General features: G+C 65.6%; 50 protein-coding genes, 2 tRNA genes and 1 pseudogene (1 of these 53 running past the window's edge). 24 read left to right on the top strand and 29 right to left on the bottom strand.

Annotated elements, in window-relative coordinates; translation table 11 throughout:
• Positions 1 to 179 carry the beginning of a hypothetical protein gene (locus BMW75_RS23740; protein WP_139208593.1) on the bottom strand. 184 nt of this gene lie to the left of the window's left edge, so only the first 179 of its 363 coding nucleotides appear in the window; it begins with the start codon at positions 177 to 179; its stop codon lies off the left edge, out of view.
• Between the two features lie 320 nt (positions 180 to 499).
• Between BMW75_RS23740 and BMW75_RS29285 the strand changes: the two genes are divergently transcribed.
• Complete coding sequence (locus tag BMW75_RS29285) at positions 500 to 724, top strand: CrpP-related protein (protein WP_139208592.1); 225 nt, start codon at positions 500 to 502, stop codon at positions 722 to 724.
• Between the two features lie 121 nt (positions 725 to 845).
• Here the strand turns inward: BMW75_RS29285 and BMW75_RS23735 are convergent.
• The 9 genes from BMW75_RS23735 to BMW75_RS23695 all read right to left on the bottom strand — a co-directional run bounded on the left by BMW75_RS23735 (position 846) and on the right by BMW75_RS23695 (position 8,412).
• A tRNA-Pro gene (locus tag BMW75_RS23735) sits at positions 846 to 922 on the bottom strand.
• 238 nt (positions 923 to 1,160) lie between these two features.
• A complete protein-coding gene (locus BMW75_RS23730) occupies positions 1,161 to 1,598 on the bottom strand; it encodes a MerR family transcriptional regulator (protein WP_092582124.1) in 438 nt (145 codons plus the stop codon).
• Positions 1,599 to 1,656: 58 nt separating this feature from the next.
• Positions 1,657 to 1,983: an integration host factor subunit alpha gene (locus tag BMW75_RS23725; RefSeq protein ID WP_008159916.1), complete on the bottom strand. Its 327-nt coding sequence runs from the start codon at positions 1,981 to 1,983 to the stop codon at positions 1,657 to 1,659.
• A gap of 15 nt (positions 1,984 to 1,998) precedes the next feature.
• On the bottom strand, positions 1,999 to 4,416 hold the full coding sequence (gene pheT, locus BMW75_RS23720; protein ID WP_092582123.1) for a phenylalanine--tRNA ligase subunit beta: 2,418 nt from the start codon (positions 4,414 to 4,416) through the stop codon (positions 1,999 to 2,001).
• Between the two features lie 13 nt (positions 4,417 to 4,429).
• Positions 4,430 to 5,452 (bottom strand): phenylalanine--tRNA ligase subunit alpha, encoded by a 1,023-nt coding sequence (pheS, locus tag BMW75_RS23715; RefSeq protein WP_092582122.1) that lies wholly within the window; start codon positions 5,450 to 5,452, stop codon positions 4,430 to 4,432.
• Between the two features lie 77 nt (positions 5,453 to 5,529).
• The gene (gene rplT / locus BMW75_RS23710; RefSeq protein ID WP_006218741.1) at positions 5,530 to 5,889 is read right to left on the bottom strand and encodes a 50S ribosomal protein L20; all 360 of its coding nucleotides are present in this window, start codon (positions 5,887 to 5,889) and stop codon (positions 5,530 to 5,532) included.
• Between the two features lie 17 nt (positions 5,890 to 5,906).
• On the bottom strand, positions 5,907 to 6,104 hold the full coding sequence (gene rpmI / locus BMW75_RS23705) for a 50S ribosomal protein L35 (RefSeq protein WP_066659711.1): 198 nt from the start codon (positions 6,102 to 6,104) through the stop codon (positions 5,907 to 5,909).
• Positions 6,105 to 6,480: 376 nt separating this feature from the next.
• Positions 6,481 to 8,007, bottom strand: a complete 1,527-nt coding sequence (locus BMW75_RS23700; RefSeq protein ID WP_092582121.1) for a YifB family Mg chelatase-like AAA ATPase — start codon at positions 8,005 to 8,007, stop codon at positions 6,481 to 6,483.
• A gap of 129 nt (positions 8,008 to 8,136) precedes the next feature.
• Positions 8,137 to 8,412: an accessory factor UbiK family protein gene (locus BMW75_RS23695; RefSeq protein WP_092582120.1), complete on the bottom strand. Its 276-nt coding sequence runs from the start codon at positions 8,410 to 8,412 to the stop codon at positions 8,137 to 8,139.
• Positions 8,413 to 9,085: 673 nt separating this feature from the next.
• Between BMW75_RS23695 and BMW75_RS23690 the strand changes: the two genes are divergently transcribed.
• Both BMW75_RS23690 and amt read left to right on the top strand, forming a co-directional pair.
• The gene (locus tag BMW75_RS23690) at positions 9,086 to 9,424 is read left to right on the top strand and encodes a P-II family nitrogen regulator (RefSeq protein WP_006218735.1); all 339 of its coding nucleotides are present in this window, start codon (positions 9,086 to 9,088) and stop codon (positions 9,422 to 9,424) included.
• Positions 9,425 to 9,452: 28 nt separating this feature from the next.
• Complete coding sequence (gene amt, locus BMW75_RS23685) at positions 9,453 to 10,691, top strand: ammonium transporter (RefSeq protein WP_076521649.1); 1,239 nt, start codon at positions 9,453 to 9,455, stop codon at positions 10,689 to 10,691.
• Positions 10,692 to 10,789: 98 nt separating this feature from the next.
• On the opposite strand, the gene ptsP is transcribed toward amt, so the two are convergent.
• The 6 genes from ptsP to thrS all read right to left on the bottom strand — a co-directional run bounded on the left by ptsP (position 10,790) and on the right by thrS (position 17,071).
• Positions 10,790 to 12,499, bottom strand: coding sequence for a phosphoenolpyruvate--protein phosphotransferase (gene ptsP / locus BMW75_RS23680; RefSeq protein ID WP_076522157.1), 1,710 nt, complete (start codon positions 12,497 to 12,499; stop codon positions 10,790 to 10,792).
• A 103-nt stretch (positions 12,500 to 12,602) separates the two neighbouring features.
• Positions 12,603 to 12,872: an HPr family phosphocarrier protein gene (locus tag BMW75_RS23675; protein ID WP_006387993.1), complete on the bottom strand. Its 270-nt coding sequence runs from the start codon at positions 12,870 to 12,872 to the stop codon at positions 12,603 to 12,605.
• 108 nt (positions 12,873 to 12,980) lie between these two features.
• Positions 12,981 to 13,382 (bottom strand): PTS sugar transporter subunit IIA, encoded by a 402-nt coding sequence (locus BMW75_RS23670; RefSeq protein WP_076521650.1) that lies wholly within the window; start codon positions 13,380 to 13,382, stop codon positions 12,981 to 12,983.
• A 15-nt stretch (positions 13,383 to 13,397) separates the two neighbouring features.
• Complete coding sequence (gene gshB / locus BMW75_RS23665; RefSeq protein ID WP_092582119.1) at positions 13,398 to 14,381, bottom strand: glutathione synthase; 984 nt, start codon at positions 14,379 to 14,381, stop codon at positions 13,398 to 13,400.
• Between the two features lie 165 nt (positions 14,382 to 14,546).
• Positions 14,547 to 15,098 carry a translation initiation factor IF-3 gene (gene infC, locus BMW75_RS23660; RefSeq protein WP_076521652.1) on the bottom strand — a complete coding sequence of 184 codons (552 nt, stop codon included), beginning with the start codon at positions 15,096 to 15,098 and terminating at the stop codon, positions 14,547 to 14,549.
• Positions 15,099 to 15,118: 20 nt separating this feature from the next.
• Entirely contained in the window at positions 15,119 to 17,071 is a 1,953-nt protein-coding gene (gene thrS, locus BMW75_RS23655; protein ID WP_076521653.1) for a threonine--tRNA ligase, read from the bottom strand.
• 607 nt (positions 17,072 to 17,678) lie between these two features.
• Here thrS and BMW75_RS23650 point away from each other — a divergent pair.
• Complete coding sequence (locus tag BMW75_RS23650) at positions 17,679 to 18,422, top strand: response regulator (protein ID WP_076521654.1); 744 nt, start codon at positions 17,679 to 17,681, stop codon at positions 18,420 to 18,422.
• Positions 18,423 to 18,450: 28 nt separating this feature from the next.
• Here the strand turns inward: BMW75_RS23650 and hemN are convergent, their stop codons facing one another.
• A complete protein-coding gene (hemN, locus tag BMW75_RS23645) occupies positions 18,451 to 19,881 on the bottom strand; it encodes an oxygen-independent coproporphyrinogen III oxidase (RefSeq protein ID WP_092582118.1) in 1,431 nt (476 codons plus the stop codon).
• A 167-nt stretch (positions 19,882 to 20,048) separates the two neighbouring features.
• On the opposite strand from hemN, the gene BMW75_RS23640 reads away from it, so the two are divergent.
• The 10 genes from BMW75_RS23640 to BMW75_RS23595 all read left to right on the top strand — a co-directional run bounded on the left by BMW75_RS23640 (position 20,049) and on the right by BMW75_RS23595 (position 30,635).
• A complete protein-coding gene (locus BMW75_RS23640) occupies positions 20,049 to 20,315 on the top strand; it encodes a hypothetical protein (protein ID WP_076522159.1) in 267 nt (88 codons plus the stop codon).
• Positions 20,316 to 20,590: 275 nt separating this feature from the next.
• Positions 20,591 to 21,331 (top strand): FadR/GntR family transcriptional regulator, encoded by a 741-nt coding sequence (locus BMW75_RS23635; protein WP_092582117.1) that lies wholly within the window; start codon positions 20,591 to 20,593, stop codon positions 21,329 to 21,331.
• Entirely contained in the window at positions 21,328 to 22,581 is a 1,254-nt protein-coding gene (locus BMW75_RS23630) for a Zn-dependent hydrolase (RefSeq protein ID WP_092582116.1), read from the top strand. Before BMW75_RS23635 ends, BMW75_RS23630 begins: the two co-directional genes overlap by 4 nt.
• A 533-nt stretch (positions 22,582 to 23,114) precedes the next feature.
• On the top strand, positions 23,115 to 24,692 hold the full coding sequence (locus tag BMW75_RS23625) for an ABC transporter substrate-binding protein (RefSeq protein ID WP_092582115.1): 1,578 nt from the start codon (positions 23,115 to 23,117) through the stop codon (positions 24,690 to 24,692).
• 102 nt (positions 24,693 to 24,794) lie between these two features.
• The gene (locus tag BMW75_RS23620; RefSeq protein WP_175493254.1) at positions 24,795 to 25,802 is read left to right on the top strand and encodes an ABC transporter permease; all 1,008 of its coding nucleotides are present in this window, start codon (positions 24,795 to 24,797) and stop codon (positions 25,800 to 25,802) included.
• Positions 25,799 to 26,638, top strand: coding sequence for an ABC transporter permease (locus BMW75_RS23615; protein WP_076521659.1), 840 nt, complete (start codon positions 25,799 to 25,801; stop codon positions 26,636 to 26,638). The genes BMW75_RS23620 and BMW75_RS23615 overlap by 4 nt, the downstream gene beginning before the upstream one ends.
• Positions 26,639 to 26,647: 9 nt before the next feature.
• The gene (locus BMW75_RS23610; protein ID WP_092582113.1) at positions 26,648 to 28,288 is read left to right on the top strand and encodes an ABC transporter ATP-binding protein; all 1,641 of its coding nucleotides are present in this window, start codon (positions 26,648 to 26,650) and stop codon (positions 28,286 to 28,288) included.
• Positions 28,289 to 28,327: 39 nt separating this feature from the next.
• Entirely contained in the window at positions 28,328 to 28,618 is a 291-nt protein-coding gene (locus BMW75_RS23605; RefSeq protein ID WP_092582112.1) for a cupin domain-containing protein, read from the top strand.
• A 46-nt stretch (positions 28,619 to 28,664) separates the two neighbouring features.
• A complete protein-coding gene (locus tag BMW75_RS23600; RefSeq protein ID WP_092582111.1) occupies positions 28,665 to 29,729 on the top strand; it encodes a histone deacetylase family protein in 1,065 nt (354 codons plus the stop codon).
• 15 nt (positions 29,730 to 29,744) lie between these two features.
• Positions 29,745 to 30,635, top strand: a complete 891-nt coding sequence (locus BMW75_RS23595) for a DMT family transporter (protein ID WP_092582110.1) — start codon at positions 29,745 to 29,747, stop codon at positions 30,633 to 30,635.
• Between the two features lie 26 nt (positions 30,636 to 30,661).
• On the opposite strand, the gene BMW75_RS23590 is transcribed toward BMW75_RS23595, so the two are convergent.
• Positions 30,662 to 31,687, bottom strand: coding sequence for an HTH-type transcriptional regulator GntR (locus BMW75_RS23590; protein ID WP_076521664.1), 1,026 nt, complete (start codon positions 31,685 to 31,687; stop codon positions 30,662 to 30,664).
• A 128-nt stretch (positions 31,688 to 31,815) separates the two neighbouring features.
• On the opposite strand from BMW75_RS23590, the gene BMW75_RS23585 reads away from it, so the two are divergent.
• Genes BMW75_RS23585 through BMW75_RS23570 form a run of 4 tightly spaced genes read left to right on the top strand, consistent with a single transcriptional unit; the run spans position 31,816 to position 36,586 of the window.
• On the top strand, positions 31,816 to 32,373 hold the full coding sequence (locus tag BMW75_RS23585) for a TRAP transporter small permease (protein ID WP_092582109.1): 558 nt from the start codon (positions 31,816 to 31,818) through the stop codon (positions 32,371 to 32,373).
• Positions 32,374 to 32,419: 46 nt separating this feature from the next.
• Positions 32,420 to 33,700, top strand: coding sequence for a TRAP transporter large permease (locus tag BMW75_RS23580; protein WP_092582108.1), 1,281 nt, complete (start codon positions 32,420 to 32,422; stop codon positions 33,698 to 33,700).
• A 29-nt stretch (positions 33,701 to 33,729) separates the two neighbouring features.
• Positions 33,730 to 34,746, top strand: a complete 1,017-nt coding sequence (locus tag BMW75_RS23575) for a TRAP transporter substrate-binding protein (RefSeq protein WP_092582107.1) — start codon at positions 33,730 to 33,732, stop codon at positions 34,744 to 34,746.
• A 58-nt stretch (positions 34,747 to 34,804) separates the two neighbouring features.
• Complete coding sequence (locus BMW75_RS23570; RefSeq protein ID WP_092582106.1) at positions 34,805 to 36,586, top strand: IlvD/Edd family dehydratase; 1,782 nt, start codon at positions 34,805 to 34,807, stop codon at positions 36,584 to 36,586.
• Positions 36,587 to 36,618: 32 nt separating this feature from the next.
• Here BMW75_RS23570 and BMW75_RS23565 read toward each other — a convergent pair whose 3' ends face one another.
• The 11 genes and pseudogenes from BMW75_RS23565 to leuC form a co-directional block, all read right to left on the bottom strand.
• Complete coding sequence (locus BMW75_RS23565) at positions 36,619 to 37,014, bottom strand: YbaN family protein (RefSeq protein ID WP_092582105.1); 396 nt, start codon at positions 37,012 to 37,014, stop codon at positions 36,619 to 36,621.
• Positions 37,015 to 37,079: 65 nt separating this feature from the next.
• Positions 37,080 to 37,793 (bottom strand): tetratricopeptide repeat protein, encoded by a 714-nt coding sequence (locus tag BMW75_RS23560; protein WP_092582104.1) that lies wholly within the window; start codon positions 37,791 to 37,793, stop codon positions 37,080 to 37,082.
• A gap of 327 nt (positions 37,794 to 38,120) precedes the next feature.
• Positions 38,121 to 38,197: transfer RNA gene (locus BMW75_RS23555), tRNA-Val, on the bottom strand.
• A gap of 199 nt (positions 38,198 to 38,396) precedes the next feature.
• Positions 38,397 to 39,065: pseudogene (locus tag BMW75_RS23550) on the bottom strand (phosphoribosylanthranilate isomerase); the annotation flags it as partial.
• A 68-nt stretch (positions 39,066 to 39,133) separates the two neighbouring features.
• Entirely contained in the window at positions 39,134 to 40,351 is a 1,218-nt protein-coding gene (locus tag BMW75_RS23545; protein ID WP_092582102.1) for a TRAP transporter substrate-binding protein, read from the bottom strand.
• 53 nt (positions 40,352 to 40,404) lie between these two features.
• A complete protein-coding gene (truA, locus tag BMW75_RS23540; protein ID WP_092582101.1) occupies positions 40,405 to 41,211 on the bottom strand; it encodes a tRNA pseudouridine(38-40) synthase TruA in 807 nt (268 codons plus the stop codon).
• A 3-nt stretch (positions 41,212 to 41,214) separates the two neighbouring features.
• Positions 41,215 to 43,269: a type IV pilus assembly protein FimV gene (locus BMW75_RS23535; protein ID WP_092582100.1), complete on the bottom strand. Its 2,055-nt coding sequence runs from the start codon at positions 43,267 to 43,269 to the stop codon at positions 41,215 to 41,217.
• A gap of 240 nt (positions 43,270 to 43,509) precedes the next feature.
• Positions 43,510 to 44,640, bottom strand: a complete 1,131-nt coding sequence (gene asd / locus BMW75_RS23530) for an aspartate-semialdehyde dehydrogenase (RefSeq protein WP_092582099.1) — start codon at positions 44,638 to 44,640, stop codon at positions 43,510 to 43,512.
• A 209-nt stretch (positions 44,641 to 44,849) separates the two neighbouring features.
• Positions 44,850 to 45,926, bottom strand: coding sequence for a 3-isopropylmalate dehydrogenase (gene leuB, locus BMW75_RS23525; protein ID WP_092582098.1), 1,077 nt, complete (start codon positions 45,924 to 45,926; stop codon positions 44,850 to 44,852).
• A 31-nt stretch (positions 45,927 to 45,957) separates the two neighbouring features.
• Complete coding sequence (leuD, locus tag BMW75_RS23520) at positions 45,958 to 46,608, bottom strand: 3-isopropylmalate dehydratase small subunit (RefSeq protein WP_076521676.1); 651 nt, start codon at positions 46,606 to 46,608, stop codon at positions 45,958 to 45,960.
• A 23-nt stretch (positions 46,609 to 46,631) separates the two neighbouring features.
• Complete coding sequence (leuC, locus tag BMW75_RS23515) at positions 46,632 to 48,035, bottom strand: 3-isopropylmalate dehydratase large subunit (protein WP_092582097.1); 1,404 nt, start codon at positions 48,033 to 48,035, stop codon at positions 46,632 to 46,634.
• A gap of 529 nt (positions 48,036 to 48,564) precedes the next feature.
• On the opposite strand from leuC, the gene BMW75_RS23510 reads away from it, so the two are divergent.
• The 6 genes from BMW75_RS23510 to BMW75_RS29280 form a co-directional block, all read left to right on the top strand.
• Positions 48,565 to 50,070, top strand: coding sequence for a TolC family outer membrane protein (locus tag BMW75_RS23510; RefSeq protein ID WP_092582096.1), 1,506 nt, complete (start codon positions 48,565 to 48,567; stop codon positions 50,068 to 50,070).
• Positions 50,071 to 50,095: 25 nt separating this feature from the next.
• Complete coding sequence (locus BMW75_RS23505; RefSeq protein ID WP_076521679.1) at positions 50,096 to 50,308, top strand: hypothetical protein; 213 nt, start codon at positions 50,096 to 50,098, stop codon at positions 50,306 to 50,308.
• Complete coding sequence (locus BMW75_RS23500; protein ID WP_371467541.1) at positions 50,292 to 52,457, top strand: type I secretion system permease/ATPase; 2,166 nt, start codon at positions 50,292 to 50,294, stop codon at positions 52,455 to 52,457. The genes BMW75_RS23505 and BMW75_RS23500 overlap by 17 nt, the downstream gene beginning before the upstream one ends.
• 5 nt (positions 52,458 to 52,462) lie before the next feature.
• On the top strand, positions 52,463 to 53,884 hold the full coding sequence (locus BMW75_RS23495; protein ID WP_092582094.1) for an HlyD family type I secretion periplasmic adaptor subunit: 1,422 nt from the start codon (positions 52,463 to 52,465) through the stop codon (positions 53,882 to 53,884).
• Between the two features lie 19 nt (positions 53,885 to 53,903).
• On the top strand, positions 53,904 to 54,560 hold the full coding sequence (locus BMW75_RS23490) for a helix-turn-helix transcriptional regulator (RefSeq protein ID WP_092582093.1): 657 nt from the start codon (positions 53,904 to 53,906) through the stop codon (positions 54,558 to 54,560).
• A gap of 84 nt (positions 54,561 to 54,644) precedes the next feature.
• Positions 54,645 to 57,251: retention module-containing protein (locus BMW75_RS29280; protein WP_139208591.1), on the top strand; the 2,607-nt coding region annotated here is incomplete at its 3' end.

The raw sequence follows: 57,251 nt of genomic DNA, 5'->3' as shown, positions 1-57,251 counted from the left end.
TAGAGACGCACGACCTTGACCCGCTCATTCGGCACGCGCCCTTCCAGCGCACCGTGGCGCACGTAATGATGATCCGGCGATATCGGCGACCGGGCGACGTCGGGGTACTCCCGCAAGTAGAAGTCGCTGTCCACCTGATGCGTGCCTTCCCGGATCCATCTCCACAGCAGTCCTATCATCCCGACCCCGTTACCAGCGGCGCGTTGTCGCGCAGAGGCTGCCAGCTTAGGCGGGGCAGTCACCGACCTCCATCAGAAACTTTCGAACTTGCGAAGGACGAGGCAAGCATCGGGCAAACATGAGGCAAGCATGAGGCAGGCGTGAGGCTGGTGTGAGGCAAGCGTGAGGCCGCTGTAAGGCAGGTAGGAGGCCCCTGATGGAAATGATCAGACTGACCGGACTGATCCATCCCGCTATTTCTTCGCGTAACTTTTCTGGACTTGGATGGCGATCGCGCTCATCTTTTGGCTTAGGACCTATCCCCCCCAGGAGGCGCGAAATGGATGACCCAATCCACAGAGCCGGCCAGGAAGCCGCCAGATATGGCGTACCGCTTTCGGCTTGTCCCCTCATGAAGGCGATGAACATGCCGGACCACACCGGCGAATCCCTACCCACATGGCGCGCCAGGCTGGCCTCCTGGGAAGCCGGCTGGCGCGAAGAAACCGCCGCGCGGCTTGCTGAATTGCATCGACGCAGAGTGCTGCAACAATCGGTGGATTAAAGCGCTCGGCTGCATGGGGCATGCATGCGCGGTGCCAGAATGAGATTGGCACGGAAATGAGAAAGGCCCGGAAATGAGAAAGGCCGTTAGTGAGATCACTCACTAACGGCCTTGGAACTGCTGGTCGGGACGGCGGGATTCGAACTCGCGACCCCTTGCACCCCATGCAAGTGCGCTACCAGGCTGCGCTACGCCCCGAAAGAAAAAGAGTATAGCAGAACTAAAAAATGTTTGCACGCATTGGTGCAAAAAAAAGCTGAATACTCGAATTTTTTTGCTTCGCCTCGCCGCATGCCGTGCCATTCCTGGCGAACCAGCGCGCGCGAGACGATAGGTACTACAGATGGCATCGCGCGCCGCCATCGAGGCCAGCGCGCGTTGCGGATACTGCAATCAATCTTGGGATATCAAATGACGCGCATGCGCTGCGCGCGCGTCACGCGGCGGGAGCCGCTTGCGTTGCGGTTGCGGCAGACGCCGGCGCGGCCGCCGGATTGCCCAGCGCCTCGGCGAGCATCGCCGACACGTTGGTGAGTTCGCTGCGCAGCGACTGGATCTCGGTGCCCGACAGGCGCACGGCGGCGTCCTGGTCGTGCGGCACGTCGCGCGCGTCGCCCAGGCGATTGCGCGCGCCGCTGATCGTGAAGCCTTGCTCGTAGAGCAAGGAGCGGATGCGGCGGATCAGCAGCACTTCGTGGTGCTGGTAATAACGGCGGTTGCCGCGGCGCTTCACGGGCTTGAGCTGCGTGAATTCCTGTTCCCAGTACCGCAATACATGAGGCTTGACGCCACACAGGTCGCTGACTTCGCCGATGGTGAAGTAACGCTTGGCGGGAATGGGCGGTAGGGTAACGGTGGATTCAGTACGTGTCATAAGCGGATTTTATGCGCGCGAAACGTGGGGCGCCGATAACAATTACCGACAAAGCGTATCACTCCGCGGCGTCGGGCGCTGCGGGGACCGCCTGCTCAACCACGCTCTTGAGTTTCTGGCTGGCGTGGAACGTAACCACGCGCCGCGCGGCGATGGGAATGGTCTCTCCGGTCTTCGGATTGCGGCCAGGGCGCGGCGGTTTGTCGCGCACCTGGAAATTACCAAAACCCGACAGCTTCACGGAATCTCCGCGCGCCAGGGCGTCGCGGATTTCCTCGAAGAACGTATCGACGATGTCCTTGGCCTCGCGCTTGTTCAGGCCGACCCGCTCGAAGAGCAGTTCGGCCAGCTCGGCCTTGGTGAGGGTGCGTTGCTCGGCAAGCATACTGGTCCCCTTGGTTCAGGCACGCTGGCGCGCGCCGTGCGCAGCGACCAAGGCATCCTTGATGCGCGCCAGGCAATCCGCCACGCGGGCTTCGTCCAATGTGACTTCAGTGTCCTGTAGCCAGAAACGGAAAGCAAGGCTTTTCTCGGCGACGGGCTCGCTGCCCTGGGCCTTGTCGCGCCACACGTCGAACACGCGCGCATCCTGCACGACAGCCAGTTGCGCATCGCCCTTGACGGCTGCGGCAACGGTGTCCAGCATGGATTGGACCGTCACGTGTTCGTCCACCCACAACGCCAGATCGCGCACCACCACGGGCTGGCGCGAGAGTTCGCGCACCTGCGGCAGTTCGCCTTCCGACAGCGCCTCCACATCCAGTTCGAAGACCACCGGCGCATGCGCCAGGTCGGCCTGCTGCGCCCAGCGCGGATGGAGTTCGCCGATCCAGCCGACTTCCTTGCCGTCCAGCATGACGCGCGCGCCACGACCGGGGTGCAGCGCCGGATGCGAAGCCGCTTCGAAACGCAGGCGACGGCCACGGGCGCCGAACAGCGATTCCACGTCCATCTTCACGTCAAAGAAGTCCACCTGGCGCGTGGGCACGCCCCACTGCTCTTCAGCCGCCGGGCCCCAGGCCGCGCCTGCGAGCTTCATGGGCTGGCGCACGCCCGCCACTTCCAGCGGACCATCCTGCGCCGACGCGTCGCGCATGAACACGCGGCCCAGCTCGAACAGGCGCACGCGCGACTGCTTGCGGTTGGCGTTGTGGCGGATATTGGCCACCAGCCCGCCGATCAGGCTGGAACGCATGACCGACAGATGGCTGGCGATGGGATTGACCAGGCGCACCGGATTGTCGTTGCCGGCGTAGTCGCGTTCCCAATCCGCTTCCACGAAGCTGTAGTTGACGACTTCCTGGTAGTCCTGCGCGGCAGTCAGGCGACGCAGCGCATGCGCGCCGCGGCGCACCTCGGGTTGCGAGAACATCTTGGCGCGCGCCATGGGCGGCACGTCGGGGATGCTTTCGAAGCCGTAGATGCGCGCCACTTCTTCGATCAGGTCTTCCTCGATTTCCAGATCGAAGCGGTACGACGGCGGGTTGACGATGAAATCGTCTCCCTCGACCGCGTACTCCAGGCCCAGGCTGCCGAAGATCGTGGCGACCTGTTCGCGCGTGACCGGCACGCCCAGAACGCGATGGCAGCGCGCCAGGCGCATGCGCACCGGCGGACGCTGGGGCAGATTGACGATCTGATCGTCGATGGGCCCCACCTGTCCGCCGCAAATGTCGACGATGAGGCGGGTGATGAATTCCAGATGCTCGGGAATGCTGGCGTAGTCCACGCCGCGCTCGAAGCGGTGGCTGGCTTCCGAGCTGAACTTGAAGCGGCGCGCGCGGCCGGCAATGGCTTGCGGCCACCAGAACGCGGCTTCGAGATAGATGTTCTGCGTGTCCAGCGTCACGGAGGTGGCTTCGCCGCCCATGATGCCGGCCAGGCTTTCGACCTGCTCGCCTGCAACGACCACGCCGACCTTGGGGTCCAGCGTGACGGTCTGGCCGTTGAGCAGTTCGAGCGTTTCGCCTTCGCGCGCCCAGCGCACGCTGATGTCGCCGCCGATCTTGTCCAGATCGAAGACGTGCGACGGGCGGCCCAGTTCGAGCATCACGTAATTGGAGATATCCACCAGCGCCGACAGCGAGCGTTGGCCGGCGCGCTCCAGGCGCGTCTTCATCCACTCGGGCGTCGCGGCGCGGGCGTTGACGCCGCGGATGACGCGGCCGCCAAAGCGGCCGCAGAGGTCAGGGGCCTCGATCTTGACGGGCAGGCGCTCATCCAGGGTGACGGGCACGGCGGCCGCGGTGGGAACCGACAGCGGCGCGCCGGTCAACGCGGCCACTTCGCGCGCCACGCCCAGGATCGACAGGCAGTCGGCGCGATTGGGCGTGAGCTTGAGCGTGAAGAGCGTGTCGTCCAGGTCCAGGGCTTCGCGGATGGACTGGCCCGGAACCATGTCCTCCGGCAATTCCAGCAGGCCTGCATGGTCCTGCGACAGGCCCAGCTCGCGGGCCGAGCACAGCATGCCGGACGACTGGACGCCGCGCATCTTGGCAACGCCGATCTTCATGCCGCCGGGCAGTTCCGCGCCCACGCGGGCGAGCGGCACCTTGAGGCCGGCCGCGGCGTTCGGCGCGCCGCACACGATCTGCAGGCGCTCGCCCGAGCCGTCGTCCACCTGGCAGACGCGCAGCTTGTCGGCGTCAGGGTGTGGGGCGATTTCGACGATGTGCGCCACGACCACGCCCGTGAACGCCGGTGCGGCGGGCGCGGTCTCTTCGACTTCCAGGCCGGCCATGGTGAGCCGGTGCGCGAGTTCATCGGTTGCGATCGGAGGATTGACCAGCGTACGCAGCCAGGATTCGGGAAATTGCATGATCAGCCGTCTGTTATTCGTTGAACTGGCGCAGGAAGCGCAAATCGCCTTCGTAGAACTGGCGCAGATCGTTGACGCCGTAGCGCAACATCGTCAGGCGCTCGAGTCCGGAACCGAAGGCAAAGCCGATGTAGCGCTCGGGATCCAGCCCGAAGTTGCGCACGACCTGCGGATGCACCTGACCGGATCCGGAGATTTCCAGCCAGCGGCCGCGATTGGGACCCGAGGTGAACATCATGTCGATCTCGGCGGATGGCTCCGTGAACGGGAAGAACGACGGCCGGAAACGCACGACCAGGTCGTCGCTTTCAAAGAAGCAACGCAGGAAATCGGTGTACACGCCCTTCAGGTCGGCAAACGAGATGTCCTCGGCGATCCAGAGCCCTTCCACCTGGTGGAACATGGGCGAGTGCGTGGCGTCGCTGTCGACGCGATAGGTGCGCCCGGGCGCGATGACCTTGATGGGCGGTTTGTTCATGCGGGCGTAGCGCACCTGCATGGGGCTGGTGTGCGTGCGCAGCAACAGCGGCAGGCCGTCCGCGTCGTTCATGTCGACGTAGAACGTGTCCTGCATGGAACGCGCCGGATGATCCAGCGGGTTGTTCAATGCGGTGAAATTGGTCCAGTCGTTTTCCACTTCGGGGCCGTCGGCCACGTCGAAGCCAATGGAGCGGAAGATCTCTTCCACGCGCTCCCAGGTCCGGATCACCGGATGGATGCCGCCCGGCGCGCGACCACGGCCCGGCAGGGTGACGTCAATGGTTTCGGATGCCAGACGGGCATCCAGCTCCGCCTGCGCCAGTGCGGCGCGGCGCGAGTTCAGAAGCTCTTCGATCTTCTGCTTGGCCTGGTTGATCCGAGCGCCCGCCTCTCGCTTCTGCTCGGGATCGAGCTTGCCCAGCCCCTTGAGCAGCACCGTCAGGGCGCCTTCCTTGCCCAGGAAACGAGCTTTTGCGTTCTCGAGCGCGGCGGCATCCGTTGCCGCGGCGAACCGTTCTTGCGCCTGGTCTACCAGGTCGTCAACCAATCGAGTCATGAAATCCAGCCTTCAAAACGCAAACGGGGCCATTACAGCCCCGTTTGCAGCGATGCGCGATGAGTTAAAGCGCGCGATCAGGCAGCCAAGGCAGCCTTGGCTTGCTGCACGATGGCGGCAAAGCCGGCCTTGTCGCGCACGGCCAGATCGGCCAGGACCTTGCGGTCGAGTTCGATCGAAGCCTTCTTCAGGCCAGCGATGAACACGCTGTAGCTCACGCCATGCTCACGGACGGCGGCGTTGATACGCGTGATCCAGAGAGCGCGGAACGTGCGCTTCTTGTTGCGGCGGTCGCGGTAGGCGTATTGGCCAGCGCGCATGACCGCTTGCTTGGCAATGCGGAACACATTACCGCGGCGGCCACGGTAACCCTTGGCGGCGGCAATGACTTTCTTGTGACGTGCGCGGGCGGTAACGCCGCGTTTGACGCGAGGCATAGTAGATCTCCCTTAGATCAAGCGAAAGGCATCATGGCCTTGACGGAGGCCACGTTGGTTTCATGAACCGCCGCCGAACCGCGCAGTTGGCGCTTGTTCTTGGTGGTCTTCTTGGTCAGGATGTGACGCTTGAACGCCTGACCACGCTTGATGGAGCCGCTGCCGCGCACCTTAAAGCGCTTCGAGGCGCTTTTCTTGGTTTTCATCTTGGGCATGATGATTCCCTAAACTAAAACACGCATTGTTGATTTACATGACGCCAGGTGCTTGACGAGGAAGGGTTCGAGCCTGAAGGCTTAACGCCTACGGGGCCCCTTTTCAGGGGTTACCCTTTCAAGGGTTACCTTAGGGGTTACCTTTTCAAGGGCTACTACCATTCCTGCGGCAAAACTTGTAGACCTGTTGCCACTTCTGGAGGTAACGCGCAAATTGCTGCGGCCAACTGCACCGCGTTCATTTACGCGTTTCTTCCCAGAGCCAGGCAAAAAAGGCGGCCCAGATCCGGGAAAGCCTTTGATTATATGGTGATTTCCTGCGCTTTGTCGAGTCGGGAGCACACCGCGAAGCCGGGCGACGCGCGGCCCGCAGCGATCATACGCCGGGACGCCGGTATTGCACCGCCTGGGCGACGTGGCTGGCCGCCAGTATGTCGTGGCCGTCCAGATCGGCGATCGTGCGGGCGACCCGAAGTGCCCGGTGCAGCACCCGGCCGGACCCCGCAAGGCGGCGCATGGCCTCCTGCAGCAGCGACTGCGCATCGGGGGCCAGGACGCAGAACTCGTCCAGCTCAGCCCCCGCGAGGTCTGCGTTGGCCTTGCCTTGGCGGGCGTACTGGCGGTCGCGGCAACGTATTACGCGCTCCCGGACGGCGGCGGAAGGCTCGCCAGGCGGTGCGGCCATCCAGACCGGATCGGAAGGCGGCAACACCACGTGCAGGTCGATGCGGTCCAGCAGCGGACCGGAGATCTTGCCCGCGTACCGCGCCACCTGATCCGGCGTGCACGAGCATGTGCGCACCGGATGTCCGCGCCAGCCGCACGGGCAGGGATTCATGGCGGCGACGAGCTGGAACCGGGCCGGAAATTGCGCGGCGTACAGGGCCCGTGCGATGACCACCCTGCCCGCCTCCAGCGGTTCGCGCAGCGCCTCCAGTGAACGGCGACTGAACTCGGGCAGTTCATCCAGGAAGAGCACGCCGTGGTGGGCCAGGCTGATTTCGCCGGGGCGCGGCCGGCTGCCCCCGCCAACCAGCGCCGCGACCGACGTGGAATGATGCGGTGCCCTGAACGGCGGCTGCCCGCTGAGCGTGTCCGGCAATCCGGCCATCGCCGCCACGGCGGCGGCTTCCAGCGCCTGGCTGCGATCAAGCGGGGGCAGCAGGCCCGGCAGGCGAGCGGCCAACATGCTCTTGCCCGCCCCCGGCGGCCCCAGCATGAGGAGGCTGTGGCCGCCCGCCGCCGCGACCTCCAGCGCCCGCCGGGCACCGGGCTGCCCGCGGACGTCCGACAGGCAAGGCACTGGCGCGGGGGTCGGCCAGGGATTTGGAGCGGCATTGGGCAGCAGGCAGGCCCCCGCCGCATGCGCCGCCACGTCCGCCAGGCAGCGAGCCGACAGCACCCGCAACCCGGGCACCCAGGCCGCCTGCTCGGCGCTGCCGGCAGGCAGGATCAACGTGGCGTCCGGCGCGTCCCGCGCCACGCTCAACGCGATGACCAGCGGCGCGGCGACCGGCACGAGCGCCCCGGTCAGGGAGAGCTCGCCGGCAAGCACCAGGTGCGCCAGCGCGGGATCGGGCGCGGCAGGTTGCGCGCCGTCGCTGGGGGGAGCGGCCAGTTGCCCGGAGGCGAGCAGCAGTCCCAGCGCGATGGGCAGGTCGAAGCGGCCGGACTCTTTGGGCATGTCCGCCGGCGACAGGCTGACGGTGATGCGCCCGGCGGGAAACTCGAAGCCGCTGCTGAGGATGGCTGCCCTCACGCGCTCGCGGCTTTCGCGGACCTCGGTGTCGGCCAGGCCCACTACATTGAATCCCGGCAACCCGGGCCCCAGGTGCGTTTCGACGCGGACCGCGTGGGCGTGCATGCCGCAAAGGGCCCTGCTGGCGAGTACGGCAAGCGTCATGGCGGTCTCCTGGGGGTGCGGGGCCGCCAAGTATCCGCAAAAACACAAACGGCCGCGCAGGCGGCCGTGACAAAACCATCTCGCTCGGAACCGCCTGCGGGCGGGCAGCGAGAAGCCTTGCTGACTTGTTTACTTGTCCAGACCCGCGCCCGGCCCCTTGTCCAAACCAGACAGGCGCTCTTCCATCTGCTGGACCTGCGCCGCCAGTTGATCAACTCGAGCGCGTGTGCGGGTAAGCAGGTCGGCCTGGACGTCGAACTCTTCGCGAGTGACCAGGTCCAGCTTGGAAAATGCCTGCGTCATCATGGCGCGGACGTTGCGCTCCACGTCCGCCGCCGGACTGCGGGCGATCAGGTCGGAGATGTTCTTCTGAAGGTCTTCCATCCACTGGGTGCGATTGTTCATACGGGGCCTCTCTGAGTTCTCGATGCCTCAAGTGTAGTGCGTCGGATGACGGGTTTCAGGTGCGCCCATTTGTGTTCGCCCAAAAAAAGGGGCGGGCCGCATGCGGTGACCGCCCTTCAAAGCACAGGAGAAAACCGGGCTGCCTGACGGCAACCCCCTACCAACACCGCTAGCCGCGCCGCCGATCGCTCCGGCCGCGCCGTGCATCGTCCCTATGTCCGATGCGCATCCTGATTTGGATTCTTCTCGAGCCCCGCGCAGGCAACAAGCGGGCCCGTGTAAACCCTCGTATCACGATCGCTCCCCAATTTAGGCTCCACCTTCCCGCAAACAGCAGGACGGCCGCGCGCACGCCTGGCCCGAAAGCCCCGGCCCGCAACGCTCAGCGCCCGGCTACGCACCATCGGGCGGTGCACGGGCTGGGGCGCGGGCTGGCCAGCGCGCCGACCGAGTGTGCATTAAATCGCTACAAATCGGCCCTGCCAAACACATCCGGTTGCATGACCCCATTCGCCCGGCCGCGCACCAAACTGAGGCCACCATGCCGTGCATTACGCACCATTATGGTGCTTTTGCGCACAATTTCCGCGCCTTCACGGGCCTTGCAGCCCCGCCCGGACATGGCATGGATATTGCTTTACCCAGGTAGCGTGCAACCATGAGAGGAAATGCCATGAAACTCATCATCGCCATCATCAAGCCCTTCAAGCTCGACGAAGTGCGGGTGGCTCTGTCCGGAATCGGGGTCCAAGGCCTGACCGTCACCGAGGTCAAGGGCTTCGGCCGCCAGAAAGGCCACACCGAACTCTATCGCGGCGCCGAATACGCCGTCGACTTCCTGCCCAAGCTGCGAGTCGAGGCCGCCGTGCCCGATCACCTGGTCGATCAGGTCATCGAGGCAATCGAACAAGCCGCCCGCACCGGCAAGATCGGCGACGGCAAGATCTTCGCCGCCCCCCTTGAACAAGTGATCCGTATCAGAACTGGCGAAGCCGGCGAAGCTGCGCTGTAAATAAATAAAGACTCAATGGAGCCTGAAAATGGATAAAGCAGATATCTCCTGGTTGCTCGTCTCTACCCTGCTTGTATTGATGATGGCCGTACCCGGTCTGGCGATGTTCTATGGCGGCCTGGTACGCAGCAAGAACGTGTTGTCCGTACTGCTGCAAGTGTTGTGCACGTTCGTGCTGGGCCTGGTCCTCTGGTTCATCTATGGATATTCCCTCGCGTTCACGGAAGGCAATGCCTTCTTCGGCGGCCTGTCGCGCGCCTTCTTCTCGGGCATGTTCAACCCGGCCGACGGCACGTATGCCATGTCGAATAGCCTGACCGAGCTGCTGTTCGCCTCGTTCCAGGCCACGTTCGCCGGCATCACGTGCGCGCTGGTCGTCGGCAGCTTCGCCGAACGCGCCCGCTTTTCGGCGGTGCTGGTGTTCACGGTGATCTGGTTCACGTTTGCCTACGTTCCCATTGCGCACATGGTGTGGTTCGCCTCCGAAACCGCGCCGGGCCTGCTGAACGCCCAGGGCGCGCTGGACTTCGCAGGCGGCACGGTGGTGCACATCAACGCCGGCGTGGCCGGCCTGGTGGGCGCCTACGTGGTCGGCAAGCGCGTGGGGTATGGCCGCGAAGCCATGCAGCCGCACAACCTGCCGATGACCTTCGTGGGCGCTGCCCTGCTGTGGGTGGGCTGGTTTGGCTTCAACGCCGGCTCCGCGCTGGCCGCCAATGAAAACTCCACCCTGGCCTTCTTCAATACGATGATCGCCACCGCGGGCGCCGTCCTGGCCTGGCTGTTCACGGAATGGGCCATCAAGGGCAAGCCCTCGATGCTGGGTGCCGCTTCCGGCGCCATCGCCGGCCTGGTCGGCATCACTCCCGCCGCTGGCCTGGTTGGCCCGGTGGGCGCCTTGATCATCGGCGTGATTGCCGGCGTGGTCTGCGTCTGGGGCGTGAACGGCCTGAAGCGCCTGCTGCGCGCCGACGATGCGCTGGACGTGTTCGGCATCCACGGCGTGGGCGGCATTGTCGGCGCCCTGCTGACCGGCGTGTTCAATGCCCAGGTCTTCGGCGGCCCCGGCCTGGCCGAACCCGGCATGATCGCCCACCAGGTGTGGGTCCAGCTCGAAGGCGTGCTGCTGACCATCGTCTGGTCCGGCGTGGTGGCATGGATTGCGTACAAGATCGCCAACGCCCTGTGCGGCCTGCGCGTGCCGGAAGACCAGGAACGCGAAGGCCTGGACGTCACCAGCCACGGCGAGTCCGCCTACCACAGCTAATCGCTGCAACACCCCGCTGCGCCTCGCAGCGGGGTAGGCATCAAGAAAAGAGCCCTTCATCACGAAGGGCTCTTTTTTATTTGCTACACCGCAAAAAATCAGACTGGACCGAGGGCATCCAGGTCGACGGGTAGCGCCCGATTCAGCGCCGCCGCCACCTTGATGCGCAGCGCGTTGGAATGCGCCCGGCGGATTTCGCGTTTGACGTCCAGGAGCTGCTGGGGGTGCATCGAGAACTCGGTCAGGCCCAGTCCAAGCAGCAGTCGCGTCATGCGCGAGTCGCCCGCCATTTCGCCGCAGACGGCGACCGGCTTGCCCGCACGTTCGCCGGCGTTGATGGTGTTGGCCACCAGGCGCAGGACCGCGGGGTGCAGCGGATCGTACAGCCCCGCCACATCGTGGTCGCCCCGGTCGATGGCGAGCGTGTATTGAATCAGGTCGTTGGTGCCGATGGACAGGAAGTCCAGCGCCTGGGCGAAGGGTTCGATCGCAATGGCGATCGCGGGAACCTCGACCATGGCGCCCACTTCCATGTGCGGCGCATAGGCCTGGCCCCGGGCATCGAGCTCGCGCCGGGCAGCCTCGATCGCGGCCTTGGTGGCCACGACCTCATGCATATGGGAGATCATCGGGATCAGCAGCCGCACCGGCCCGTGGGCCGAGGCGCGCAGGATCGCCCGCAACTGGGTCGCGAACATTTCCGGACGCGCGAGGCAATAGCGGATGGCGCGCTGGCCCAGCGCGGGGTTGGTGGCGACGGTGGCCTCGCCGTCCAGGGTCTTGTCCGAACCGATGTCCAGGGTACGGATCGTGACAGGCCGGCCGGCCATGACCTTCACGACAGAGGCATAGGCCTCGTACTGTTCTTCTTCGCCGGGCAGGTCCGGCCGCCCCATGAAGAGGAATTCGCTGCGAAAGAGCCCGATGCCATGCGCGCCGGACGCCAGCGCAATCGCGGCTTCGTCCGGCAGCTCGATGTTGGCATGCAGGACGATGTCGATCCCGTCCAGGGTGATGGAGGGCTCGTCGCGCAAGAGGCTGAGCTCCGCGCGCTCGTCCGCGTAGACGGCTTGCCGGCGGCGGTATTCCTCGAGGATGCGGTCCGATGGATTGACCACCACCGCGCCGACGGAACCGTCGATGATCAGCATGTCGCCGTCGCGGACCAGTTCGCGCACATTGCCCATTGCGACCACCGCGGGCACGCCCATGCTGCGCGCGACGATCGCCGTGTGCGAGGTCGGGCCGCCCAGGTCGGTGACGAAGGCGGCGAACCGGCCGCCGCGCAGACGCAGCATGTCCGCGGGAGAGATATCGTGCGCCACCACGACCAGGGCGTCGTCGCCGCCCATGTGGGACATGTCGGGCAGGATGGCCGAGGTGCCCGCCAGGACATGCAGCACACGTTCGATCACCTGGCGCACGTCCGCCCCGCGCTCGCGCAGGTATTCGTCCTCCATGGCGTCGAACTGCTGCCCCAGGATCTGGCCCTGCGTCGTCAGCGCCCATTCGGCGTTGTAGTGGCGCTCGGCGATCAGGGCAAGCGTCTGTTCGGCCAACAGGGGGTCGCCCAGCAACAGGCTGTGGACATTGAGCATCGCACCCAGTTCGCGCGGCGCGTCGGCCGGCAGCGTGTCGGCCAGTTGCAGCAGTTCCTGCTGCGCCGATGCCAGGGCTTGGGTCAGGCGGCTGCTTTCGGCGGGCACGTCTTCCGGCGCGATGCGGTAGTGCGCGACTTCCAGCGCGGCGGCGCCCATGACGACGGCGCGGCCGATGGCGTATCCCTTGGCGACGCCTTTTCCGTACAGACACACAACGGGGCTGGCAGAGCCAGCCCCGTTGCGAGCGTCGGAGGGGGACGCGGACGAACCGGCCGAAGCGGGGCCCCGGCCGGTTGCTTCAGAAGGCATTCTATTCCTGCTCACCGAATTTGCTGTCGAACAAGGTTTCGATTTCGGAAAGGGCCTGCTCGGCATCGCTGCCGGAAGCCTCCAGCTTGACCGTCACGCCGAGCCCGGCTGCGAGCATCATGACGCCCATGATGCTTTTGGCGTTCACACGCTGCGCACCCCGGGAGATGAAGATTTCGCTGGAGAACTTGCTTGCAAGCTGCGTCAGCTTGGCGGCGGCCCGAGCGTGCAATCCCAGTTTGTTGCTGATGACAATGTCAGTATTAGGCATAGGAAAGAGGATGACCGCGGGCTACGCCGCGGTGTTGATCGCAGCCAATCGTCGAACCGATCTTCGGCTAGAAATAATAGCCGACATAATAGGGCAATTTTCCGCCCGTCAGTCTACACGCAAGACGCCCTGCACCCCGCCGGCGAGCGCCTTTTCGCGCGTCTCGGCCAGCGGCAGGTTGCGGTAAGTCAACGCCCGCAGCAGCATCGGCGTGTTGAGCCCCGCCAGCACACAGCACTGGATGCCCTGGGCCTGGGCATCGGCGACGGCGCGCTTGGAAATATTGGCGGGCGTGGCGCCGATCAGGTCGGTCAGCACCAGCACGCCGCCCCCATGGTCCTGTTCGAGGATGTCTTTCAGGACATCCGGCGCCAGGTCGTCCGGCAGGTCTTCCGGCTGGATGTCATGGATTGCGAGCATGCCGTCCAGATTGCCCATGACGTGGCTCGCGCACTCGCGCATGGCGGCGCCCAGGGGCGCATGCACGACGATCACAATACCCGTTGTCATGTTGGTTCCGGGGAATCAGGCTGCGGCGGCGCCGGGCGCGGCGGCACCGGCCACCGCCTTTTCCAGCGCCTGCACGAACATGCCGGCGACGTCGAAGCCGGTCTGTTCGGCGATTTCCACGAAACAGGTGGGACTGGTGACGTTGACCTCGGTGACGTAGTCGCCGATGACGTCCAGGCCGACCAGCAGCAGGCCGCGGGCCGCCAGCTTGGGCGCCACGGCCTCGGCGATCTCGCGGTCGCGCGGGGACAGCTCTTGCGCCACGCCCCGGCCGCCGGCGGCCAGATTGCCGCGCGTCTCGCCCGCCAGAGGGATGCGGGCAAGCGAATACGGCACAGGTTCGCCGCCGATCAGCAGGATGCGCTTGTCGCCCTTGACGATGTCGGGAATGTAGCGCTGCGCCATGATGGTGCGCGCGCCGTTGTCGGTCAGCGTTTCCAGGATGGCGTTCAGGTTGGGATCCTTGGGCTGCAGGCGGAACACGCCGGTGCCGCCCATGCCGTCCAGCGGCTTGACGATGACGTCCTGGTGCTTGTCATGAAAAGCTTTCAGGCGGGCCATGTTGCGCGTCACCAGCGTGGGCGCGGCGAACTCGCTGATCTCGGTGATGGCCAGCTTTTCGGGGTGGTTGCGGATGGCCGCCCCCCCGTTGAACACGCGCGCGCCCTGGGCTTCGGCGTATTCGAGCAGGTGCGTGGAATACACGTATTCCATGTCGAAAGGCGGGTCCTTGCGCATCACGACCGCGCCGAAATCGGCCAGCGGCAGATCCCGCGCGGCGGATTCGCGCCACCAGTCGTTGCCGTGCAGGTCGGCATCCCCGACCAGCTCGATCGGGGTGGTGGACGCCTTGACGATGCCCGCCTCGATATAGAGGTCGCCCTGCATGGCCACGCTGAGCGTGTGACCGCGCGCCACGAGGGCCCGCATCATGGCGACAGAACTGTCCTTGTACGCTTTGAGCAGCGGCAAGGGATCCAAAACGAACAAAACGTGCATCGCGACACCCTGAACGGACGCCGCCTCCCCTCGCGGGAAGGCGGCTATGCTTTGTGACATCGTAGCCCAGAGCCGCCCAATAAGCGAACCCGCCGGTCACGAGACGGACACGGCGGGTTGCAGGAATGGAAGGCTGGGCCTTGCCTAAACGGGTACGGCCGGCGCTCAGGCCGCCGATTCAGGCTTGCCCGCAGGCACGGCCTTCTTCTTCGGCGCCAGCACCATGACCATCTGACGGCCTTCGAGCTTGGGCATGGCTTCGACCTGGGCAAGTTCCAGCAGATCGTCGCGCACACGTTCAAGCACTCGCATACCGAGTTCCTGGTGAGCCATTTCGCGGCCACGGAAACGCAGCGTCACCTTGGCCTTGTCGCCTTCCTCGAGGAAGCGGCGCAGGTTGCGCAGCTTGACCTGATAGTCACCCTCGTCGGTCGCCGGACGGAACTTCACTTCCTTGACCTGGATGACCTTCTGCTTGGAACGGGCTTCGGCTTGGCGCTTTTGCTCTTGGTACTTGAACTTGCCGTAGTCCATCAAACGGCAGACCGGGGGCTCGGCGTTCGGCGCGATTTCCACCAGATCCACGTCGCTTTGCTCGGAAAGGCGGAATGCCTCGGCAATCTTGACGATGCCCAGCTGTTCTCCGTCCAGACCTATCAGGCGCACCTCGGGGACGCGGATTTCACCGTTGATGCGATTGGCTTTTTCAGTGGCGATGTTGAAAGCTCCTAGAAATGTTAAGCAGCGCTGCTATCAGGTTGATTGACGTCGCGGCGGGTGGCCACGTCCTCGGCCAACCGCGCGACGAAGTCGTCGTAAGCGATGGCGCCAAGGTCCAGGCCGCCCAGTCCACGTACGGCGACAGTGCCGTTTTGTTTTTCCTTGTCGCCGACGACAAGAATGTACGGCACCTTTTGCAGGCTGTGCTCCCGAATTTTACGAGTGATTTTTTCACCGCGCAAATCGGACTCTACTCTAAAGCCTTGTTTTTTCAGGCTTTGCGTAATTTGGGCCGCGTAATCGGCCGAAGGTTCGGAAATGCAACACACCACGGCCTGCACCGGAGCCAGCCAGGGCGGCATGGCGCCGGCGTGGTTTTCGATCAACATGCCGATGAAACGCTCGAGCGAACCGAGGATCGCGCGGTGCAGCATGACCGGGGGACGGCGCTGGTCGTTCTGGTCCACGTACTCGGCGCCCAGGCGCACGGGCATGGAGAAATCCACCTGGATCGTACCGCATTGCCAGTGACGGCCGATGGCATCCTTGAGTGTGTATTCCACCTTGGGACCGTAGAACGCGCCCTCGCCCGGGGAAATTTCGAACTCGCAGCCAGTGCGGCGCAGGCTTTCCATCAGGGCGGATTCGGCCGTATCCCAGACCTCGTCCGAGCCGATGCGCTTTTCAGGGCGCGTGGCGACCTTGTACAGGACTTCGGTGAAGCCGAAGTCGCGGTAGACCTTTTGCAGCAGGGCCGTGAAATCGGCGCACTCGTCCTGGAGCTGGTCTTCGGTACAGAAGATGTGGCCGTCGTCCTGGGTAAAGCCGCGCACGCGCATCATGCCGTGCAGCGAGCCCGAGGGTTCGTTGCGATGGCATTGGCCGAATTCACCGTAGCGCAGGGGCAGCTCGCGGTAGGAATGCAGGCCGGCGTTGAAGATCTGCACGTGGCCCGGGCAGTTCATCGGCTTCAGGCCATAGACGCGGTTTTCGGACTCGGTCGTGAACATGTTTTCACGATAGTTGTCCCAGTGGCCGGTCTTTTTCCAGAGCGAAATGTCCAGGATCTGCGGCGCCTTGACTTCCTGGTAGCCGTTGTCGCGATACACGCTGCGCATGTACTGCTCGACCTGCTGCCACAGGGTCCAACCCTTGGGATGCCAGAAGATCAGGCCGGGCGCTTCGTCCTGGAAGTGGAACAGGTCGAGTTCGCGGCCGATCTTGCGGTGATCGCGGCGCTCGGCTTCTTCCAGCATGTGCAGGTAGGCTTCCTGCTCTTCCTTGGTCGCCCAGGCGGTGCCGTAGATGCGCTGGAGCATCTCGTTCTTGCTGTCGCCGCGCCAGTAGGCGCCGGCCACCTTCATCAGCTTGAAGACCTTGAGCTTGCCCGTGGACGGCACGTGCGGGCCGCGGCACAGGTCGATGAAGTCGCCTTCACGGTACAGGCTGAGCGTCTCGTTGGAGGGGATCGACGCGATGATCTCCGCCTTGTACTTTTCGCCGATGCTCTTGAAGAACTCGACGGCGTCGTCGCGCGACCATTCTTCGCGCGTGACGACTTCGTCCTTCTTGGCCAGTTCGGCCATCTTCTTTTCGATGGCGGCCAGGTCTTCGGGCGTAAAGGGGCGCTTGTACGAGAAATCGTAGTAGAAGCCGTTATCGATCACGGGGCCGATGGTGACCTGCGCATCCGGGAACAGTTCCTTGACCGCGTAGGCCAGCAGGTGCGCCGTGGAATGGCGGATCAGATCCAGGCCATCGGCGTCCTTGGCGGTCACGATGGCCAGGCGGGCGTCGCCCTCGATGCGGAAACTGGTGTCGACGAGGCGGGATTCGGCGCCGTCAACCGTCACGCGGCCGCCCAAGGCCGCCTTCGCCAGGCCCGTACCGATCGATTGCGCCACTTCGGCGACCGTTACCGGCCCCGGAAATTGGCGCTGCGAACCATCGGGCAATGTGATCTGTACCATCGGGAGTGCTTCCTGGGGTTCTTGGAACTGAAAAATCGAAAAACAGAAACGAAAAACGCGGCTTCAAAGCCGCGTTCATTTGATTGTCTTGATGAGTCCTACCGCTGACCTGACACGGTGAAACCCGACGCACGAAAAAACTAACGCGACATAGGGCGAAAGTTCCGGGTCGTAGTTCGTGCGGGCGGGAAAAACATGTCTTTTGGGACCGGTTGGAAGGCGCCGCCGGGCGGCGCTCAGCACATACAGCAAAACAAATGCAGCCTTGAAAGCTGCATGGATCGTTGCCGATTGTAGCACCGTTTGCGGCTCGTTCGTGGCGAAAACGCGACGGCGGACAGCCAGGGGACTGCATCGTCTGGCAGCGGGCTTTATAACGCCACGTTTGCCGTTTTTCGACCCTCTCTGGATCCCGCTGGTATATGTGTCCCGAATTTCCGCCAGACCGATGGTGCATCGGTCTGATTTTGCCCCCTCTCTCGTCCGAACCGCCCATCGAGAACGTAATCTGCCCACGAAATTCAAGGACCCGCTGGGACCCGCGCCGCCCTCCCGCCACCCTGCGCACGGGCTTGCCGGCGACCCATTTTCCGATCGTGGAGCAACGATGAATCCGGTTTCAGAGTCAGCAAGCCAGGCGCCCCGCCCCTCGCCCCACGAACGCCCGGACACGCCGGCAAACGGCCCCGGCACGCGTCGCCATTTGCTGCTGTCGCGGCCGCCCCCGCTCATACGCGTAGCCATCCTGGACGACCATCCCGTGGTGGCGCTGGGTGTCGGCGCCTTCCTGGAAAGCCGCCCGGGCTTTCAGGTCCTGCATCGCGAGACCTCATCGCGCGCGCTGCTGGAAAAGCTGGCGGAGGCGCCGTGCGACGTGGCGCTGATCGACTTCTACCTGCCCCTGGAACCTTGGGACGGCGTCAATTACCTGCGCCGGGTGCGGCGCTACCACCCCAACATGGCGATCATCACGTTCTCGGCGGGCAACCGGCTTGAGACCGAGTACGCGGCCTATCGCGCGGGCGCCAATGGCTACCTGGCCAAGCAGTCAGGCATGATCCTGCTGCCGGACATGATCCGCGGCGTCGTGGGCGCCAAGGCCCCGTTCCTGTCGGTTCAGGACGGCAAGATCCGCAGTTCGCCTCCGCCTGCGCCGCACGCGCTGCTGACGACGTCCGAAGTGGAGATCCTGCGCCACATCCGGCAGGGGCTGTCGGTCACGCAGATCGCCGAACGGCTGGTCCGCAGCAAGAAGACCGTCAGCACCCACAAGCGGCGGGCCATGCGCAAGCTGCAGCTCTCGGACGACCTGTCGCTGGCGCTTTATCTGCGCGACAAGTTCGCCGAGTGAGCGGAGCGGCGCCTTGGCGGACCTGAAATCAGATGATGCGCGAGTAGGTGGCGCCCGTGGCGGCGGTGCGCAGGTAGCCGTCGAACGCCATGGCCACCGCGCGCACGAAGTACCAGCCCAGGCCGGTCACTCGCAATTCGCCCAGATGCAGGTTCACCAGCCCGAGTTCGGCCAGGCTGGCCATCTGCGACAGCTCTCGGCTGAAGTAGTCGCCAAATTTCAGTCCATGGCGCGCCTCGACCCGGGCGTAGTCCACGCGCCCCTGGCACATGATGTCCATGATGACGTCGCGGCGAACCAGGTCGTCGGGACTGAGCGCCAGACCGCGTTCGACCGCGAACTTGCCGCCTTCGATGGCCGCGTAATAGTCGTCAAGCACCTTGGCGTTCTGGCTGTAGGTGTTGCCGATGCGTCCGATGGCCGACACGCCAAGCGCGACGAGATCACGGTCGGGCTGCGTGCTGTAGCCCTGGAAGTTGCGGTGCAGTTCGCCGCGTTGCTTGGCGATCGCCAGCGCGTCGGTATTCAGCGCGAAATGGTCCATCCCGATGTAGGTATAGCCCTGCGCCAGAAAACCCTGGATGGCCGAACTGAGCAGTCCCACGCGCGTGGCGCGGTCGGGAAGGTCTGCTTCATGAATGCGGCGCTGGGGCTTGAAGCGCTCGGGCAGGTGCGCGTAGGCGTAGAGCGCGATGCGGTCCGGGCGCAGCGCGATGACCTGCTCGATGGTCCGGGCAAACGATTCTGTCGTCTGCAGCGGCAGGCCGTAGATCAGGTCCACGTTGACCGAGGCGTAGCCCAGCGCACGGGCGCTGCGCATCAACGCGGCCACGTCCTCGTACGACTGGACACGATGCACCGCCACCTGGACCCGCTTGTCAAAATCCTGCACACCGAAGCTGAGCCGGTTGAAGCCCAGCGTCTGCAGGTAGGCCAGGCGTTCGGGCGTTGCCGTGCGGGGATCGACTTCGATGGAGATCTCGGCGTCCGGCTCGAAGCGAAAAGCGCCGCGCAGGTCCGTCATCAGCCGGGCCAGTTCTTCGTCGGACAGGAACGTCGGCGTTCCCCCTCCGAAGTGCACTTGCGACACCGGCACTCCCGAGCCCAGTTCCCGCACGTGCAAGGCTATTTCCCGGGCCAACGCATCGAGGTAGCGCGCCGCCCGGTCGTGGTGGCGCGTCACCACCTTGTTACAGGCGCAGTAATAGCAGACGGATTCACAGAACGGGACGTGGACGTACAGCGACAGCGGCTCGTCCGGACTGGCGGCGCGCCGCTGCTGCAGCGCGAGGCGATAGTCCTGGTCCCCGAAGCCTGCGTGATACCGGTCCGCCGTCGGGTACGAGGTGTACCGCGGGCCGTTCTTATCCAACCGGGCCAGCAGTTGCGGGGGAAAAAACGGCTCGGCGTTGGCGGGCGCCGGCGATTCCGAAGGTTGTGGGCGTAGGACGGCTTGCATAGCCTGGATTATTCGCCTGTGCGCACGCCCGCGACTTGATCTTGCGCAAACCCCGGGTGCCTGTCCTGCCGCCGGGCAAGCGGCCATGCGGCGCGGCCGGCCAGGCGCGGCCAGCCCGGCGCGGCCCTAAAATGCGGCGATTCAAGCCGCAAAACAAGGACGCGACAATGGAAACCGAACTGGAAGGCCGCCTGCTGGCCATGCGCCAGGCGCTGGCGATCGCCATCGCCCTCTCCACCCGCAGCAGCCCCCAGGCCACCGACATGGCGCTGGAACTGCTGGACGACCTGAAGGCCAACCTGGACAGGACGCCGGCGGACAGCCCGTTTGAAAAGCCCGAGTGGGTGGTGGGCGCGCACGATGAGCTCGACGGCATCGCCCGCCTGGTACGGGCCTTCACCCAGACCCCCGACCCCGACGAAGACGCGCAGTAATGTCGCGCCTGGCCGGGCGGCGACGGCCCGGCCATCGCCCGTGCCCTTTCGCCGGCAGCCTGTCGGCCCCCACGTCGCCGCCAACGTGCTGCCGCCCCTATCCCATCTTCTACTCGCCCAAAATTAGGTCCAAACTGGCCTGACCACCAGACGAACAGCGGTGGTATCCCTCACATCGTTTTCCCTGAAACGTGTGGTTTTTCCTTTTATTTCAATAGCGAGGTGCCTATATTGGTGGCCTGACCACCAGACCAACGTTTCGTGCAGACCGCCCGATGAGCACCTTCCAAGCCGTCGCAGTCACTCGCCTGTACCGCATGATCGCCGACCAGATCGCCGGGCGGATCAGGGCTGGCGATTTCCCCCGGGGTCGGCGGCTGCCTTCGGAAAGAGACCTGGCCGAACAGTTGCAGGTCAGCCGCGCGTCGATCCGCGAAGCGTTGATCGCGCTTGAGATCGAGGGTTATGTAGAGGTCCGCGTCGGCACCGGCGTGTTCGTCGCCGACAAGGAAGGCAGCGCCGGGGCCCCCGGCGGCGGCCCGATCGCCGACGCGGCGCACAGCGCCGACGACATCGGCCCGTTCGACCTGCTGGAAGCCCGTCTCATCATCGAACCCGAATGCGCCGGCATGGCCGCGCAGCACGCCACGCCGGCCCAGCTTGCCGCGATCCGCGAGGCCCACGAGGGCATGTCGCTGACCGACGCGCCGGGACGCCACGACCGGGAGTTTCATAGCGCCATCGCGGCCGCATGCGGCAACGCCGCGCTGGCCGCGTCGGTGGCCCATCTGTGGAACCTGACGCAGTCCAGCTCGGTGTACCGCCGGATGCAGGACTACTTTGTCGACGCCAAGGTGTGGGCCGTGGCCCACGCCGAACACCAGCGCATCCTGGCCGCCATCGTGGCGCGCGACCCCATCCGCGCGCGCCATGCGATGCACGCGCACCTGCTTGGCATCCTGGCGCGGTTGCGCGAGGACTTTGCCGACCTTTCCCATCACCGAGGCGACCTATGACGACTCCCCCCCTGTCCATCGACGGCAATCGGCTGTGGCAGTCCTTGATGGACCTGGCGCGGATCGGCGCCACCCCCAAGGGCGGCAACTGCCGCCTGGCCCTGACCGCGCTGGACGGACAGGGCCGCGACCTGGTCACCGGCTGGATGCGCGACGCCGGACTGACGGTGCGCGTGGACCAGGTCGGCAACATCTTCGCCCGGCGCGCCGGGCGCAATGACAGCCTGCCGCCGGTCATGACGGGCAGCCACATCGACACCCAGCCCACCGGCGGCAAGTTCGATGGCTGCTATGGGGTGCTGGCCGGGCTTGAGGTCATGCGCACGCTCAATGACGCGGGCGTGCAGACCGAAGCGCCGCTGGAAGTGGCCATCTGGACCAACGAAGAAGGTTCGCGCTTCGTGCCCGTCATGATGGGCTCGGGCGTCTTTGCCGGGAAATTCCCGCTTGAAACCGCCCTGTCCGCCCGGGACGCGCAGGGCATCAGTGTGCGCGACGAACTCCAGGCCATCGGCTACGCGGGCACCGACCCCGTGGGCGGGCGCCCGGTGGACGCCTATTTCGAGGCGCATATCGAACAAGGCCCGATCCTCGAGCACGAGGAAAAGACCATCGGCGTGGTGACCGGGTCGCTCGGCCTGCGTTGGTACGACGTTACGGTGACGGGCATGGAAATGCATGCCGGCCCGACGCCCATGGCGATCCGGCGCGACGCCCTGTTCGCCACGAGCTTCCTGCTGCAGGCCGTCGTGAACATCGCGAATACCCACCAGCCCCATGGGCGCGGCACCGTGGGAGAGATTCATGCGCATCCGGGCTCGCGCAATGTGATTCCCGGGCAGGTCCGATTCACCACGGACCTGCGCCATGAGGACGAAGCCACGCTGGAACGCATGGACCGGGAATGGCGGCGCGTGTGCGACGACATCGCGGTTGCCCACGGCGTACGCGTCGACGTGAAGGACGTGCAGTATTTCCCGCCGACGCCGTTCGACCACGATCTGGTCGACAAGGTGCGCAAGGGCGCCGCGGACCGCGGCCTGCCCGCCATGAACATCGTCACCGGCGCCGGACACGATGCCGTCTACATGGCCGCCGTCGCACCCACGGCGATGATCTTCGTGCCCTGCAAGGACGGCGTCAGCCACAACGAAATCGAGGATGCCCGGCCGGACCACCTGGAGGCCGGCTGCAATGTGTTGCTCGACGCCATGGTGGCGCGGGCCAACGGCGCGCACGCGCGCCCATGACGCGGACCATCGCCATGCCCACACCCATACCCATACCCACACCGCCGCCGCAGGGCCAGCCCGATGAACCCTCCGGATAGCACGCCTTTACGGAACTCACGGATGGAACGCCGGGATAGACCGACCAAGCCGTAGCCAGCACGCCTGATTTGTCCAACAAAAATGCAAAGGGGAAAAAACTTGCAGCCGGACACTCACCGCACCGTTGCCGCCATCGAAGCCCGGGGGCCTTGCCCCGACCGGGCGCCGCCTGTCGCCTTGGCCATCCGCGCACCCAGCGCGGCGCCGCCCGGCGCCCGCCTGGGGCGCCGCGGCAGCGGGCCCGCCGCCCTCTCCCCGCACCGCTGAATTCGCCGCTTTGGTGCGCGGCGCCTTGTCCAGCATGTATCCAGCACCTGAAAGAAGCATTGTTGCAGCAGCTCCACCCGCAGTACCCGAGAAGCGCAGGTGGCATGAGGTTTGCTTGATTCGGCACGGCATCCGCCGCGCCCGAGCGGCCGCCTGTCAGACCCTTTCCAGCCCGGAGGCTCGCAGTGAAATCGAAAAAATGGTTTTCCCTAAGCATCGGCGCACTGGTCCTTGCGGCCGCGCTCCCCGCCACGCAGGCATTGGCCCAGACCAAGGGCGGCACGCTGAACATGATCGTCCAGCCGGAACCGCCGGTAATCGTCACGGCCATCAATCAGCAGGGGCCGACGCAGTTCGTCGCGGGCAAGATCTACGAGAGCCTGCTGACCTACTCCACCGACCTCAAGCCGCAGCCCGGCCTGGCCAAGTCCTGGGAAGCCGCCGCGGACGGGCTGACGTATACCTTCCATCTGCAGGACAACGTGAAGTGGCATGACGGCAAGCCCTTTACGTCCGAGGACGTCGTGTTCTCGCTGTCGGAAATGCTGCCCAAGACCCATGCGCGCGCCCGCGTCATCCTGAACAAGTTCGTGGAGTCGGTGCAGGCGCCCGACGCCAAGACGGTGGTCATCAAGCTGAAGACGCCGTTCCCGGCGTTCATGCTGATGTTCGAGCCGGGCTTTGCCCCGATGATGCCCAAGCATCTGTATGCGGGCACCGACTACATGACCAATCCGGCCAACCAGAAGCCCGTGGGCACCGGCCCCTTCGTGTTCAAGGAATGGAAGCGCGGCGAATACATCAAGCTGGCGCGCAACCCCGACTACTGGAAGCCCGGCAAGCCCTACCTGGACGAACTGGTGTTCAACGTGATTCCCGATTCGGCCTCGCGCGCCGTGGCCTTCGAACGCGGCAGCGTCGATGTGCTGCGCGGTGGCGATGTGGACAACGTCGACATCAAGCGCCTGCGCGGCCTGCCCAATGTGGAATACACCACCGCCGGCTGGGAGATGTTCTCGCCGCAGGCCTACCTGATCTTCAACATGCGCAAGCCGCCCTTCGACAACCTGAAGGTGCGCCAGGCCGTCATGGCGGCGATGAACCGCAACATGGTGGTCAACAACATCTTCTTCGGCCTGGGCAAGGTCTCGACGAGCCCCTTCGTGACCACGGAGATGTTCTATGACAAGAACATGCCGCCGATGCCGTTCGACATGAAGAAGGCGCGCGCGCTGATCAAGGAATCCGGTATCAAGCCGGGCGACTACACGATCCGCCAGTTGAGCTTTCCGTACGGCTCCACCTGGGACCGCCTGGGCGAATACACCAAACAGGCGCTGGAGCAGCTTGGCTTCAAGGTGAATGTGGAGTCCACCGATGCGGGCGGCTGGGCCAGCCGCACCGGCAATTGGGACTTCGACCTGACGACCAGCTTCATCTACCAATACGGCGATCCCGCGCTGGGCGTGCAGCGGCTGTATGTCTCGTCGAACATCGTCAAGGGCTCGCCCTTTGCCAACGTGCAGGGCTACAGCAACCCCGAGACCGACAAGCTGTGGGAGGCCGCCGCTTCCGAGGTCGACCCGGCCAAGCGCCAGGCGCTCTACACCAAGATCCAGACGACGCTGGTCAACGAGGTCGCCAACGGCTTCCTGGTGGATATGGAATTTCCCACCCTGTATCGCGCCAACGTGAAGAACCTGGTGAAGACCGCCATCGGCCTGAATGACTCGTTCGACGACGTCTACATCGAAAAGAAGTAAGCGCCCCCGAGCCGCCGCCGCGGGGCTTCCCGCGGCGGTGGAGCCTGGCCGCGCGACGGGCATGCTTGTCGCTGGCGCGCCCGTCCTGAAAGGATCCGAAGCATGAGATTCCTGTCTTTCCTGTTGTCCCGCATCGGCAAGGCCCTGGTGGTCGTGCTGGGCGTGGTGATCATCAACTTTTTCCTGATCCGGCTCGCGCCCGGCGATCCCGCCGCCGTGCTGGCGGGCCAGGCCGGCGCGGGCGACGCGGCCTATGTAGAGCAGTTGCGCGTGGCCTTCGGCCTGGACAAGCCGGTCCTGACGCAGCTGTTTCTCTACCTGAAGGGCGTGGTCCAGCTCGACCTGGGGTTTTCCTACCGCAACCATGTGCCGGTGCTGGACCTGATCGTCGAACGCCTGCCGGCCACGTTCCTGCTCATGTCCTGCGCCTTTGTCTTCTCCATCGTGCTGGGCGTGCTGCTGGGCGTCGTGGCCGCCAAGGCACGCTACCGCAACAAGCGCCGCTGGATCGACAGCTCGGTGATGACCGGCGCGCTGCTGCTGTACGCCACGCCGCTGTTCTGGCTGTCGCTGATGGGCATCCTGCTGTTCTCGGTGGTGCTGGGCTGGCTGCCCGCGTTTGGCATGGAAACCGTGGGCGCGAACCTGACGGGCTGGGCGCGCGCGGTCGACATTGCGCAGCACCTGGTCCTGCCCACCGTGACGCTGGGCTGCTTTTTCATGGCGGTCTATGTGCGGCTGACCCGCGCGTCGATGCTGGAAGTGATCGGCATGGATTTCGTGAAGACGGCGCGCGCCAAGGGCGTGAGCCCCAGCCGCGTGATCCGCGCGCACGTGCTGCGCAACGCGCTGCTGCCGGTGATTACGTTCGCGGGCATCCAGCTCGGGCAGATGGCGGGCGGCGCGGTCCTGACGGAAACCGTGTTCGCGTGGCCCGGCATCGGACGCCTGATGTTCGACGCCCTGCTGCAACGGGACTACCAGCTCTTGCTGGGGATCTTCCTGGTCACCTCCATCATGGTCGTGGTGTTCAACCTGCTGACCGACGTGCTTTACCGCCTGATCGATCCGCGCATCGGCGCGGGCGCGCAGCAAGGAGCCTCCGCATGAAGTCATTTGCCCGACGTTACCTGCGCAACTACGGAGCGGTGGCCGGCCTGGTCATCATGCTGATCGTGGTGGCCGTGGCCCTGGCGGCGCCCCTGCTCTACGAAGAGTCGCCCTGGATGATGGTGGCCGACCCGCTCATCCCGCCCTTCACCAACGCGGACTATCCGTTCGGCACCGACATGCTGGGCCGCGACATCACCGCCGGCCTGGTCTGGGGCGCGCGGGTGTCCCTGATGGTGGGCCTGCTGTCGACCGCCGTGGCGCTGCTGTTCGGCATTCTGGTCGGATCGGTGGCCGGCTATTGCGGCGGCCGCGTGGACGACGCGCTGATGCGCTTCACCGAGTTCTTCCAGACCATTCCGCAATTGGCGATGGCGGTCGTGCTGGTCGCCATCCTGAGCCCGTCGGTGTATTCGATCATGGGCGCGATCGCGGTCGTGTCCTGGCCGCCCGCGGCGCGGCTGGTCCGCTCGGAGTTCATGACGCTCAAGCAGCGCGAATTCGTGCAGGCGGCGATCGTGATCGGACAGACGCCCGCGCGCATCGTGGGGACGCAGATCCTGCCCAACGCCATGTCGCCCATCATCGTGTCGGCCTCGTTCATGGTGGCGACCGCCATCCTGACGGAATCGTCGCTGTCCTTTTTGGGACTGGGCGACCGCAACCTGATGAGCTGGGGTTTCATGATCGGCGCGGCGCGCACCATGATCCGCGAGGCGTGGTGGATGAGCGTGTGGCCCGGCGTGGCCATCCTGCTGACCGTGCTGGCCATCAACCTGATCGGGGAAGGCCTGAACGATGCCCTCAACCCGCAACTGCGCAAGCGCGGCGAATAGGAGACCGGCATGAGTACAAATCCAGAAACCGCGCCGCTGCTGTCCATCCAAAACCTGACCATCGCGCTGCCCCGGGGCGGCGACCGCCCCTACGCCGTGCAGGACGTGTCGTACGACATCCGCGCCGGCGAGATCCTGTGCATCGTCGGCGAATCCGGCTCGGGCAAGTCCATGAGCGCCAACGCCATCATGGGACTGCTGCCCGACTACCTGACGCCGCAGCAGGGCCGCATCCTGTTCCGCGGCCAGGACCTGCTGCGGCTCGACGAGCCCGCCCTGCAGGCCATGCGCGGCAAGGACATGGCGATGATCTTCCAGGAGCCCCTGTCGGCCCTGAACCCGCTGATGACCGTCGGCGAGCAGATCAGCGAGGTGATGCGCGTGCACGACGCCTATCCGGGCGCGGCGCGCCTGAAACGCACGCTGGAACTGCTTGAATTCGTGGGGCTGCCCGATCCGGCCACGCTGTATCACGTGTATCCGTTCCGGCTGTCCGGCGGCCAGCGGCAGCGGGTCATGATCGCCATGGCGCTGGCGCTGGAGCCGGCGCTCCTGATCGCCGACGAGCCCACGACCGCGCTGGACGTCACCACGCAGGCGCAGATCCTGGCGCTGATCGCGCGCATCCAGAAAGAAAAAGGCATGGGCGTGATGTTCGTCACCCACGACTTCGGGGTGGTGGCCGAGATCGCCCACCGCGTCGCGGTCATGGAAAAGGGCGTGCTGGTCGAGCAAGGCCCCGCCAGCGAGGTGCTCAACCGGCCCCGCCACCCTTACACCCAGCGCCTGATCGCGGCGGTGCCGCACCGCCGCGGCGAGGAACGCGCCGAAAGCGCCAACGACCGGCCGGTGCTGGAAGTCAAGGACCTGAAGAAGACCTACGTGATCGGCCACGGCTGGCTGGGCGGCAAGCGCGAGGTACATGCGGTGGACGGCGTGAGCTTTGCCGTGCGGCGCGGCGAGACGCTGGGCATCGTGGGCGAATCCGGATCGGGCAAGTCCACCATAGGCAAATGCCTGCTGAAGCTGGTGGGCATCAACGCCGGCCAGCTGCTCTTTGACGGCCAGGACATCGCCGCCCTGTCCGAATCGCGCTTTCGGCCGATGCGGCATCAGATCCAGATGATCTTCCAGGACCCGTTCGCCTCGCTCAACCCCCGCCACACCGTGGGCCGCATCATCAGCGACGGCCCCGTTGCCAACGGGGTACCCCGCGCGCAAGCCGAGGCCCGGGTGCGCGAGCTGCTGTCGCTGGTGGGCCTGGACCCGTCCGCCTTCGACCGCTACCCGAACCAGTTTTCGGGCGGCCAGCGCCAGCGCATCGGCATCGCGCGCGCCCTGGCGCTGGAGCCCAAGGTGTTGGTCGCCGACGAATCGGTGTCGGCGCTGGACGTCTCGGTGCAGGCGCAGGTGCTGCAACTGCTGCACGACCTGCAGCAGCGGCTGAAGATCGCGCTGGTGTTCATCACCCATGACCTGCGCGTGGCGGCGCAGATCTGCAATTCGGTGCTGGTCATGCACCGGGGCAAGGTCGTGGAGTACGGATCGCCCGCGCAGATCTTCGACAACCCGCAGCACGCCTACACGCGCCAGTTGATCGCCGCCGTGCCGGGCCAGCACTGGGACCCCACCAAGGCGCAAGCCGCCTGACCCGGCAGCAACCATTCACCGACTACCAGGAGAACTTCCATGCAACGCCCCGCCGCCGTTCCCACCGTGCAGATCGACAACGAGCTGGTCACCGTCACCGAGTGGCGCTTTCCCCCAGGCGGAGAGACGGGCTGGCACCGCCACGGCATGAACTACGTGGTCGTGCCGCAAACCACCGGCCCCCTGCTGCTGGACACCCCCAACGGCCAGGTCACCAGCCAGCTCACCACCGGCGTGGCGTACTACCGGCCGGTGGGCGTCGAGCACAACGTCATCAACCCGAGCGACACGGAATTCGTGTTCGTCGAAATCGAACTCAAGCGGGCCTGAGCCCGCGCATCCGGCTCCCACCGCGACGGCCGCTACGAGGATATCCATGAAGGCGTTTTTCTCCGAAGAACAGTTGCTCCATTCCCCCCGCCAGTTCATGCGGCTGGGGCGCATTACCGCGCCGACCGACCTGCCGTCCCGCGCGGAAAGCCTGCAAGGCGCGCTGGCGGCCCGGGGCATTCCGGTCGAAGCGCCCGCCGACTACGGCCGCAAGCCGCTCGAGCATGTCCACAGCACGGATTACCTGGACTACCTGGAAACCGCCTATGCGCGCTGGCAGGCCTTGAAGGCGCCCGGCGTCGATCCGGGTCCGGAGGTGCTGCCCAACCTCTCGCCCTATTACAACGGGCGTATCGACCAGGCTGGGCGAGGCCCCTGCCCATCCCCGTCCATCGTGGCGCAGACCGGCTACTACCTGAGCGACCTGTCCTGCCCCATCGGGCCGCAGACCTGGCGGTCGGCCCTTCGGTCCACCCATAGCGCGGTGGCGGCGGCGGACCACGTCGCGGGCGCGGGCAGCGTGGCGTACGCGCTGTGCCGGCCGTCGGGCCACCACGCCCACCGCGACCGTGCCGGCGGCTTCTGCTACCTGAACAGCAGCGCCACCGCGGCCAGCCGGCTGCTGCAGACGTGGTCGAAAGTAGCGGTGCTGGACGTGGACGCGCATCACGGCGACGGCACGCAGAACATTTTCTACCAGCGCGCGGACGTGATGACGGTATCGCTGCACGCCGACCCGGCGGGCTACTACCCCTTCTACACCGGCTACGCGCACGAACGCGGGCATGGCGCGGGCGAAGGATTCAACATGAACCTGCCGCTTGCGCATGGCAGCGGCAACCCCGAATTCCTCCGGGCGCTGGACACCGCCCTGGACGCGCTGGCGGGCTACGCGCCGCAGGCGCTGGTGCTGGCGCTGGGATTCGACACCTACAAGGACGATCCCATCAGCGTGCTCAAGCTGGACATCGACGCCTATCTCGACATCGGCGCGCGTGTCGCCAGCCTGCGCGTGCCGACCGTGGTGGTACAGGAAGGCGGCTACATGGTCGAAGCGATCGGGCCGGCGCTGGATGCGTTTCTCCAGGGTTACGGCCGTGGCGGCGCCTGACCGCGCGCCCGCCGCATGAGCGCCCTGCCCGGCTCGCTGCCCGCCCGCAGCACCACGCGCCAGACCGGCATTCTGCTGTTCTTCGCGGCGCTGGTGGCCTTTGCCACCTTCGACGCGGGGGCCAAGCAGATGCTGGAGCGCTATCCGGCGCCCTTCCTGAACGTGATGCGCTACCTGGCGGTGGTGACGCTGGCGATCGCAATGCTGTGGCGCCATGGGCGCGGCCTGCGCCTGCGCGACGCGCCGGAAAAGCCGCTGCTGGTGCTGCGCGGCGTCATGCTAGCCACCGTGGCCACCTGCTTCATGACGGCCCTGATCTGGATGCCGCTGTCCGAAGCCACCGCCATCTATTTCACGGCCCCGCTCCTCATGGTCGCGCTGTCGCCGTGGCTGTTGGGCGAACGCGTGCGCCCGGCGCAATGGGGCGCCGTCGCCGCCGGCTTTGCCGGCATGCTGCTGATCGTGCGGCCGGGCGCCGACCTGCCGCTGCTGGGGACGCTGCTGATGGCCGTGTCGGCCGTCAGCTACGCCATCTTCCAGGTACTGACGCGCAAGCTGTCCAACAAGGTGCCCGGGCCGGTGCAATATGCGTACACGGCCTTCATCTGCCTGATCGTGACCGCGCTGCCGGCGCCGTTCTTCCTGCCCGATCCGTGGCCCGGACCGGCCGACACGGCCATCATCATCGCACTGGGCGCCTGCAGCGGACTGGCGCAGATCCTGCTGATCGCCGCCTTCCAGCGCGTATCGGCCGCGACGCTTGCCCCGCTGAATTATTTCCAGCTTCTGCTGGCCGTGGGCTTCAGCACGTTCTGGTTCCAGCGCCCGCCCGACGCGCTGGCGTTGGCGGGCATGGGGCTGATCATGGCATCGGGGGTGTTCCTGGCGCTGCGCCGGGCGGGGTGACGCGCCCTCGAGCCCGACCGCCGGGCTCAGCTCGTTTCGCGCTGGACCAGCGTGAAGCCCAGGTCCACGTGCCGTTCCAGCACCGTCTCTCCCGCCAGATGCCGCATCAGCAATTGCGCGGCCGACAGGCCGATCCGGTAGCGCGGAGTCGCGATGGTGGACAGCGGCGGCGTGGTCCAGGCCGTGCCCGCGAGGTCGTGGAAACCGATGATCGCCATCTGTTCGGGCACGCGCAGCCCCTGGCGGCCGCACTGGAACACCGCGCCCTGCGCCAGGTCGTCGTTGCAGAAGAACACGGCGTCGCAATCGGGATGGCGCGTGTGCAGGTCTTCCATCAATGCCGCCCCCAGGCTGATGGAGGACTTTTCCGGCGTCATGATCTCCAGCGTTGCGTCGTACAGGCCGGCGTCGCGCAGCGCCTGGCGGCAACCCTCGCAACGGCGCAGCGAGCGCGGGTCCAGTTGCGCGCCGACGATGCCGATGCGGCGATAGCCGCGCTCGACCAGGTGGCGGCCGGCGGCGTAGCCCGAGTCGAACTGCGAGAACCCGACGCTCATGTCCTCGGCGCCATCCAGCGTCTCGATCGTGTGCACGGTCGGAATCGCCTGGGCGCGCAGCAGCTCCCAGACGCCCGGATTGTGGTCGATGCCCGTCAGAACCACCCCGTCGGGCGAATGCTGCAGGTACTTGCGCAGCAGGGCCTCTTCCTCGTCGGGCGAGTAGCCGGTCACGCCGATCAGCATGTGGTAGCCGTGCGTGTCCAGCACCTCTTTGATGCCCGTGATGATGTCCACGAACACCACGTTGCTCAGCGATGGGATGAGCACCACGATGGTCTGCGACCGCGCCGAGGCGAGCGCGCTGGCCGCGTGGTTCGGAACGTAGCCCAGTTCCTGGCAGACCCGGGCGATGTGCTGGCGCAGGTCTTCGGCCACCTTGTCCGGTGTGCGCAAGGCGCGCGACACCGTGATCGCGCTGACACCCACGCGGCGCGCGACATCCTGCATGGTGACGCGGCCGGCGCGCGAGCTTCGGGGTTTACGGACGGACATGGACCCTCGCGATGGGTGGGAAGCGCGTAGTCTGACGCAAAAATTAGGGGTTGCCAAAGCGAAAATGTTAGCGCTAACATTCCTGCCAGCATAATCCAGAAAATTCCGGGAAACGGAAGGAGACAAACATGCAAGCTTCCCCCTCGGGGCGGCCGGGACCCACGCGTCCCGGCCGTTCGTCGCTATCCCGCGCCGCGGACTGGTGCTTTGCGCTGCAGACCTGGCTGATGGTCGTCTGTCTGAGCGCCATGGTCGTGCTGCTGTTCGGCAACGTGGCGCTGCGCTATCTCTTTAACTCCGGCATCAACGTCTCCGACGAGATCTCCCGCCTGGCCTTCGTCTGGATGATTTTCCTGGGTGCGGTGATCGCGCTGCGGGAACACCAGCACATCGGCGTGACCATGCTGGTGGAACGCTTCGGCCCGGCCGCCCGCCGGGTGACGCACATCGCCTGCCAGTTGCTGATCCTGTGGGTGCTGTGGCTGATGGCCGAGGGAAGCTGGGTCCAGACCGCCATTGGCCTGGACACCGTGCTGCCCGTCACCGGCATGCCCGTAGCGGTATTCAGCGCGGCCGGGCTTTACGCCGCCGTGGCCATGGGCATCCTGACGCTCATCGATCTGGTCCGCGTGATCGCGGGCGGCCCGCTGCCGGCCGAGTCCAGCCCGGAAGACCCGGCCGTCTGACCCGGCCCTCCCCGCGCGCCTCCAACCATCCGCCCGGATACCTGCAATGATCCTGACCATTTTCCTCGTTGTGCTGCTGGGGCTGATCGGCCTGGGCATGCCGATCGCGTTCGCGTTGATCATCAGTGCGATCGTCATGATGTTCCAGCTGGATTTCTTCGACACCCAGCTCCTTGCCCAGAACATGTTGTCGGGCGCCAACAGCTTCACGCTGATGGCGGTGCCGCTCTTCATGCTGGCCGGCGAAGTCATGAACGCCGGCGGCATTTCGCGCCGCATCGTTCACCTGGCCAACACCTTCGTGGGCCACATCCAGGGCGGCCTGGGCTATGTGGCCATCTTCGCCAGCGTATTGCTCGCCTCGTTGTCGGGGTCGGCCGTGGCCGACGCGGCGGCATTGGGCTCGCTGCTGATCCCCATGCTGCGCGACAAGGGCTATGACGCCGGCCAGGCGTCGGGCCTGATCGCGGCCGGCGGCATCATCGCACCGATCATCCCGCCGTCGATCTCATTCATTATTTTCGGGGTCGCCACCAACGTGTCGATCACCAAGCTGTTCTTCGCCGGCATTGCGCCGGGCCTGATGATGGGCCTGACGCTGGTGACCATCTGGACCTGGGTGGCGCGCAAGCACGGCAGCATCACGCCTTCGCCACGCGAGCCCTGGAGCAATCGCTGGAAGGCGCTGCGCGGCTCCCTCTGGGCGCTCATGCTGCCGGTCATCATCATTGGCGGCCTGCGGGGCGGCATCTTCACGCCGACGGAAGCCGCCGTCGTCGCGGCCGTGTATGCGCTTCTGGTCAGCCTTTTCGTCTATCGGGAGATCGGGCTGCGCGACCTGGGCCGCCTTTTCATCAACGCCGCGCGCACCACTGCCGTGGTCATGTTTCTGGTGGCCGCCGCCATGGTCTCGTCGTACATGATCACCCTGGCCGATTTGCCGCAGGATCTGATCGCGCTGCTCGAGCCCGTCATGGACCAGCCCAAGCTGCTGATGTTCGCGCTGCTGATCCTGCTGACGCTGGTGGGCACGGTGATGGACCTGACCCCGACCATCCTGATCCTCGGTCCCGTGCTGATGCCCGTGGTCACCAAGGCTGGCATCGACCCCGTGTACTTCGGCGTCATGTTCGTCATGGTCGGCAGCGTCGGCCTGCTGACGCCCCCAGTGGGCACGGTGCTCAACGTCGTCTGCGGCGTCGCCCGCATCAATATGGAAACCATCTGCAAAGGGGTGTGGCGCTACGTCGTGGCCTACACCCTGCTGTTGATCCTGCTGGTGATCTTTCCCGAACTGATCACCGTACCCGCACGCTGGCTGCACTAGCGGCACCAGAAACCCCAAGGAGGAACACCATGATCAAGCATTTCAAGACCCGCATTCTTGTCCTGGCCACGGTGCTGTCCTGCACCGTCGCCGGCGTGGCCGCGGCCGCGGACGTCAAACCGCGCCTCATCCGCTTCGGCTACGGGCTGAACGAGGAAAGCGTGCAGGGCCGCGCGGCCCGCTACTTGGCGCAGGAACTCGAAAAAGCGAGCGGCGGCAAGCTCAAGATGAGGACCTTCGGATCGGCCAACCTGGGCTCCGATGAGCAGATGCAGAGCGCGCTGGTGGGCGGCGCGCAGGAAATGATGGTGGGTTCGACCGCCCCCCTGGCCGGCATGGTCAAGGAGTTTGGCGTGTTCGACCTGCCGTTTCTGTTCAACAGCGAAAAAGAAGCCGACGCGGTGCTGGACGGGCAGCTCGGCCAGGACCTCCTGAAAAAGCTCGAAGCCAAGGGGCTGGTCGGCCTGGTCTACTGGGAAAACGGCTTTCGCAACATGACCAATTCCAAGCGCCCGATCACGCGCGCCGAGGATCTGGAAGGGATCAAGCTGCGCGTCATGCAGAACCAGATCGCGCTGGGCGTCTTCAACACGCTGGGCGCCAATGCCGTGCCGATGCCGTTCTCGGAACTCTTCACCGCGCTGGAAACCCGCACGGTGGACGGCCAGGAAAATCCCATCACCACGATCCAGAGCAGCAAGTTCTATGAAGTGCAGCCCTACCTGACCATTACGCGCCACGTCTACACGCCGTGGGTGGTGATGGCCTCCAAGAAATGGTGGGACACCTTGTCGCCCGACGAGCAGAAGCTCATCCGGCAGGCCGCGGCGGCGTCGCGCGATTTCGAACGCAAGGACAGCCGCGCCGATTCCACCAAAGCCATGGGCACGCTGGAAAAGAACGGCATGAAGATCAACACGGTTTCGCCTGAGGAAGTCGCCCGCATGCGCCAGAAGGTGCAACCCGTGGTCGACAAGTACACCCAGGAACTCGGGCCGGAACTGGTCAAGCAGTTGAACGACGAAATCCAGAAGGCGCGCAACTAGCCCTGGCGGCCCGGACGCCGGTCCGGGCCTGTATGCAACCGAAGCAAGCGAGACAGCCATGTCCCAGACACCGCGCAGACTGCGCAGCCAGAAATGGTTCGACGATCCCTCGCACGCCGATATGACGGCGATCTACGTCGAGCGCTATCTCAACTACGGCCTGACGCGCCAGGAACTGCAATCGGGGCGGCCCATCATCGGCATCGCCCAGACCGGCAGCGACCTGGCGCCCTGCAACCGCCATCATCTGGCGCTGGCCGAACGCATCAAGGCCGGCATCCGGGACGCGGGCGGCATCCCCATGGAATTCCCGGTGCATCCGCTGGCCGAGCAAGGCCGCCGGCCCACCGCCGCGCTGGACCGGAACCTGGCTTACCTGGGCCTGGTGGAGATCCTGCATGGCTATCCGCTGGACGGCGTGGTCCTGACCACGGGCTGCGACAAGACCACCCCTGCCTGTCTCATGGCCGCGGCCACGGTGGACATCCCGGCCATCGTGCTCTCCGGTGGTCCCATGCTGGATGGCTGGCATGAAGGCCAGCGCGTGGGATCGGGCACCGTCATCTGGCACGCGCGCAACCTGATGGCCGCGGGCAAGCTGGACTACGAAGGCTTCATGACGCTGGCGACCGCCTCGTCGCCGTCGATCGGCCACTGCAACACCATGGGCACCGCCCTGTCCATGAACTCGCTGGCCGAAGCGCTGGGCATGTCCCTGCCCACCTGCGCCAGCATCCCCGCGCCATACCGCGAGCGCGGCCAGATGGCCTATGCCACCGGCATGCGCATCTGCGACATGGTGCGCGAAGACCTGCGTCCGTCCCACATCATGACCCGCCAGGCGTTCGAGAACGCCATCGTCGTCGCCTCGGCCCTGGGCGCGTCCACCAACTGCCCGCCCCACCTGATCGCCATGGCCCGCCACGCGGGCATCGACCTGAGCCTGGACGACTGGCAGCGGCTGGGCGAAGACGTGCCCTTGCTGGTCAATTGCGTGCCAGCGGGCGAACACCTCGGCGAAGGATTTCACCGCGCGGGCGGGGTGCCGGCCGTCTTGCATGAACTGCTGGCCGCCGGCCGCCTGCATCCGGACTGCCGGACCGTGTCCGGCAAGACCATCGGCGAGATCGCCGCCGCGTCCAAGACCCACAACGCCGACGTGATCCGTACTTGCGACGCGCCGCTCAAGCACCGCGCGGGCTTCATCGTGCTGTCGGGCAATTTCTTTGACAGCGCCATCATCAAAATGTCGGTCGTGGGCGAGGCATTCCGCCGCGCCTACCTGTCCGAACCCGGTTCGGAGAACGCATTCGAGGCGCGGGCCATCGTGTTCGAGGGACCGGAGGACTATCACGCCCGCATCGAGGACCCTGCCCTGAATATCGACGAGCACTGCATCCTGGTGATCCGCGGCGCCGGCACGGTCGGTTACCCAGGAAGTGCGGAAGTCGTGAACATGGCGCCCCCTTCGCACCTGCTCAAGCGCGGCATCGACTCGCTGCCCTGCATGGGAGACGGGCGCCAGAGCGGCACCTCAGCCAGTCCGTCGATCCTGAACATGTCGCCCGAAGCCGCGGTGGGCGGCGGATTGGCGCTGCTGCGAACGGGCGACAGGATCCGGGTCGATTTGAACCAGCGGTCGGTCACCTTGCTGGTGGACGAAGCGGAATTGGACAAGCGTCGCCAGGATCCGCCGTACGAAGCGCCGCCCTCGCAGACGCCCTGGCAGGAACTGTACCGGCAGACCGTGGGGCAGTTGTCGACGGGCGGCTGCCTGGAGGCTGCAACCCTTTACTTGAAGGTGGTGGAGACGCGCGGCGATCCGCGGCATTCGCATTGAAAGAGGACGCCGGGTCGGTCGACGGGCGCAGGCTACTCGCCTGGCCGCGTGCCGGCCGACCCGTCGATCTTCGGGCTCGGCCGGCTGACGACATACGCCGCGCTGGCCAGAAAGAAGATGCCCACGCCGATGGCGAGCGCCAACGAGGGATGCGCGCTCCAGTAAAACAGCACATAGCCCGCCGCCATCCCCACGCAAGCGTACGCCTTCCCCTTGCGCGACACGGCGCCCTGCTCGCGCCACGCGCGCAACGACGGCCCGTACGTCGGACTATCCAGCAGCCATTTCTCGAGCCGTGGCGACGAGCGGGAAAAGCAGGCCACTGCCAGGATCAGGAAGATCGTCGTCGGCATCACCGGCAGGAAGGCGCCGATGACGCCCAGGGCCAGCATCAGACAGCCCAGGCATAACCAAAGTGCTCTCATCATGATGGTGTGCAGGATATCGCAAATGCCCGGTCACGTTGCCGCCCCGCGCGGGCGCGGCGCTGGACTCACGACGAGGCAGGCTCCGGCATCCTGGCGCGCAGCATCCGCACGAAATCCGCGCTGGGGCTGCCCCCGGCGGCGCGCGACTTATGGACCATGGCCCACGCTTCGCCGAACTGGCCGCGCGAATAGTAGGCGGTCGCCCACGAGGCATACAGATAGCCCTTGTCCGGCTCCACGGCCTCACCTTTGCGATACCACTCGTCCGAACGCGCCGTGGCCGCAATGCGGGCCTCGGGCGGCAGCGTCTTGTCCTCCGCCGCGCAACGCGCCGCGATCCGGCCGGCATCCGCATAAAGGCCCCGAAACGTCGGCGGGTTCAAGCTCATTGCCCGATCCATCATGCTCATCGCCTGGCATACCTTGCGCTGGTCTTCGAGCAACGCCGCAAAGCCCGCATACACCTCGGGATTGTCCGGGTTCAGCAACCAGGCCTGATTGAAGCGCCGCATGGCCAGGCCAGACTGGTTTTCACGATGCAGGCGGTATCCCTGCTCAATCTTCGCCTGCGCGGCCGCGCTCGGAGATCCGAACATTTTCGTCGCCTCCACGGCCTGCTGCTCGTCGCCTGCCCGCAACGCGGCAGCCGCGCGGCGATCGCCGCCGGCATACATCGGCGCTTCCTCGGGACGCGCCTGCGCTGGCGCCGGTGCCTTGATTGCGCAGGCCGGCAGCCACAGCAAATGGGCCAGAAGTATCGCCTTCAGAGTGGAATGCATGGGCGGGCTTTGATGGGGGAAAGACGGAATATACCGGCAGTATGGGATGGGGTGCCGATGATGCCTGTTGGTTTGGCTGATAAGGGAGCAAACCGTAGCGCATTATCTTCGCGCCTCTGAAGCGGCATTTTTGTAATCAACCTGCATACCGCGAATCAGTTAGCCGCCACCGACGCGGCAAAATGGACGCGGCAAAAAATGCGCCACCCGATCCAGATACTGCGCGAAAATCGGGAAGAAATGCAAAAAGCCGCGAAGTCATATGACTTACGCGGCTTTTCAGGTCTGTGTCCGACTAGCTCTATCGAACACACCTTTGCAGGAATTTGGTAGGCGGTATTGGAATCGAACCAACGACCTCCACGATGTCAACGTGGCGCTCTAACCAGCTGAGCTAACCGCCTGCAAAGAAGAAGAATTATATAGTGCTTTTTTAAACTATGCAAATCGTCTTGGAAGATTTTTTGCATTTTTTATTGCGGGTTTTATGCGCTTTGGGGATTGGTTTAGCCTAGTTTGGCTAAAGTCTTTTCACCCTTGCACAACGCATTTGGAAGATTAATTCCGCATGCCTCGCAAGCCTGGCACTAATTCTAACTACTACTAACTACCCTTCAACTTCGTGTCTGCGTCATGTGCCGCAGCAACGAAGAACGAGATTCTATCAGAACTTTTTATTCCTTGCTCGACTTCAACGCCACTACTCACATCGATCGCCCAAGGACGCACCTTTTCGATCGCGGCGCCCACGTTCTCGGCGTTCAATCCGCCGGACAGGATCAAGGGACGCGAGACCGGATCGGCCCGCACGTCGTCGAGCAGCGCGTAATCGAACCCGTGTCCGCTCCCGCCGTAGCCCGCGCTGTAGCTGTCGAACAGCCAGCCCGCCGCCTCGCCGTACGCGCGACACGCGGAGGCCAGCGTGTCCGCCGTATCCAGGCCTGGCGCGCCGGCGCGGAAAGCCCGCAGGAAGCGATGGCCGTAGCGCGCGCAGTCCAGCGGCGATTCGTCGCCATGGAATTGCAGCAGGTCGGGGCCGACTTCGCCCTGCACGGTGCGAACAAGCTCGTCTTCGGCATTCACGAAAAGCGCGACGACATCGACGAATGCCGGCACCGCGCGGCGCAGTTGCGCGGCGCGGGTCGGCGTGAGGCAACGCTTGCTCTTCGGATAGAAGACGAAGCCGATCGCGTCCGCGCCGGCCGAGACGGCGGCGTCGATGTCTTCTTCGCGGGTCAGCCCGCAGATCTTGATGCGTGTACGCATGGCATTTTCAAGAGGAGTGTGGTCCCGCGGCGACTTGCCGGGGCCAGGGGATTATGTCCCGGGCGCTGGCGGGGCTAGGCGCCCTGCGCGCCCAGCGTGGCCACCATGTTGTCGAAGCTGCCCTCGGCCATGCGGGACCACGGGGCCTGCTTGTTGCGGAAAGCCAGCATGCTGTCGTAGAGCCGCTTGAACATCGGGTCTTTGGCGCTGAGCTCATTGTAAGCCGCCAGCGAGGCCTCGTAGCAGGCTTGCAGGACCGGCCTCGGGAACGCTTTCAGTTGCGCGCCCTGCGACACCAGCCGGCGCAGCGCGTCCGGATTGCCGGCATCGTACTGGGCGATCATGTTGCCAGTGGCCATGGCGCAGGCCAGCGACAGCGCGGACTGGAATGGCTTTGGTAATTCGTCGTACGCGGCCTTGTTCACGTAGAGCGACAATTGCTGGGTCCCCGCCCACCATCCCGGGAAATAGTAGTTGCGCGCCACCTTGTAAAGGGAAAGGCGCTCGTCGTCGTAGGGACCGATCCACGCCACTGCGTCCACGCGGCCTTCTTCCAGCGCGGCGTAGGCCTGTTCAACGGGTATGTCGACGGGCACGGCGCCCAGACGCGCCAGCACGTGGCGGGCAAAGCCGCCCGCGTGCACCTTGAGGCCGCGCAGGTCGTCGACCGTCTTGATCTCACCGCGAAACCACCCTCCCATCTGCGCGCCGGTTTGGCCGCAAGGGAAGTTCAGAATGCCGTATCTGCCGAACGCCTCGCGCGTGAGCGTCAGGCCTTCGCCCTGGTTCATCCACGCGTTCATCTGGCGGGTGTTCAGCCCGAACGGCACGCAGGCATCAAACGAAAGGGCCGGGTCGGTATCGAAATAGCGGGTGGACACCGTGTGGCCGCAGTCGACGTCGCGGCGCTGCACGGCTTGCAGGACTTGGTCGGGCCGCGGCGGTTTGCCGGCCGGCAGGATTTCGATGACGAAGCGCCCTTCCGTGACATCGGCCACGTAGCGGGCGACGTCTTCGGCGCCGGCAAAGAGCGTGGGCGACTCGTTCGGGAAGGTCGAGGCCAATCGCCAGGTCAGCCGGGGCGCCTCCGGCACGATGGCGGGCGCATCGGCGGCGGCGGGCGGGGCGTGCGGCACGGAGGCCGGCGCGTCTGGGACGGCGGGCGCGGCATCCTGCGCCGGGGGCAGCGCATCCTGCGCGACGCCGGACGCATCCTGGGCGACGGCCTTGCCCAACACGGCGCCGCCCGCGGCGGCCAAGGCGGTTTGCTTCAAAAACGCGCGGCGTTGCATGACGCATGCCTCCGATAAGGCGCGGGAATGCGCCGCCGGGGTGGCGGCGTCCCTCAGGATTGAGTAAAGGGCGACAACAGCGTGGCCCCGCCGTCGAGTTCCTGCAAGCCGAAGGCGTCGGGATAGTCGATGGCGGCCAGATACAGGCCATCGGGCGCGAACGTAGGCGCGCCCCGCCTGCGGTCACGCCAGGCCAGGAGCTGCGGCATCCAGTCGACCGATTCCCTGCCCTGCCCGATCTGCAGCAGCGCGCCCATGATGTTGCGCACCATGTGGTGCAGGAATGCATTCGCCTTCAGCGTGAAGACCAGGAATGGCCCGCGCTCCTCGATGTCCAGGCGATGCATGTGCCGCACCGGGTGCTTGGCCTGGCATTGCGACGACCGGAAGCTGGAAAAGTCGTGCTCGCCGATCAAGACCTTCGCCGCCTCGCGCATGGCGTCCACATCCAGCGGCTGGAAACACCAGCCGGCACGCCCTGCCCACAGCGCCGGACGAACCCGGCCACGCCAGAGCAGGTATACATAGGTGCGTGCGCGAGCGGAAAAACGCGCATGGAATTCGTCGGAGACTTCCTGGGCCCACTGCACCGAAATGCTGGGCGGCAAGAACGCGTTCACGCCGCGCACCCAGGATTCCGTTCTGCGGTTCAGCGTGGTGTCCAGATGGACCACCTGCATTGCCCCGTGCACACCGGTGTCGGTGCGGCCGGCGCAGATCGTGGGGACCGGCTCGGCGACGCCGCAGAAACTGGCCAGGGCGGACTCCAGCGAGTCCTGCACCGTCTGCCGGTGCGGCTGTGTCTGCCAACCCTGCCAGGCGGAGCCGTCATACGCCAGCCCCAATGCAACTCTAGACATGCTTCAAACCCGAGGACCGCCGACACGGCGCGGTTCGTCCGTGGGCGGTACGTCCAGGTCGAGATTGATGGTGTCGAGCCTGCGGTTCAGCGCTGCCGTGTCCAGCACCGGCTCGTTGTCGGTATAGCTATCCTCATCATCGTCGTCGCGCCGTGCGCCAGCCCGGCGCAACAGCCAGGCGATGGCGAAGGCGACAAGCGCCAGCACCGCGGTAACGATCACGAGCAGATTGTCGGCCAGCCAGCCGGGCATGCCCGTCTGAACGGTCTTGTCGGGGAGCGTGCCGACGGGCTTGTCGGATGCGGCGGGCGACGATCCGGCCGCGCCGGGGGTGCCTGCTGCGCCGGGGATGCCTGCTGTGCCGGGGGAGCCTGCTGTGCCCGGCGTGCCTACTGTGCCCGGCGTGCCTGCTGTGCCCGGCGTGCCTGCTGTGCCCGGCGTGCCTGCTGCGCCCGGCGTGCCTGCTGCGCCCGGCGTGCCTGCTGCGCCCGGCGTGCCTGCTGCGCCCGGCGTACCTGCTGCGCCCGGCGTACCTGCTGCGCCCGGCGTACCTGCTGCGCCCGGCGTACCTGCTGCGCCCGGCGTACCCGCTGCGCCCGGCGTGCCTGCTGCGCCCGGCGCGCCTGCTGCGCCCGGCGTGCCTGCCGTGCCCGGCGTGCCTGCTGCGCCCGGCGTGCCTGCCGTGCCCGGCGTGCCTGCCGTGCCCGGCGTGCCTGCCGTGCCCGGCGTGCCTGCTGCGCCCGAAGTACCTGCCGTGCCCGGTGCGCCTGCTGCGCCCGGCGTGCCTGCTGCGCCCGAAGTACCTGCCGTGCCCGGTGCGCCTGCCGCGCCCGGCGTCCCTGCCGTGCCCGGCGTGCCTGCTGCGCCCGAAGTACCTGCCGTGCCCGGTGCGCCTGCTGCGCCCGGTGCGCCTGCTGCGCCCGGCGTGCCTGCTGCGCCCGGTGCGCCTGCCGCGCCCGGCGTACCCGCTGCGCCTGCCACTCCCGCCGCTCCAGCAGCGCCCGTGGCACCCGCCCCGGCCGATTGCTGGGCGACGGCCTTGGTCAGGTCGTCGACGTTGCTTTGAAGTTGGTCCACGCGTCCGCGCGCGTCCGCCAGGGCGCGTTCGGACGAGGTCTTGGCATCAGCCTGCGCCTCGGCCTGGGCGGCGGCGCTGTCCTGCGCCTGGCCGGTGGACAGGCGCACACGGTCCTGCGCCGGCGCGGCGCTGGCCACGCCCGCGTCGGCCGGCGGAGCGACGGTGCCGGAGGCGGCGTCCTGTCCCTTGACGACCGATGGGTTCGCGCCTGCTGCCGCCCCAACGCGACCGCGGTACTTGGCGTAGGCCTCGGCATGTTCGTTGAAGATGCGGCGCGCTTCGGCCGGATCAATGGCGCGCACCGTGGCGGCATCTGGAATCTTGAGCGTCTGGCCGGCGCGCACCAGATTCATGTTGTTCTGGATGAAGGCCTGCGGATTGGCGCGCCACAATGCCACCAGCATCTGGTAGACCGACGCGTTGGGCACGGCATTGCGCTGGGCGATGGCGAAAAGGTAGTCGCCCGATTTCACCGTGACGGAGCCCGACGTCCCGCCAGCCCTGGCGGGCCCGCCCACGGCGGCGGGCGTGATGTCAGCGCCGGTGCCGCGCAGGGGCACCAGGATGCTGACCTGCACCTGCCGCTGGCCCGAACTGGAATTGATGTCGAGCAGCAGGTCGACAGCGCCGCTCGCCGGCGCCTGCACAGACCGCACCCGCAGATTCTTGCGCGTGGGATCCATGCCGTTCTCGACCCGGACCACCATGCTGGCCAACGGCACCGGCGGCTTGACGCCGGCGCGCTGCCACGCAGCTTCGTCCGCAATGGACACCTTGAGCGAGCTGATCTCTTCGGGCGTCAATTCCTGCAGGCCCACCAGCGCCTGCAGCGGCGCGCCGGGCACGGAAACGACGCGCGAATGCCCCACGCGCATGGCCAGCGCCGAACCGCAGACGCTTGAACCGATCGCCAGCGCAATTGCCCACTGAAGGGTCTTCAAACGGCGGGCATGCTTCACTTGGCGCGAACGCTGGGTCATAAGCTGGAATTCCGTTCTTGTAATCGAATTACGGGCTTAGGCCCATTCGCGCCATTTGCAGCGCAAAAAAAGGCCTCGATTCACCCGAAAAGTGTAATGGATCAAGCGCATTTCACAAACCTGAAAGGGGCATGCACCTTGGCCGGCGGGCACACGCGCCGCAAAAAACAAGGGCACCCGAAGGTGCCCTGATTGCTCTGGCGAAGGTCCGGGCAGCCCGAGGCGCCGCCCGGCCGGGCATCAGGCTTCGTTCAGCGCAATGCGCAGCATGCGGCGCAGCGGTTCGGCGGCGCCCCACAGGAGCTGGTCGCCGACCGTGAAGGCGCCCAGGTACTGCGAACCCATCGACAGCTTGCGCAGGCGTCCCACCGGGATGTCCAGCGTGCCGGTGACGGCGACCGGGGTGAGCGCCGAGACGGTGGCTTCCTTGGTGTTGGGAACGACCTTGGCCCACTGCGTGCCCTGCGCGATGAGGGCTTCGATTTCGTCGAGCGGCACGTCGCGCTTGAGTTTGATGGTCAGCGCCTGGCTGTGGCAGCGCATCGCGCCGATGCGCACGCACAGGCCATCGATCGGGGTGGCAGGCGTGCCGAAGGCGGCGCCGCGGCCCAGGATCTTGTTGGTCTCGACCTCGCCCTTCCATTCTTCCTTGGACATCCCGTCGCCCAGATCCTTGTCGATCCAGGGAATCAGGTTGCCGCCCAGCGGCACGCCAAAGTGCTCGTGGGGCAGCGCAGCGTCCTTCTGCTTGGCCAGCACGCCACGGTCGATTTCCAGGATGGCCGACGCGGGGTCGTCCAGCAGGGACTTGACCGACTGGTTGATCTCGCCGAACTGGGTCAGCAGTTCACGCATGTGCTGCGCGCCGCCGCCGGACGCGGCCTGGTACGTCATGGAGGTCATCCATTCGACCAGGTCGTTGTTGAAGAGGCCCGCCAGGCCCATCAGCATGCAGCTCACCGTGCAGTTGCCGCCGATGAAGTTGCGCACGCCGCGCTTGAGGGCCGCGTCGATCACCGGACGATTGACCGGATCCAGCACGATGATGGCGTCGTCGGCCATGCGCAGGGTGCTGGCCGCGTCGATCCAGATGCCGTTCCAGCCCGCGCCGCGCAGCTTGGGATAGACCTCGGAGGTGTAGTCCCCGCCTTGCGCCGTCACGATGATCGGCAGTTTTTTCAGAGCGTCGATGTTGTAGGCGTCTTGCAGCGGGCCCGCGCCGGTCGCCCAAGTGGGCGCCGCGCCGCCAGCGTTGCTGGTGGAGAAAAACACCGGTTCGATCAGTGCGAAGTCGTTCTCGTCGCGCATGCGTTGCATGAGCACCGAGCCGACCATACCGCGCCAGCCGACAAGGCCTACTGCTTGATTCATTTCAATCGCTCTTTAAATGGGGTGACAAGATGGGGGGGGAAATTCCGTGCAATTCAACAATTTATCAGAATGCACGCGGGGATGTTGCGATGCAGCTAGAAAAAAACGGGGCCAGGAAGCGGAAGGGGCCGCCCGGGCAGCCCCTTCCCTCTACCTATATATATCCATACAGATCTATATGGATGGCTGTGAAACCAGCTGGCACCCTGTCAGGCCAGCGCCTTGAGCACGGCGTCGCCCATGCCGGCGGTGCTGACCTTGGTCGTGCCGGGTTCGAAGATGTCAGCGGTGCGAAGACCGCGGGCCAGCACGCTGCGCACCGCCGCTTCGATGCGGTCGGCCTGCGGCGCGAGGTTCAGCGAATAGCGCAGCAGCATCGCGGCCGACAGGATCGTCGCGAGCGGGTTGGCGATGCCCTGCCCCGCGATATCCGGCGCCGAACCGTGGCTGGGTTCGTACAGGCCCTGGCCACCGGCGTTGAGCGACGCCGAAGGCAGCATGCCGATCGAGCCGGTCAGCATGGCCGCCTCGTCCGAGAGAATGTCGCCGAACAGGTTGCCGGTGACGATGACGTCGAACTGGCGCGGATTGCGCACGAGCTGCATGGCGGCGTTGTCGACATACATATGCGACAGCTCGACGTCCGGGTACTCGCGCGCCACCTCGATGACGATGTCGCGCCAGAACTGCGAGGTCTCGAGCACGTTGGCCTTGTCGACGCTGCACAGCTTCTTGTTGCGCTTACGGGCCGACTCGAAGCCGATGCGCGCAATGCGGCGCACTTCGGATTCGGCGTAGCGCATGGTGTCGTAGCCTTCGCGCTCGCCGGTGAACGCGCCGTCCGGCGACGAACGCACGCCGCGCGGCGTGCCGAAATAGATGTCGCCGGTGAGCTCGCGGATGATCAGGATGTCCAGGCCCGACACGATCTCGGGCTTGAGCGACGAGGCGCTTGCCAATTCCGGATACAGAATCGCCGGACGCAGGTTGGCGAACAGGCCCAGGGCCTTGCGCAGGCCCAGGATGGCCTGTTCCGGCCGGAATTCACGCGGCAGGCTGTCGTACTTCCAGTCGCCGACCGCGCCGAACAGCACGACGTGCGATTCCTTGGCGAGGTTCAGCGTGGCGGGCGGCAGGGGGTGTTCGAACTGGTCGAATGCCGCGCCGCCGACCGGCGCCTGCTTGATATCCAAGGGCACGTCCAGCGCCTTCAGGACGCGCACGGCCTGTTCGACGATTTCCGGGCCGATGCCGTCGCCGGGCAAGACTGCGATGTTGTGGGTCATTGAGAGCGTTCCTGTGGTCGATGGGTAGTGATCAGGCGACCGGGCGGCTTTCCAGCCACGGGTGGCGGGCCAGGCGCTCGGCTTCGAAGGCGCGGATCTTGTCGGCGTGGCGCAGCGTCAGGCCGATGTCGTCCAGGCCGTTGAGAAGGCAATACTTGCGGAAGGGCTCGATGTCAAAGCCCATGGCGCGGCCATCCGCGGCGATCACGACCTGGCGGTCGAGGTCGATGTTCAGCTTGTAGCCGGGGAAGGCCTTCACTTCGTCAAAGAGGCGCGCCACTTCCAGCTCGGACAGCACGATCGGCAAGAGGCCGTTCTTGAAGCTGTTGTTGAAAAAGATGTCGGCGTAGGACGGCGCGATGATGGCGCGAAAGCCGAACTGGGTCAGCGCCCACGGCGCGTGCTCGCGGCTGGAACCGCAACCGAAGTTCTTGCGGGCCAGCAGGATCGAGGCGCCCTGGTAGCGCGGCTGATTCAGCACGAAATCCGGGTTCAGCGGACGCTTGCTGTTGTCCATGCCCGGTTCGCCGTGGTCCAGGTAACGCAGCTCGTCGAACAGGTTGGGCCCGAAGCCCGTGCGCTGGATGGACTTGAGGAACTGCTTGGGGATGATGAGGTCCGTGTCGACGTTTTCGCGGTCGAGCGGCGCCACCAGGCCTTCGTGAGTGGTAAATGCTTGCATGTTGTTTACTCGATGCTTGACGCTTAACGGAACGTGCGGACGTCGACGAAATGGCCGGCGACAGCCGCGGCGGCGGCCATGGCCGGGCTGACCAGGTGCGTGCGGCCGCCCTGTCCCTGCCGTCCCTCGAAATTGCGGTTGGAAGTCGAAGCGCAGCGCTCGCCGGGTTCGAGGCGGTCGGCGTTCATGGCCAGGCACATCGAACAGCCCGGTTCACGCCATTCGAAGCCGGCTTCGATGAAAATCTTGTCCAGCCCTTCGCGCTCGGCCTGTTGCTTCACCAGGCCTGAGCCGGGCACCACCATCGCCTGCCGCACATTGGACGCCACGCGCTTGCCGCGCGCCACCACGGCCGCCGCCCGCAGGTCTTCGATGCGCGAATTCGTGCAGGACCCGATGAACACGCGGTCCACGCGGATGTCGGTCAGCGGCGTGTTGGGCTTCAGGCCCATGTATTCGAGCGCGCGCTCCATGCCGCTGCGGCGCACATCGTCCTTTTCACGGTCGGGGTCCGGCACGCGGGAATCGACCGGCAGCACCATTTCCGGCGACGTGCCCCAGGTCACCTGCGGCTTGATGTCGCGCGCATCGACTTGCACCACCGTGTCGAACTTGGCGCCTTCGTCGGTGTGCAGGGTGCGCCAGTACTTGACTGCCTGATCCCACACGATGCCCGTGGGGGCAAAGGGGCGGCCGCGGAAGTATTCGATGGTCTTGTCGTCGACCGCCACCATGCCCGAACGCGCGCCGGCTTCGATCGCCATGTTGCAGACGGTCATGCGGCCCTCGACGGACAGCGCGCGGATCGTACTGCCGGCGAACTCGATCGCGTGGCCCGTGCCGCCGGCCGTGCCGATGATGCCGATGATGTGCAGCACGACGTCCTTGGCGGTACAGCCGAAAGGCAGTTCGCCTTCGACCTTGATCAGCATGCTCTTGGCTTTCTTCATGAGCAGCGTCTGCGTCGCGAGCACGTGCTCGACCTCGGACGTGCCGATGCCGAAGGCCAGCGCGCCCAGCGCGCCGTGCGTGCTGGTGTGCGAGTCGCCACAGACCACCGTCATGCCCGGCAGGGTGGCGCCCTGCTCCGGCCCGATGACGTGCACGATGCCCTGGCGCAGGTCGTTCATGCGGAATTCGGTGATGCCGTACTTGCCGCAGTTGGCGTCCAGCGTGTCGACCTGCAGGCGCGAGATCGGATCGTCGATGCCCTGGGCGCGATTCAGCGTGGGCACGTTGTGGTCGGCCACCGCCAGATTGGCGCCGGTGCGCCACGGCTTGCGGCCGGCCAGCGTCAGCCCCTCGAACGCCTGCGGGCTGGTGACCTCGTGCAGCAGGTGGCGGTCGATATAGAGCAGACAGGTGCCGTCTGATTCCTGGTGGACGATGTGGGCGTCCCAGAGTTTGTCGTAAAGGGTTTGGGCCATGGATGCGCTCTGCAAATAGACAATCCGGCTCGAGCCTCGCGCGAGGGTAAAAGGCTACCCTGCCGCGCCGGCTGCTGCGGCATGAGGGAATTATGCCCAGCCCCCAAACCTAGTACAAGCACACCTGATATACCAGTACTACAACTACCACGCTGCCGGTCGTTACAGGGCAATCACGGGCGTTGTATCGACTTATTACATAACAGGGCCCACGACCCAGCAAATATCCGGTTCGATACAAATTGGTAAACAAAATAGATACAGAACTCTCAAATAGATATAATCGACATTCGCTTTGGAGACGTACCCATCGAAATAATACGTAATAATCCGTATTAATAGAAATAATATATTTTCGATTAAGCGGCGTTCGTGCAAATTCAACGAAGTTAGTAGATGTTGCGCGACAATCACATCATGGACCGCCAGCAATAACCATCAAGAATTGACAAATCTTGACTCGCCAAAACTGACATTTGCATACAACATGGCGGCCATTCAATCTCAACTTGACTCGCGAATAATCACTATGGCTTCGTTTTTGCTTAAAAGCACGACCTCGGTCCTTGCCCTTGCATTCGTTCCTGCCGCATTTGCACAGTCCGCCACGCCCGCCGCTACTGAGCCGGCCGGGCAATCGCAAGTGACGTTGAATCAAATCGTCGAGCAGACGCTGCTCAGCAACCCTGAAATCCAGGCCAAGTACCACGACTTCCAGGCTTCGCTCGAAGGCCAGGCCGTCGCCCGCGCCGCCTACTTTCCGCAGATCAACGCGCAGGGCTACGTGGGGCGCGAATGGCGCAACAACGTGCCCGGCGTCGGATCGCAAAGCTGGAACCGCCCGGGCTGGACCGTCGAACTGCGCCAACTGATTTTCGACGGCTTCCGCACCACGAATGACGTCAAGCAGGCCGGCTTTGACAAGCTGGCGCGCTTCTACGACGTGCTGGCCACCAGCGACACCACCGCCTTCTCCGCCGTGCAGGCCTACATCGACCTGCAACGCTACCGCGACATGGAGCTGCTTGCCCGCCAGAATTACTCCCTGCATGAGCAGACCCTCAAGCAGATCGGCGAGCGCACGGAATCCGGCGTGGGCCGGCGCGTCGACCTGGAACAGGCAGGCGGCCGCCTTTCGCTGGCGCAGACGAACCTGATGACCGAGACGGCCAACCTGCTGGACGTGCAGCAGCGCTTCCAGCGCGTGACCGGCGCCTTCCCGCCCGAATCGATGCAGCCGCCGCCCGACATCAGCGACAAGCTGCCGAAGAATCCCGGCAACTTCAATGATTCGCTGCGCCGCAATCCCAGCTTCCTGTCCAAGCAGGCGGGCCTGCAGGCCGCCCAGGCCGGCGTTCAGTCGTCCAAGGGCGCGTTCTCGCCGAAATTCGAGTTCGTGGCCAGCACGGGACGCGACCAGAACGACCCCACGCCCGAGAACCGCGACATCCAGAGTTCCAGCGTGCAGGTCGTGATGAGCTACAACCTGTACCGCGGCGGCGCGGACTCCGCGCGCGTGCGCCAGACCGCCGCCCAGTCCTACGCCGCCCGCGACATCCGCGACTACACCTGCCGCAACGTGCAGCAGGACCTGGCCGTGGCCTGGAACAACATCGTCAGCCTGAACCAGAAGCTGCCCTTCCTGCGCGACCACGAAGTGGCCACCACGAAGGTGCGCGACGCCTACGTGCAGCAGTTCCAGATCGGCCAGCGCTCGCTGCTGGACCTGCTGGACACGGAAAACGAACTGTTCGAATCGCGCCGCGCGCTGACCAATGCCATTTATGATCTGCGCCTTGCGCAGTACCGCTGGCTGGCGTTGTCCCACACCCTGCTGCCGGCGCTGTCGCTGCAACCCGCGCGCAATGAAATGCCCGAGGAGAACGGCAAGCTGGAAGTGTCGGACGAAGTGATCAAGCTGTGCAATTCGACCGTTCCGGACGCCGCCCGCCTGCAGCCCGTGCGCGTGCACTACAACGAAGGCACGCTGCCCCCCACGTTCGTGCCGATGAACGCGCCTGCCGCCAGACCCTGACTGGCGCAATGCGCAAGGAGGCCCAATGGCAACCCAGGGCAATGATTTCTCGCAGTTGGACGCGGACTTTGTCCGCGTCCTGGAAGACTTGATCGACGCGTTGATCGCCAACGGCACCTTGCGCATGACGGATCTGCCCATCCAGGCCCAGCAAAAGCTCACCCAGCGCAAGCAGCAGCGTGCGCGCCTCTCGGAACATCTGGACCTCTTGGATGACGAAGATGGACAAGTTATCTGAATTGGCAGCCCGGGAATGGCGCGCCGACGCGCGCGCCGCGCATGACGATCCCCTGCTGGATTGCCTGGTGGAAATCACCCGCCTGCACGGCGTCGCGGCCACCGCGCAAGCCCTGTCGGCAGGCCTGCCCCTGGAAGAGCACCGCCTGACGCCGGCCCTGCTGCCGCGCGCCGCCGCGCGCGCGCAACTGTCGGCGCGCGTGGTCAAGCGCACGCTGGAAGACATATCGCAGGACCTGCTGCCCGCCATCCTGTTGCTCAAGGGCGAACGCGCCTGCCTGCTGCTCAAGAAGGACGGCGGCAAGTACGTGGTCAGCCACCCCGAACTGGGGGGCAGCGCCATTGAAATGAGCCCGGCCGAACTGGCCGCGCAGTACACCGGCCTGGTCTGCCTGATCCGCCCGCAATTCCGCTTTGACGCCCGGTCGCCGGAAGTCGCCAAGGTGCGCGAACGCCACTGGTTCTGGGCGGCCATCATGGAGAACCGCCGGCTTTACCGCGACGCGCTCGTCGCGGCATTGCTGATCAACCTGTTCGCCATGGCGATGCCGCTCTTCACCATGAACGTGTACGACCGCGTGGTGCCGAACAACGCCGTCGAAACGCTGTGGGTGCTGGCCATCGGCATCACGCTGGTGGTGATCTTCAACATGATCCTGAGCACGGCGCGTTCCCACGTGGTGGACAGCGCCAGCAAGCGCGTGGACGTGCGCCTGTCCGCGCAGATCATGGAACGCGTGCTGGACCTGCGCCTGGAAGGCCGTCCGGTCTCGGTCGGCTCCTTCGCGGCCAACCTGCGCTCGTTCGAATCCATCCGCGATTTCATTGCGTCGGCCACCATCACCACGCTGGTCGACCTGCCCTTCATCCTGCTGTTCCTGGGCGCGCTGGCCTGGATTTCTCCCTGGATGATCCTGCCGCCGCTGGTCGGCATCGTGCTGATCCTGCTGGTGTCGCTGGCGGCGCAGGCGCGCATGGAGGCGTTGACCATGGCCTCGTTCCAGGCGTCGTCGCAGCGCAATGCCACGCTGGTCGAGGCGTTGACCGGGCTGGAAGCCGTCAAGACGCTCAACGCCCAGGGCGCGATCCAGCGCAACTGGGAGCGCGCCACGGAATTCATCGCGCAGACCGGCGGCAAGCTCAAGCTGATCTCGTCGTCCACCGTGGGCTTTGTCCAGGCCGTCCAGCAGCTCGTGTCGATCGCCGTCGTGATCATCGGCGTGTACCTGGCGCAGGAATCGGCCCTGTCCATGGGCGGCATCATCGCCGCGTCCATGATTGCCGGCCGCTGCCTGGCGCCGCTGGGCCAGGTCGCGGGGCTGCTCATGCAGTACCAGAACGCGCGCACGTCGCTGGGCTCGATCGACAACTACATGAAACTGCCGGTCGAGCGCCCGGCCGAGGCCGAATTCCTGCACCGTCCCGTGTTTCACGGCGGCCTGGAGTTCCGCGACGTGACCTTCGTCTATCCCGGCAGCACCCAGCCCGTGCTCAAGAAGGTGTCGTTCAAGCTCAAGCCCGGTGAAAAGGTCGGCATCATCGGCCGCATCGGGTCGGGCAAGACGACGCTGGAAAAGCTGGCGCTGGCCCTGTATCAGCCCACGGAAGGGGCCGTGCTGCTGGACGGCGTGGACGTGCGCCAGATCGACCCGGCCGACGTGCGCCGGGCCATCGGCCACGTGCCCCAGGATCCCCTGCTCTTCTACGGCAGCCTCAAGCACAACCTGGCGATGGGCGCGCCATACGCCGACGACGCCAGCATCCTGGCCGCCGCCAACCTGGCCGGCGTGACCGAATTCGCCAACCTGCATCCCAATGGCTTTGACATGATCATCGGCGAGCGCGGCGAATCGCTGTCCGGCGGTCAACGCCAGTCGGTGGCGGTGGCGCGCGCGCTGATCAACGATCCGCCGATCCTGCTGCTCGACGAGCCCAGCAGCAACATGGACCACCAGAGCGAGGCCCAATTGCGCAAGCGCCTGGGCCAAGCCAGCGCCACCAAGACGATCCTGCTGGTCACGCACCGCACCGCGCTGCTCGAACTGGTGGACCGGCTCATCGTGATCGACAACGGCCATATCGTGGCCGACGGTCCGAAGGAACAGGTTGTCGAGGCCCTGCGTCAGGGACGCGTCGGACGCGGGAGCTGAAAGCCATGCTGAACAATCCTGGAGCCCCCAAGCACGGTTTCTTTGGCAGCCTGCTGCGCGCGCCGCGAGACATCTTCGTGTTCTTCTTCAACCGCATCCTGGACGGCGCGGAAAAAGGCAAACCCGCGCAACGGTCCGACTACATCGGCAATGCCGAATGGATCATCCACGAGTCGCGGGCCCGCGGTTCGCGCATCCTGCTCTGGACGTCGCTGCTCGCCACGATCGGGCTGCTCGTCTGGGCGGCGCTGGGCAGCATCGACGAAGTGGTCCGCGGCGAAGGCAAGGTCGTGCCGTCCCGGCAGGTGCAGATCATCCAGAGCCTGGACGGCGGCATCGTCGAGGAAATCCTGGTGCGCCCCGGCCAGGAGGTCGAGGCGGGGGAAGTCCTGCTGAGAATCGACTCCACGCGGTTTGCCTCGTCGCTGGGCGAGAACAACGCGGAATACCTGTCGCTGCTGGCCAAGGCGGCCCGCCTGAAGGCGCTGGCCACGGGCGACCCCTTTGTCGCGCCCGAGGAAGTGCTCAAGCAGGCGCCCGGACTGGCGGAGATGGAACGCAACGCCTGGCAGGCGCGCAACACGGAACTCAACGCGACCGTCAACGTCGCCCGCGAACAACTCAAGCAGCGCCAGGAAGACCTGCGCGAAACCATCGCCAAGCGAGACCAGGCCTCGGCAAGCTGCGGGCTGACCTCGCGCGAACTGCAGGTGACGCGGCCCCTGCTCAAAAGCGGCGCGGTGTCCGAAGTCGATCTGCTGCGCCTGCAGCGCGACGTGGCCCGGTATTGCGGCGAGCAGAAAGGCGCCGAGGCGCAGATCGACCGCTTCCAGGCGTCGATCAAGGAAGCGGAAAGCAAGATCCAGGAAACCGAGCTGAACATCCGCAACCAGGCCCGCAGCGAACTGTCCGAAACCAACACCAAGCTCGCCACGCTGCGCGAGGGCAAGGCGGCGCTGGTCGACCGCGTCAAACTGGCCGAAGTGCGCGCCCCGGTGCGCGGCACCATCAAGACCTTGTTCAACAACACGGTCGGCGGCGTGGTGCAGCCCGGCAAGGACATCATCGAGATCGTTCCCAAGGACGACACCCTGCTGCTCGAAGTGCGCATCCAGCCGCGCGACATCGGCTTCCTGCATGCGGACCAGGAGGCGGAGGTGAAATTCACCGCCTACGATTTCGCCATCTACGGCGGCCTGAAAGGCCGGGTGGAACAGATCGGCGCGGACACCGTGACCGATGAGAAAGGCAATTCCTACTACGTCGTGCGGGTGCGCACGGACCGCAGCACGGTAGGCGACAAGCTGTTGCCCATCATCCCCGGGATGGTGGCGGAGGTTCATATCCTGACAGGCAAGCGCACGGTGCTCCAGTACCTGCTCAAGCCCATTCTGCGGGCCAAGGCGAACGCCTTTACCGAACGTTAATGGAGAGCTTCAAGGCCTTATGAAACCCACTCCCGTCCTGTTGATTACGCACGACGATCTGCTGTGGCAGCACTGGCGCGCCCTGGACCCGGCGCGCTGGATGGCCGCCCGCGGGCGAGGCCTGGCCGATCTGCAACGCTGGCGAGAGCAAGGCCGCGCGTTGGCGGTGCTGGACGCCGACGTGCCCAAGCTGCCCTCCTGGCACGATCCTTCGTGGACGCCCGCGCTGGCCGGCCTGCAGGTCGTGGTCGCCAGCGCCAGCCCCAACGACGAACAAGGCACGCAGGCGCTGGGCGCCGGCGCCCACGGCTACTGCCACAGCTACGCGCAGCCCGCCGCGCTGGCGCAGGCCCTGGAGGTCGTCGCCTCGGGCGGCATCTGGATGGGCCGGTCCCTGGTGTCCCGGCTGCTCAAGCTGGTCACCGAGCGTGCGCAGGACGCGTATGCCTGGGACGCAGGCCGGCTGACCGAGCGCGAAATCACCGTCGCGCGCTACGCCGCCAGCGGCCAGGCCAATGCGCAGATCGCCGAAGCGCTGGGCATCACCGAGCGCACTGTCAAGGCGCACCTGTCGGCCGTTTTCGACAAGCTCGGCGTCACCGACCGGCTGCAGCTCGCCCTGCTGGTGCACGGCATTTCCGCGCCCGCCGAAGCACGCACCAAAATCACTGCGTAAAACTGTCCTCGAGGACAATATCCGCCGTCGCCGGCGCCTCGTAGTATCTGGCCATCTTGGATAACTCCCTGAAACGGAACCCACATGGCCAACTCCTCTCCCGCAGTCGTCAACGAAATCTCCGGTCGCGCCTGGATTCGCAATAGCGACGGTTCTCTGACCGAACTGCATCAAGGCAGCAAGGTCCCCGCCGGCAGCGACATCGTCACGGCGTCGGGCGGCACGGTTTCGCTTCAGGTTGAAAACGGCATGCCCATCGTCATCGGCGAGGGCCGTGAAGTGGCGCTGAACAGCGACATGACCGGCCCCCTGGCCGATCCGACGGAAGCCGCGGTCGCGCCGCCTTCGGGCACGGATTCCGATCGCCTGCTGGCCGCCCTGCAAGCGGGCCGCGACCCGTTTGAAGTCCTGGATCCGACGGCCGCCGTCGTGGCCGGCGGCGGTGAAGCCGGCGGCAGCAGCTTTGTCCGCCTGGCGCGCATCCTGGAAACCACCAGCCCGCTGGACCTGGCTTATCCGAACCCGGCGCGCGCCGATGACACGCTGCCCCGCGTGTCGGGCGCCGCGGCGACCGACGACGACGGCGATGCCGCCGCCGTGCAAACGCCGGGCAACACCCCTCCCGTCGCGCAGAACGACACCGTCGCCACCCGCCAGGACAATTCGATCAGCGGCAACCTTCTTGCCAACGACGCGGACGCCGATGGCGACGCGCTGACGCTGGTTTCCGTCAATGGCCGCGCGATGACCAGCGCGGGAATTACCGTTCCTGGTTCAAACGGCGGGACTTTCACGGTGTTCCCCGACGGATCGTACGTCTTTAACCCCAATGGCGAATACAAGGCGCTGGGAGAAGGCGAGACGGTCGTCTCCACCATTTCTTACACGATTACCGATCCGTCGGGCGCCACGTCGACGGCGACGGTCGCCGTCACCGTCACTGGCGAACTCGACGTGCCGACGATTGCCGTTTCGGATGCCGGCACCGTGAACGAAGGCGGCACCGCCACGTTCAACATCAGCTTGGGCAATACGATCGATCTGGATCGTGAAACCACCGTCACGCTCAAAATCGGTGGTCAGGTCGAGCCTCAGGACGTCGGTTTGCCTGTCGTCACCATCGGTGGCGTCGCCGTCGCTGTGACGGCCAACGCTGATGGCACGTACAGCTTCCAACTTCCGGCCGGTGTCACGAACGGCATCGTGGTGACGCTGCCCACCACCGACGACAGCACCTTCGAAGGTCGCGAAACGCTGACGCTGGAAGCAACGCTCAGCGGTCAGGCCGCCAACGGCGCTCAATTGCCGTCCGGCATTTCCGACACGGGCAGCGCCACGATTGTCGATACGGAAAGCACCGATCCGTCCAACCCGAACCCGGGCGCGGACGTGCCCGCCCTGACCGTCTCCGACGCCGGGGATGTCAACGAGGGCAGCAACGCCGTCTTCAATGTCGCGCTGACCAAGCCGGTCGACGCCGACACGACCCTGACCTTCACGCTGGGCGGCCAGATCGAAGCCGGCGACGTGGGTACACCCACCGTCATGATCGGCGGCACCCCAGCCGTCGTTACCGCCAATGCGGACGGCTCGTACAGCGTCACCGTGCCCGCCGGCACCACGGGCGGCATCGTCGTCACGGTCCCGACGACCGATGACACGGTGTTCGAAGGCCGTGAGCAACTGACCCTCGAAGCCACGCTGACAGGCAATTCCGCCAGCGGCGTTGCCTTGCCGGGCAACATCACCGACAGCGGTAGCGCCACGATTGTCGATACCGAAAGCACTGACCCGTCCAACCCGAACCCGGGCGCGGACGTGCCCGCCCTGACCGTCTCCGACGCAGGCGATGTCAACGAAGGCAGCGACGCGGTCTTCAACGTCGCGCTGACCAAGTCCGTCGACGCCGACACGACGCTGACCTTCACGCTGGGCGGTCAGATCAAATCGGACGATGTGGGTACGCCCGCCGTCATGATTGGCGGCACCCCTGCCGTCGTTACCGCCAACGCGGACGGCTCGTACAGCATCACCGTGCCCGCCGGCACCACGGGCGGCATCGTCGTCACGGTCCCGACGACCGATGACACGGTGTTCGAAGGCCGTGAGCAACTGACGTTGGAAGCTACGCTGACCGGCAATTCCGCCAGCGGCGTTGCCTTGCCGGGCAATATCACCGACAGCGGCAGCGCCACGATTGTCGATACCGAGAGCACCGACCCGTCCAACCCGAACCCGGGCGCGGATGTGCCCGTCCTCACCGTCTCGGACGCGGGCGATGTCAATGAGGGCAACGAAGCAGTGTTCAATGTGGCGCTGACCAAGCCGGTCGACGCCGACACCACCCTGACCTTCACGCTGGGCGGTCAAATCGAAGCAGGCGACGTGGGCACGCCCACCGTCATGATCGGCGGCACGCCTGCCACGGTCACGGCCAATCCGGATGGCACGTACAGCGTCACCGTGCCTGCCGGCACCACGGGCGGCATCGTCGTCACGGTCCCGACGACTGACGACACGGTGTTCGAAGGCCGTGAGAACCTGACCCTCGAAGCCACGCTGACCGGCAATTCCGCCAGCGGGACTGCCCTCCCGAGCAACATCACCGACAGCGGCAGCGCCACGATTGTCGATACGGAAAGCACTGACCCGTCCAACCCGAACCCGGGCGCCGACGTGCCCGCCCTGACC

Source organism: Achromobacter sp. NFACC18-2 (assembly GCF_900108985.1).
GTDB lineage: Bacteria > Pseudomonadota > Gammaproteobacteria > Burkholderiales > Burkholderiaceae_B > Achromobacter.
The sequence above is the reverse complement of the archived record's forward strand: the minus strand, read 5'-3'. Positions and strand labels throughout refer to the sequence as shown.

Bases quoted from the DNA above. Each gene is read 5' to 3' on its own strand.
- BMW75_RS23635 (WP_092582117.1), top strand. From the start codon at position 20,591: ATGAGCACCTTCCAAGCCGTCGCAGTCACTCGCCTGTACCGCATGATC.
- BMW75_RS23670 (WP_076521650.1), bottom strand. From the start codon at position 13,382: ATGACAACGGGTATTGTGATCGTCGTGCATGCGCCCCTGGGCGCCGCC.
- truA (WP_092582101.1), bottom strand. From the start codon at position 41,211: ATGTCTAGAGTTGCATTGGGGCTGGCGTATGACGGCTCCGCCTGGCAG.
- BMW75_RS23615 (WP_076521659.1), top strand. From the start codon at position 25,799: ATGAAGTCATTTGCCCGACGTTACCTGCGCAACTACGGAGCGGTGGCC.
- BMW75_RS23640 (WP_076522159.1), top strand. From the start codon at position 20,049: ATGGAAACCGAACTGGAAGGCCGCCTGCTGGCCATGCGCCAGGCGCTG.
- BMW75_RS23575 (WP_092582107.1), top strand. From the start codon at position 33,730: ATGATCAAGCATTTCAAGACCCGCATTCTTGTCCTGGCCACGGTGCTG.
- BMW75_RS23630 (WP_092582116.1), top strand. From the start codon at position 21,328: ATGACGACTCCCCCCCTGTCCATCGACGGCAATCGGCTGTGGCAGTCC.
- pheT (WP_092582123.1), bottom strand. From the start codon at position 4,416: ATGCAATTTCCCGAATCCTGGCTGCGTACGCTGGTCAATCCTCCGATC.
- BMW75_RS23730 (WP_092582124.1), bottom strand. From the start codon at position 1,598: ATGACACGTACTGAATCCACCGTTACCCTACCGCCCATTCCCGCCAAG.
- BMW75_RS23585 (WP_092582109.1), top strand. From the start codon at position 31,816: ATGCAAGCTTCCCCCTCGGGGCGGCCGGGACCCACGCGTCCCGGCCGT.
- BMW75_RS23620 (WP_175493254.1), top strand. From the start codon at position 24,795: ATGAGATTCCTGTCTTTCCTGTTGTCCCGCATCGGCAAGGCCCTGGTG.
- BMW75_RS29285 (WP_139208592.1), top strand. From the start codon at position 500: ATGGATGACCCAATCCACAGAGCCGGCCAGGAAGCCGCCAGATATGGC.
- BMW75_RS23605 (WP_092582112.1), top strand. From the start codon at position 28,328: ATGCAACGCCCCGCCGCCGTTCCCACCGTGCAGATCGACAACGAGCTG.
- BMW75_RS23675 (WP_006387993.1), bottom strand. From the start codon at position 12,872: ATGCCTAATACTGACATTGTCATCAGCAACAAACTGGGATTGCACGCT.
- asd (WP_092582099.1), bottom strand. From the start codon at position 44,640: ATGAATCAAGCAGTAGGCCTTGTCGGCTGGCGCGGTATGGTCGGCTCG.
- leuD (WP_076521676.1), bottom strand. From the start codon at position 46,608: ATGCAAGCATTTACCACTCACGAAGGCCTGGTGGCGCCGCTCGACCGC.
- BMW75_RS23495 (WP_092582094.1), top strand. From the start codon at position 52,463: ATGCTGAACAATCCTGGAGCCCCCAAGCACGGTTTCTTTGGCAGCCTG.
- BMW75_RS23690 (WP_006218735.1), top strand. From the start codon at position 9,086: ATGAAACTCATCATCGCCATCATCAAGCCCTTCAAGCTCGACGAAGTG.
- BMW75_RS23600 (WP_092582111.1), top strand. From the start codon at position 28,665: ATGAAGGCGTTTTTCTCCGAAGAACAGTTGCTCCATTCCCCCCGCCAG.
- pheS (WP_092582122.1), bottom strand. From the start codon at position 5,452: ATGACTCGATTGGTTGACGACCTGGTAGACCAGGCGCAAGAACGGTTC.
- BMW75_RS23545 (WP_092582102.1), bottom strand. From the start codon at position 40,351: ATGCAACGCCGCGCGTTTTTGAAGCAAACCGCCTTGGCCGCCGCGGGC.
- BMW75_RS23650 (WP_076521654.1), top strand. From the start codon at position 17,679: ATGAATCCGGTTTCAGAGTCAGCAAGCCAGGCGCCCCGCCCCTCGCCC.
- leuC (WP_092582097.1), bottom strand. From the start codon at position 48,035: ATGGCCCAAACCCTTTACGACAAACTCTGGGACGCCCACATCGTCCAC.
- BMW75_RS23570 (WP_092582106.1), top strand. From the start codon at position 34,805: ATGTCCCAGACACCGCGCAGACTGCGCAGCCAGAAATGGTTCGACGAT.
- BMW75_RS23535 (WP_092582100.1), bottom strand. From the start codon at position 43,269: ATGACCCAGCGTTCGCGCCAAGTGAAGCATGCCCGCCGTTTGAAGACC.
- leuB (WP_092582098.1), bottom strand. From the start codon at position 45,926: ATGACCCACAACATCGCAGTCTTGCCCGGCGACGGCATCGGCCCGGAA.
- amt (WP_076521649.1), top strand. From the start codon at position 9,453: ATGGATAAAGCAGATATCTCCTGGTTGCTCGTCTCTACCCTGCTTGTA.
- thrS (WP_076521653.1), bottom strand. From the start codon at position 17,071: ATGGTACAGATCACATTGCCCGATGGTTCGCAGCGCCAATTTCCGGGG.
- BMW75_RS23725 (WP_008159916.1), bottom strand. From the start codon at position 1,983: ATGCTTGCCGAGCAACGCACCCTCACCAAGGCCGAGCTGGCCGAACTG.
- BMW75_RS23500 (WP_371467541.1), top strand. From the start codon at position 50,292: ATGGACAAGTTATCTGAATTGGCAGCCCGGGAATGGCGCGCCGACGCG.
- BMW75_RS23490 (WP_092582093.1), top strand. From the start codon at position 53,904: ATGAAACCCACTCCCGTCCTGTTGATTACGCACGACGATCTGCTGTGG.
- BMW75_RS23510 (WP_092582096.1), top strand. From the start codon at position 48,565: ATGGCTTCGTTTTTGCTTAAAAGCACGACCTCGGTCCTTGCCCTTGCA.
- BMW75_RS23560 (WP_092582104.1), bottom strand. From the start codon at position 37,793: ATGCATTCCACTCTGAAGGCGATACTTCTGGCCCATTTGCTGTGGCTG.
- BMW75_RS23610 (WP_092582113.1), top strand. From the start codon at position 26,648: ATGAGTACAAATCCAGAAACCGCGCCGCTGCTGTCCATCCAAAACCTG.
- BMW75_RS23505 (WP_076521679.1), top strand. From the start codon at position 50,096: ATGGCAACCCAGGGCAATGATTTCTCGCAGTTGGACGCGGACTTTGTC.
- BMW75_RS23700 (WP_092582121.1), bottom strand. From the start codon at position 8,007: ATGACGCTTGCCGTACTCGCCAGCAGGGCCCTTTGCGGCATGCACGCC.
- BMW75_RS23565 (WP_092582105.1), bottom strand. From the start codon at position 37,014: ATGATGAGAGCACTTTGGTTATGCCTGGGCTGTCTGATGCTGGCCCTG.
- BMW75_RS23590 (WP_076521664.1), bottom strand. From the start codon at position 31,687: ATGTCCGTCCGTAAACCCCGAAGCTCGCGCGCCGGCCGCGTCACCATG.
- gshB (WP_092582119.1), bottom strand. From the start codon at position 14,381: ATGCACGTTTTGTTCGTTTTGGATCCCTTGCCGCTGCTCAAAGCGTAC.
- BMW75_RS23595 (WP_092582110.1), top strand. From the start codon at position 29,745: ATGAGCGCCCTGCCCGGCTCGCTGCCCGCCCGCAGCACCACGCGCCAG.
- rpmI (WP_066659711.1), bottom strand. From the start codon at position 6,104: ATGCCCAAGATGAAAACCAAGAAAAGCGCCTCGAAGCGCTTTAAGGTG.
- BMW75_RS23580 (WP_092582108.1), top strand. From the start codon at position 32,420: ATGATCCTGACCATTTTCCTCGTTGTGCTGCTGGGGCTGATCGGCCTG.
- hemN (WP_092582118.1), bottom strand. From the start codon at position 19,881: ATGCAAGCCGTCCTACGCCCACAACCTTCGGAATCGCCGGCGCCCGCC.
- rplT (WP_006218741.1), bottom strand. From the start codon at position 5,889: ATGCCTCGCGTCAAACGCGGCGTTACCGCCCGCGCACGTCACAAGAAA.
- BMW75_RS23695 (WP_092582120.1), bottom strand. From the start codon at position 8,412: ATGAACAATCGCACCCAGTGGATGGAAGACCTTCAGAAGAACATCTCC.